The 55605-nt window shown below is 57.3% G+C and carries 58 protein-coding genes, 1 tRNA gene and 1 other RNA gene (1 of these 60 only partly in view); 31 read left to right on the top strand and 29 right to left on the bottom strand.

The window, feature by feature from the left end; genetic code table 11:
- The 5 genes from REA38_RS10195 to rnd form a co-directional block, all read left to right on the top strand.
- Positions 1 to 1384: the 3' portion of an ATP-dependent DNA helicase gene (locus REA38_RS10195; RefSeq protein WP_308885822.1), read on the top strand. Its footprint begins 533 nt before the window's first position; 1384 of the gene's 1917 nt are visible here — the last part of the coding sequence; its start codon lies beyond the left edge, outside the window; it ends in the stop codon at positions 1382 to 1384.
- A gap of 79 nt (positions 1385 to 1463) precedes the next feature.
- On the top strand, positions 1464 to 2165 hold the full coding sequence (gene tsaB, locus REA38_RS10190) for a tRNA (adenosine(37)-N6)-threonylcarbamoyltransferase complex dimerization subunit type 1 TsaB (protein WP_308885821.1): 702 nt from the start codon (positions 1464 to 1466) through the stop codon (positions 2163 to 2165).
- A 100-nt stretch (positions 2166 to 2265) separates the two neighbouring features.
- A complete protein-coding gene (locus REA38_RS10185; protein ID WP_033638506.1) occupies positions 2266 to 2856 on the top strand; it encodes a Slp family lipoprotein in 591 nt (196 codons plus the stop codon).
- 208 nt (positions 2857 to 3064) lie between these two features.
- A complete protein-coding gene (gene fadD / locus REA38_RS10180) occupies positions 3065 to 4753 on the top strand; it encodes a long-chain-fatty-acid--CoA ligase FadD (RefSeq protein WP_308885820.1) in 1689 nt (562 codons plus the stop codon).
- Positions 4754 to 4834: 81 nt separating this feature from the next.
- Positions 4835 to 5956: a ribonuclease D gene (gene rnd / locus REA38_RS10175; RefSeq protein ID WP_308885819.1), complete on the top strand. Its 1122-nt coding sequence runs from the start codon at positions 4835 to 4837 to the stop codon at positions 5954 to 5956.
- Positions 5957 to 6193: 237 nt separating this feature from the next.
- On the opposite strand, the gene minE is transcribed toward rnd, so the two are convergent.
- The 3 genes from minE to minC are packed head-to-tail and all read right to left on the bottom strand — an operon-like array spanning position 6194 to position 8000.
- A complete protein-coding gene (gene minE / locus REA38_RS10170; RefSeq protein ID WP_004932303.1) occupies positions 6194 to 6463 on the bottom strand; it encodes a cell division topological specificity factor MinE in 270 nt (89 codons plus the stop codon).
- A 3-nt stretch (positions 6464 to 6466) separates the two neighbouring features.
- A complete protein-coding gene (gene minD, locus REA38_RS10165; protein WP_016927452.1) occupies positions 6467 to 7279 on the bottom strand; it encodes a septum site-determining protein MinD in 813 nt (270 codons plus the stop codon).
- Positions 7280 to 7304: 25 nt separating this feature from the next.
- Positions 7305 to 8000 carry a septum site-determining protein MinC gene (minC, locus tag REA38_RS10160; RefSeq protein WP_025303113.1) on the bottom strand — a complete coding sequence of 232 codons (696 nt, stop codon included), beginning with the start codon at positions 7998 to 8000 and terminating at the stop codon, positions 7305 to 7307.
- A gap of 136 nt (positions 8001 to 8136) precedes the next feature.
- Between minC and REA38_RS10155 the strand changes: the two genes are divergently transcribed.
- The 4 genes from REA38_RS10155 (at position 8137) to REA38_RS10140 (ending at position 10741) form a co-directional block, all read left to right on the top strand.
- Positions 8137 to 8409, top strand: a complete 273-nt coding sequence (locus tag REA38_RS10155; RefSeq protein WP_033634832.1) for a YcgL domain-containing protein — start codon at positions 8137 to 8139, stop codon at positions 8407 to 8409.
- Positions 8410 to 8437: 28 nt separating this feature from the next.
- A complete protein-coding gene (locus REA38_RS10150; RefSeq protein WP_308885818.1) occupies positions 8438 to 9460 on the top strand; it encodes a lytic murein transglycosylase in 1023 nt (340 codons plus the stop codon).
- Between the two features lie 58 nt (positions 9461 to 9518).
- Positions 9519 to 10175, top strand: a complete 657-nt coding sequence (locus REA38_RS10145; RefSeq protein WP_308885817.1) for a fumarylacetoacetate hydrolase family protein — start codon at positions 9519 to 9521, stop codon at positions 10173 to 10175.
- A 119-nt stretch (positions 10176 to 10294) separates the two neighbouring features.
- Positions 10295 to 10741, top strand: coding sequence for a YcgN family cysteine cluster protein (locus tag REA38_RS10140; RefSeq protein ID WP_025159803.1), 447 nt, complete (start codon positions 10295 to 10297; stop codon positions 10739 to 10741).
- Between the two features lie 663 nt (positions 10742 to 11404).
- On the opposite strand, the gene dsbB is transcribed toward REA38_RS10140, so the two are convergent.
- Positions 11405 to 11935 (bottom strand): disulfide bond formation protein DsbB, encoded by a 531-nt coding sequence (gene dsbB, locus REA38_RS10135; protein WP_033634829.1) that lies wholly within the window; start codon positions 11933 to 11935, stop codon positions 11405 to 11407.
- Between the two features lie 120 nt (positions 11936 to 12055).
- A complete protein-coding gene (nhaB, locus tag REA38_RS10130; RefSeq protein ID WP_308885816.1) occupies positions 12056 to 13621 on the bottom strand; it encodes a sodium/proton antiporter NhaB in 1566 nt (521 codons plus the stop codon).
- A gap of 243 nt (positions 13622 to 13864) precedes the next feature.
- Between nhaB and fadR the strand changes: the two genes are divergently transcribed.
- Positions 13865 to 14584 (top strand): fatty acid metabolism transcriptional regulator FadR, encoded by a 720-nt coding sequence (fadR, locus tag REA38_RS10125; protein WP_033634827.1) that lies wholly within the window; start codon positions 13865 to 13867, stop codon positions 14582 to 14584.
- A 57-nt stretch (positions 14585 to 14641) separates the two neighbouring features.
- Here the strand turns inward: fadR and REA38_RS10120 are convergent, their stop codons facing one another.
- A complete protein-coding gene (locus tag REA38_RS10120; protein WP_004932268.1) occupies positions 14642 to 16177 on the bottom strand; it encodes a SpoVR family protein in 1536 nt (511 codons plus the stop codon).
- 298 nt (positions 16178 to 16475) lie between these two features.
- Between REA38_RS10120 and zinT the strand changes: the two genes are divergently transcribed.
- Positions 16476 to 17126, top strand: coding sequence for a metal-binding protein ZinT (gene zinT, locus REA38_RS10115; RefSeq protein WP_308885815.1), 651 nt, complete (start codon positions 16476 to 16478; stop codon positions 17124 to 17126).
- Between the two features lie 46 nt (positions 17127 to 17172).
- Here the strand turns inward: zinT and REA38_RS10110 are convergent, their stop codons facing one another.
- Positions 17173 to 17490 carry an antibiotic biosynthesis monooxygenase gene (locus tag REA38_RS10110; RefSeq protein ID WP_060418882.1) on the bottom strand — a complete coding sequence of 106 codons (318 nt, stop codon included), beginning with the start codon at positions 17488 to 17490 and terminating at the stop codon, positions 17173 to 17175.
- Between the two features lie 541 nt (positions 17491 to 18031).
- Between REA38_RS10110 and REA38_RS10105 the strand changes: the two genes are divergently transcribed.
- A complete protein-coding gene (locus tag REA38_RS10105; RefSeq protein WP_033647620.1) occupies positions 18032 to 19336 on the top strand; it encodes a D-amino acid dehydrogenase in 1305 nt (434 codons plus the stop codon).
- Positions 19337 to 19412: 76 nt separating this feature from the next.
- Entirely contained in the window at positions 19413 to 20486 is a 1074-nt protein-coding gene (dadX, locus tag REA38_RS10100) for a catabolic alanine racemase DadX (protein WP_103829582.1), read from the top strand.
- 8 nt (positions 20487 to 20494) lie between these two features.
- Here the strand turns inward: dadX and REA38_RS10095 are convergent, their stop codons facing one another.
- Together REA38_RS10095 and REA38_RS10090 are read right to left on the bottom strand one after the other, a co-directional pair.
- Complete coding sequence (locus tag REA38_RS10095) at positions 20495 to 21688, bottom strand: multidrug effflux MFS transporter (protein WP_308885814.1); 1194 nt, start codon at positions 21686 to 21688, stop codon at positions 20495 to 20497.
- Between the two features lie 77 nt (positions 21689 to 21765).
- Positions 21766 to 22326, bottom strand: coding sequence for a 3'-5' exonuclease (locus REA38_RS10090; RefSeq protein ID WP_033634819.1), 561 nt, complete (start codon positions 22324 to 22326; stop codon positions 21766 to 21768).
- Between the two features lie 141 nt (positions 22327 to 22467).
- Between REA38_RS10090 and REA38_RS10085 the strand changes: the two genes are divergently transcribed.
- Complete coding sequence (locus tag REA38_RS10085; RefSeq protein ID WP_223479875.1) at positions 22468 to 22620, top strand: hypothetical protein; 153 nt, start codon at positions 22468 to 22470, stop codon at positions 22618 to 22620.
- Positions 22621 to 22631: 11 nt separating this feature from the next.
- On the opposite strand, the gene REA38_RS10080 is transcribed toward REA38_RS10085, so the two are convergent.
- Positions 22632 to 23096 carry a hypothetical protein gene (locus REA38_RS10080; protein ID WP_308885813.1) on the bottom strand — a complete coding sequence of 155 codons (465 nt, stop codon included), beginning with the start codon at positions 23094 to 23096 and terminating at the stop codon, positions 22632 to 22634.
- A gap of 225 nt (positions 23097 to 23321) precedes the next feature.
- On the opposite strand from REA38_RS10080, the gene REA38_RS10075 reads away from it, so the two are divergent.
- Positions 23322 to 23615, top strand: coding sequence for a hypothetical protein (locus tag REA38_RS10075; RefSeq protein WP_308885812.1), 294 nt, complete (start codon positions 23322 to 23324; stop codon positions 23613 to 23615).
- Between the two features lie 267 nt (positions 23616 to 23882).
- Here the strand turns inward: REA38_RS10075 and REA38_RS10070 are convergent, their stop codons facing one another.
- A complete protein-coding gene (locus REA38_RS10070; protein WP_033634815.1) occupies positions 23883 to 24059 on the bottom strand; it encodes a GhoT/OrtT family toxin in 177 nt (58 codons plus the stop codon).
- Between the two features lie 345 nt (positions 24060 to 24404).
- On the opposite strand from REA38_RS10070, the gene REA38_RS10065 reads away from it, so the two are divergent.
- Positions 24405 to 24698, top strand: coding sequence for a hypothetical protein (locus tag REA38_RS10065; RefSeq protein ID WP_308885811.1), 294 nt, complete (start codon positions 24405 to 24407; stop codon positions 24696 to 24698).
- Positions 24699 to 24862: 164 nt separating this feature from the next.
- On the opposite strand, the gene REA38_RS10060 is transcribed toward REA38_RS10065, so the two are convergent.
- The 4 genes from REA38_RS10060 to yeaG form a co-directional block, all read right to left on the bottom strand.
- Complete coding sequence (locus REA38_RS10060) at positions 24863 to 25141, bottom strand: hypothetical protein (protein ID WP_308885810.1); 279 nt, start codon at positions 25139 to 25141, stop codon at positions 24863 to 24865.
- Positions 25142 to 25195: 54 nt separating this feature from the next.
- Positions 25196 to 25426: a hypothetical protein gene (locus REA38_RS10055; protein ID WP_004932237.1), complete on the bottom strand. Its 231-nt coding sequence runs from the start codon at positions 25424 to 25426 to the stop codon at positions 25196 to 25198.
- A gap of 337 nt (positions 25427 to 25763) precedes the next feature.
- On the bottom strand, positions 25764 to 27032 hold the full coding sequence (locus tag REA38_RS10050; RefSeq protein ID WP_033634813.1) for a YeaH/YhbH family protein: 1269 nt from the start codon (positions 27030 to 27032) through the stop codon (positions 25764 to 25766).
- A gap of 132 nt (positions 27033 to 27164) precedes the next feature.
- On the bottom strand, positions 27165 to 29099 hold the full coding sequence (gene yeaG / locus REA38_RS10045; RefSeq protein ID WP_004932230.1) for a protein kinase YeaG: 1935 nt from the start codon (positions 29097 to 29099) through the stop codon (positions 27165 to 27167).
- Between the two features lie 42 nt (positions 29100 to 29141).
- On the opposite strand from yeaG, the gene REA38_RS10040 reads away from it, so the two are divergent.
- Together REA38_RS10040 and REA38_RS10035 are read left to right on the top strand one after the other, a co-directional pair.
- The gene (locus REA38_RS10040) at positions 29142 to 29417 is read left to right on the top strand and encodes a hypothetical protein (RefSeq protein WP_154067234.1); all 276 of its coding nucleotides are present in this window, start codon (positions 29142 to 29144) and stop codon (positions 29415 to 29417) included.
- A gap of 108 nt (positions 29418 to 29525) precedes the next feature.
- Entirely contained in the window at positions 29526 to 30290 is a 765-nt protein-coding gene (locus REA38_RS10035) for a MipA/OmpV family protein (RefSeq protein WP_033647613.1), read from the top strand.
- Between the two features lie 94 nt (positions 30291 to 30384).
- Here REA38_RS10035 and REA38_RS10030 read toward each other — a convergent pair whose 3' ends face one another.
- Positions 30385 to 31260 (bottom strand): D-hexose-6-phosphate mutarotase, encoded by an 876-nt coding sequence (locus REA38_RS10030; RefSeq protein ID WP_308885808.1) that lies wholly within the window; start codon positions 31258 to 31260, stop codon positions 30385 to 30387.
- Between the two features lie 83 nt (positions 31261 to 31343).
- Positions 31344 to 32339 (bottom strand): glyceraldehyde-3-phosphate dehydrogenase, encoded by a 996-nt coding sequence (gene gapA, locus REA38_RS10025; protein WP_004932222.1) that lies wholly within the window; start codon positions 32337 to 32339, stop codon positions 31344 to 31346.
- Between the two features lie 348 nt (positions 32340 to 32687).
- Between gapA and msrB the strand changes: the two genes are divergently transcribed.
- Together msrB and REA38_RS10015 are read left to right on the top strand one after the other, a co-directional pair.
- Positions 32688 to 33101, top strand: coding sequence for a peptide-methionine (R)-S-oxide reductase MsrB (gene msrB, locus REA38_RS10020; RefSeq protein WP_004932219.1), 414 nt, complete (start codon positions 32688 to 32690; stop codon positions 33099 to 33101).
- Between the two features lie 63 nt (positions 33102 to 33164).
- The gene (locus REA38_RS10015; RefSeq protein WP_033634809.1) at positions 33165 to 33437 is read left to right on the top strand and encodes a YeaC family protein; all 273 of its coding nucleotides are present in this window, start codon (positions 33165 to 33167) and stop codon (positions 33435 to 33437) included.
- A gap of 46 nt (positions 33438 to 33483) precedes the next feature.
- On the opposite strand, the gene REA38_RS10010 is transcribed toward REA38_RS10015, so the two are convergent.
- From REA38_RS10010 to sppA, 4 genes are all read right to left on the bottom strand, one after another.
- On the bottom strand, positions 33484 to 34761 hold the full coding sequence (locus tag REA38_RS10010) for a glycoside hydrolase family 18 protein (protein ID WP_060430179.1): 1278 nt from the start codon (positions 34759 to 34761) through the stop codon (positions 33484 to 33486).
- A 232-nt stretch (positions 34762 to 34993) separates the two neighbouring features.
- Positions 34994 to 35626, bottom strand: a complete 633-nt coding sequence (pncA, locus tag REA38_RS10005) for a bifunctional nicotinamidase/pyrazinamidase (RefSeq protein ID WP_101427010.1) — start codon at positions 35624 to 35626, stop codon at positions 34994 to 34996.
- 22 nt (positions 35627 to 35648) lie between these two features.
- Complete coding sequence (gene ansA / locus REA38_RS10000; protein ID WP_033638505.1) at positions 35649 to 36665, bottom strand: asparaginase; 1017 nt, start codon at positions 36663 to 36665, stop codon at positions 35649 to 35651.
- Between the two features lie 93 nt (positions 36666 to 36758).
- On the bottom strand, positions 36759 to 38615 hold the full coding sequence (gene sppA / locus REA38_RS09995; protein ID WP_033634806.1) for a signal peptide peptidase SppA: 1857 nt from the start codon (positions 38613 to 38615) through the stop codon (positions 36759 to 36761).
- Between the two features lie 160 nt (positions 38616 to 38775).
- Between sppA and REA38_RS09990 the strand changes: the two genes are divergently transcribed.
- From REA38_RS09990 to REA38_RS09970, 5 genes are all read left to right on the top strand, one after another.
- Positions 38776 to 39327: an NAD(P)H nitroreductase gene (locus tag REA38_RS09990; RefSeq protein ID WP_004932204.1), complete on the top strand. Its 552-nt coding sequence runs from the start codon at positions 38776 to 38778 to the stop codon at positions 39325 to 39327.
- A 157-nt stretch (positions 39328 to 39484) separates the two neighbouring features.
- Positions 39485 to 40528 (top strand): selenide, water dikinase SelD, encoded by a 1044-nt coding sequence (gene selD / locus REA38_RS09985; protein ID WP_308885807.1) that lies wholly within the window; start codon positions 39485 to 39487, stop codon positions 40526 to 40528.
- 8 nt (positions 40529 to 40536) lie between these two features.
- The gene (gene mnmH / locus REA38_RS09980) at positions 40537 to 41646 is read left to right on the top strand and encodes a tRNA 2-selenouridine(34) synthase MnmH (protein ID WP_060438582.1); all 1110 of its coding nucleotides are present in this window, start codon (positions 40537 to 40539) and stop codon (positions 41644 to 41646) included.
- Positions 41646 to 43571 carry a DNA topoisomerase III gene (locus REA38_RS09975; RefSeq protein ID WP_033647606.1) on the top strand — a complete coding sequence of 642 codons (1926 nt, stop codon included), beginning with the start codon at positions 41646 to 41648 and terminating at the stop codon, positions 43569 to 43571. The genes mnmH and REA38_RS09975 overlap by 1 nt, the downstream gene beginning before the upstream one ends.
- Positions 43568 to 43864, top strand: a complete 297-nt coding sequence (locus REA38_RS09970; protein WP_308885806.1) for a YnjH family protein — start codon at positions 43568 to 43570, stop codon at positions 43862 to 43864. The genes REA38_RS09975 and REA38_RS09970 overlap by 4 nt, the downstream gene beginning before the upstream one ends.
- Before the next feature lie 21 nt (positions 43865 to 43885).
- Here REA38_RS09970 and REA38_RS09965 read toward each other — a convergent pair whose 3' ends face one another.
- From REA38_RS09965 to REA38_RS09935, 7 genes are all read right to left on the bottom strand, one after another.
- Complete coding sequence (locus tag REA38_RS09965) at positions 43886 to 44287, bottom strand: pyrimidine (deoxy)nucleoside triphosphate diphosphatase (RefSeq protein ID WP_193146701.1); 402 nt, start codon at positions 44285 to 44287, stop codon at positions 43886 to 43888.
- A gap of 44 nt (positions 44288 to 44331) precedes the next feature.
- Entirely contained in the window at positions 44332 to 45138 is an 807-nt protein-coding gene (xthA, locus tag REA38_RS09960) for an exodeoxyribonuclease III (protein ID WP_033647602.1), read from the bottom strand.
- A gap of 101 nt (positions 45139 to 45239) precedes the next feature.
- Positions 45240 to 45812, bottom strand: coding sequence for a TIGR00730 family Rossman fold protein (locus REA38_RS09955; protein WP_308885805.1), 573 nt, complete (start codon positions 45810 to 45812; stop codon positions 45240 to 45242).
- 194 nt (positions 45813 to 46006) lie between these two features.
- Positions 46007 to 46133, bottom strand: a non-coding RNA gene (locus REA38_RS09950) — RtT sRNA.
- A gap of 47 nt (positions 46134 to 46180) precedes the next feature.
- Positions 46181 to 46265: transfer RNA gene (locus tag REA38_RS09945), tRNA-Tyr, on the bottom strand.
- 175 nt (positions 46266 to 46440) lie between these two features.
- Positions 46441 to 47289: a formyltetrahydrofolate deformylase gene (gene purU, locus REA38_RS09940; protein WP_016927485.1), complete on the bottom strand. Its 849-nt coding sequence runs from the start codon at positions 47287 to 47289 to the stop codon at positions 46441 to 46443.
- Between the two features lie 68 nt (positions 47290 to 47357).
- A complete protein-coding gene (locus REA38_RS09935; protein ID WP_033634796.1) occupies positions 47358 to 47822 on the bottom strand; it encodes a YchJ family protein in 465 nt (154 codons plus the stop codon).
- A gap of 118 nt (positions 47823 to 47940) precedes the next feature.
- On the opposite strand from REA38_RS09935, the gene rssA reads away from it, so the two are divergent.
- The 5 genes from rssA to REA38_RS09910 all read left to right on the top strand — a co-directional run bounded on the left by rssA (position 47941) and on the right by REA38_RS09910 (position 53494).
- Positions 47941 to 48843 carry a patatin-like phospholipase RssA gene (gene rssA, locus REA38_RS09930; protein ID WP_033654364.1) on the top strand — a complete coding sequence of 301 codons (903 nt, stop codon included), beginning with the start codon at positions 47941 to 47943 and terminating at the stop codon, positions 48841 to 48843.
- 103 nt (positions 48844 to 48946) lie between these two features.
- Positions 48947 to 49960 carry a two-component system response regulator RssB gene (gene rssB / locus REA38_RS09925; protein WP_308885804.1) on the top strand — a complete coding sequence of 338 codons (1014 nt, stop codon included), beginning with the start codon at positions 48947 to 48949 and terminating at the stop codon, positions 49958 to 49960.
- Between the two features lie 212 nt (positions 49961 to 50172).
- Positions 50173 to 51090, top strand: a complete 918-nt coding sequence (gene galU, locus REA38_RS09920; RefSeq protein ID WP_086579960.1) for a UTP--glucose-1-phosphate uridylyltransferase GalU — start codon at positions 50173 to 50175, stop codon at positions 51088 to 51090.
- Between the two features lie 40 nt (positions 51091 to 51130).
- Positions 51131 to 52474, top strand: a complete 1344-nt coding sequence (locus REA38_RS09915) for a UDP-glucose/GDP-mannose dehydrogenase family protein (protein ID WP_060387858.1) — start codon at positions 51131 to 51133, stop codon at positions 52472 to 52474.
- 9 nt (positions 52475 to 52483) lie between these two features.
- A complete protein-coding gene (locus REA38_RS09910; protein WP_308885803.1) occupies positions 52484 to 53494 on the top strand; it encodes an NAD-dependent epimerase in 1011 nt (336 codons plus the stop codon).
- Positions 53495 to 53680: 186 nt separating this feature from the next.
- Here the strand turns inward: REA38_RS09910 and hns are convergent, their stop codons facing one another.
- Entirely contained in the window at positions 53681 to 54088 is a 408-nt protein-coding gene (gene hns, locus REA38_RS09905; RefSeq protein WP_004932170.1) for a histone-like nucleoid-structuring protein H-NS, read from the bottom strand.
- A gap of 700 nt (positions 54089 to 54788) precedes the next feature.
- Here hns and REA38_RS09900 point away from each other — a divergent pair.
- On the top strand, positions 54789 to 55373 hold the full coding sequence (locus REA38_RS09900) for a thymidine kinase (RefSeq protein ID WP_033634789.1): 585 nt from the start codon (positions 54789 to 54791) through the stop codon (positions 55371 to 55373).
- The last annotated feature ends 232 nt before the right edge of the window (positions 55374 to 55605 follow it).

Genomic DNA, 55605 nt, shown 5'->3' with positions numbered 1-55605 from the left:
TTGCTTCGTGGTCAAGGCACGCCGCCGCGCGATGGATGCGGATGTGGTGGTGGTAAACCATCACCTGTTCCTGGCGGATATGGTGGTGAAAGAGGGCGGTTTCGCCGAGCTGATCCCGGAAGCCGAGGTGATGATTTTCGACGAAGCGCACCAAATCCCCGACATCGCCAGCCAGTATTTCGGCCAACAGCTCACCAGCCGCCAACTGTTGGATCTGGCGAAGGACATCACCATCGCCTACCGCACCGAGGTGCGCGACGCCGCTCAACTGCAAAAAAGCGCCGACCGTCTCAGCCTGAGCACGCAAGATTTCCGTCTGAATCTGGGCGAGCCGGGTTTTCGCGGCAATCTGCGTGACGTGCTCGGCGCACCGAACGTGCAGCGCGCTCTGTTGCTGCTCGATGACGCGTTGGAGCTGTGTTATGACGTGATGAAACTGTCGCTGGGGCGTTCGGCGCTGCTGGACGCCGCCTTTGAGCGCGCCACGCTGTACCGCGCGCGCCTCAAGCGGCTGAAGGCGGTGACGGAGCCGGGCTACAGCTATTGGTATGAATGCAACTCGCGCCATTTCGTGCTGGCGCTGACGCCGCTGACGGTAGCCGATCGGTTCCGCGAAATGCTGGACGAGAAGCCGGGCAGTTGGATCTTTACCTCGGCTACGCTGTCGGTCAACGATCGGTTGGGCCACTTCACCGAACGGCTGGGGCTGACCAAGGCCAAAACGCTGCTGTTGCCGAGCCCGTTCGACTATGCCAAGCAGGCGCTGCTGTGCGTGCCGCGCTTTTTGCCTTCGCCGAATCAGCGCGGCGGAGCGCGCCAGCTGGCGCGCATGCTGCGGCCATTAATTGAAGCCAACAACGGCCGCTGCTTCTTTTTATGCACCTCGCACCAGATGATGCGCGAGCTGGCGGAAGAGTTCCGCGCCACGATGACGCTGCCGGTGCTGTTGCAAGGGGAAACCAGCAAAGGGCAGCTGCTGGCGCAGTTCGTCGCCGCCGGTAACGCGCTGCTGGTGGCGACCAGCAGCTTCTGGGAGGGGGTGGACGTGCGCGGCGATGCGCTGTCCTGCGTCATCATCGATAAACTGCCGTTCACTTCACCGGACGATCCGCTGCTGAAGGCGCGCATTGAAGATTGCCGCCTGCGCGGCGGCGATCCGTTCAATGACGTGCAGCTGCCGGATGCGGTCATCACCCTGAAACAGGGCGTCGGCCGTTTGATCCGCGACACCGACGATCGCGGCGTGCTGGTGATTTGCGATAACCGTCTGGTCATGCGGCCCTACGGCGAGGTGTTCCTCAATAGCCTGCCGCCTACGCCGCGCACCCGCGATTTGAAGCAGGCGATCGCCTTCCTGCAGGCCGCCGACACGTCGGCCACGTGAAAGATGAAGGGCTTACGGGGCTGTGCTACAATGCGCGCCCTGTATGAAAAACCCAGTTTTATTCCCGCCAGAGGTTGGCATGTCCACGCGAATTTTAGCGATCGATACCGCGACGGAAGCCTGTTCCGTCGCCGTCTGGAATCAAGGCGAAATCCACGCCCTGTTTGAGCTGTGCCCACGCGAGCATACGCAACGTATTTTACCTATGGTGCAGCAGGTGCTGGCGGAATCCGGCCTGGCGCTCAACCAGCTCGATGCGCTGGCCTTTGGCCGCGGCCCCGGCAGCTTTACCGGGGTGCGCATCGGCATTGGCATCGCTCAGGGCCTGGCGCTGGGCGCCGATCTGCCGATGCTCGGTATTTCCACGCTGCAAACCATGGCACAGGGCGCCTGGCGCGTCTGCGGCGCGGAGCGGGTGCTGGCGGCGGTAGATGCGCGCATGGGTGAAGTCTACTGGGGGCAGTTCGAACGCCAGGCGGACGGTAGCTGGTTGGAAAGCGAAGGCGAGGCGGTGTTGTCGCCGGCGCAGGCGCTGGAGCGTGCGCAGCGCCTGCAGGGCGAATGGGCCCACGTCGGCACCGGCTGGCAAACCTATCCCGATCTGGTCAAGGGGTCTACGCTGAGCGTGCGTGACGGGCAGATGCTGTTGCCGCAGGCGCAAGACATGCTGCCGCTGGCGTTGCACGCCTGGCAACAGGGGCTGGCGGTGGCGGTAGAAAACGCCGAGCCGACCTATCTGCGCAATGAAGTCACCTGGAAAAAACTGCCGGGCCGCGAGTAAGCGCGGCCTATTGTGCTGTTGTTGAGGCCGGGCGATGAAAGCCTGCAACTTGAACGATGAAACGCGGTCAAAGTTACAGCCATTTCAGGAGATTGCGACCATGTTAATCCGCACTGCAAGTAAAAAGCTGTCGCTGCTGGCCGTCGCCTGCGGCGCGCTGGTTCTGTCCGGGTGCGTCACCGTACCGGATGCGATCAAAGGTTCCACCCCTTCGCCGGTGACTCAGCTTTCCTCGGTACAAAATGCACCCAATCTGTTTACCGGCGCGGAAGCCCGCTTCGGCGGCACCGTGGTTAACGTCGCCAACGAGCAAGGGCGCACGGTGCTGGAGATCGCGGCGGTGCCGCTCGACAGCGGTGCGCGGCCGATTCTCGGTGAACCGTCGCGCGGCCGCTTGCTGGCCACGGTAAACGGCTTCCTCGAGCCTGTTGATTTCAAAGGCCAGTTGGTGACCGTCGTCGGCCCCATTACCGGCCTGAAAGAGGGGCGTATCGGCATGACGCCGTATCGCTTCGTGACGATGAACGTGACCGGTTTCAAACGCTGGCATCTGGTGCAGCAGGTGGTGATGCCGCCTGCGCCAATGGGCCCCTGGGGCTGGCGCGGTGGCCCGTGGGGACCCGGTTGGGGCGCAGGCTATGGTTGGTACAATCCCGGCCCGGCACAGGTGCAAACCATCGTAACCGAGTAGCATACGCTTGATGTGAACACATTTGACAGGGCGGCTCAGGCCGCCCTTTTGCTTTTTGGGATAAGGAATATCCGACAATTAGTGACGTACATCGCAACCTGAATAATGTTTAAAACCTGCACTGGTCTGCTGAGTTAAAATATTGTTATGGTTAGGCTGCGAGTTTGAGGCTGCGATGATAATTAGTAATGATTTCAGGAGTAATACCTTGGATAAGGTCTGGTTAAAACGGTATCCGGCAGATGTGCCCGCAGAGATTGATGCCGATCGCTATTCGTCGTTGATCGAAATGTTTGAGCATGCCGTGCAGCGCTATGCCGATCAGCCCGCCTTTATCAACATGGGCGAGGTGATGACCTTCCGCAAACTGGAAGAGCGCAGCCGGGCTTTCGCGGCTTACCTGCAAAATGAACTGGGCCTGAAGAAGGGCGACCGCGTCGCGCTGATGATGCCTAACCTGTTGCAATACCCCATCGCCCTGTTCGGCATTCTGCGCGCCGGTATGGTGGTGGTTAACGTCAACCCGCTGTATACCCCGCGCGAGCTGGAACACCAGTTGAACGACAGCGGCGCCAGCGCCATCGTCATCGTCTCCAACTTTGCCCATACGTTGGAAAAAGTGGTGTTCAACACCCAGGTCAAGCACGTGATCCTCACGCGCATGGGCGATCAGCTTTCGGCCGCCAAAGGCACGCTGGTCAACTTTGTGGTCAAGTACATCAAGCGCCTGGTGCCCAAATATAACCTGCCGGACGCCATTTCATTCCGCAGCGCGCTGCAGCGCGGACGCCGTTTGCAATATGTAAAGCCGGACATCATTAATACCGATTTGGCCTTCCTGCAATACACCGGCGGCACCACCGGCGTAGCGAAGGGCGCGATGCTGACGCACCGCAACATGCAGGCCAACCTCGAACAGGCCAAAGCCGCCTACTCGCCGCTGTTCCGTGAAGGGCAGGAACTGGTGGTGACGGCGTTGCCGCTGTACCACATTTTCGCGCTGACGGTGAACTGCCTGCTGTTTATCGATCTGGGCGGGCGCAATTTGCTGATCACCAACCCGCGCGATATTCCGGGGCTGGTGAAAGAGCTGGGCAAATACCCGTTCACCGCCATGAGCGGGGTGAATACTTTGTTCAACGCGTTGCTGAACAACGAAGAGTTCCACAAACTCGACTTCTCCACGCTGCGTTTCTCGGTCGGCGGCGGCATGTCGGTGCAAAAAGCGGTGGCCGAGAAGTGGGAGAAAACCACCGGCAAACACCTGCTGGAAGGCTATGGTCTGACGGAGTGCGCGCCGCTGGTGGCCGGCAACCCTTACGATCTGAAACACTACAGCGGCAGCATCGGCTTACCGGTGCCGTCGACGGATATTCGGCTGTTGGACGACAATGGCCAGGATGTGCCGCCGGGAGAACCGGGCGAACTGTGGGTCAAAGGCCCGCAAGTTATGTTAGGCTATTGGCAACGCCCGGAAGCTACCGACGAAGTGCTGAAAGATGGCTGGTTGGCGACCGGTGATGTGGTGACCGTGGACGAGCAGGGGTTTGTGCGCATCGTCGACCGTAAGAAAGACATGATCCTGGTCTCTGGTTTCAACGTTTACCCGAACGAGATCGAGGACGTGGTCAGCCAGCATCCGAAGGTGCTGGAATGTGCGGCGATCGGGGTACCCAGCGAGATCTCCGGCGAGACGGTGAAGATCTGCGTGGTGAAGAAAGACGCCTCGCTGACCAAGGAAGAGCTGTTGACCCATTGCCGTCGGCACCTGACCGGGTATAAAGTGCCTAAAATTGTTGAGTTCCGCGATGAATTGCCGAAGTCGAACGTCGGCAAGATTTTGCGGCGAGAACTGCGCGATGAGCTAAAAACGCCGAAACCGGCCGATGCCGCCTAGGTTTCGCTCTTGCGCCTGACTATCGACAACGCCGGTGAATGCCGGCGTTGTTGTGTTTGAATCCTACAAGAGAATGATGTTTTGAATTATCAGTTGATCACTACCGATGCCGGATTGCAGCAGGTCTGCGAGCAGGCGAGAAAGCATGCCCAGATTGCGCTGGACACCGAGTTTGTCAGAACGCGCACCTACTATCCGCAGCTGGGCCTGATCCAGCTCTACGACGGTGAACAACTCTCCCTTATCGATCCTCTGCCGATCAAGCAATGGCTGCCGTTTGTCGACCTGCTGGCCGATACCGCCGTGGTGAAGTTCCTGCATGCCGGCAGTGAAGATCTTGAAGTGTTTCTCAACGCCTTTAAAACGCTGCCGACGCCGATGGTCGATACCCAGATCCTGGCGGCGTTTACCGGCCGGCCGCTCTCCTGCGGTTTCGCGACGCTGGTGGCGGAGTATATGAAAGTTGAGCTGGACAAGAGCGAGTCGCGCACCGACTGGCTGGCGCGTCCGCTGACCGAAAGGCAGTGCGTGTACGCAGCCGCCGACGTGTTCTATCTGCTGCCGATGGCCAAACAGCTGGTGCAGGAGACCGAAGAGGCCGGTTGGACCGCGGCGGCCAACAACGAGTGCCTGCTGCTGTGCCAGCGCCGCAGCGAGGCGCTGGCGCCGGAATTGGCCTATCGCGAAATCAGCAATGCCTGGCAGCTGCGCCCGCGTCAGCTCGGTTGTTTGCAGAAGTTGGCGCAATGGCGGCTGCGCCAGGCGCGCGAGCGCGATCTGGCGGTGAACTTCGTGGTGCGTGAGGAAAACCTGTGGCAGGTGGCGCGCTATATGCCGTCTTCGCTGGGAGAACTGGATTCGCTGGGCCTGAGCGGGCCGGAGATCCGTTATCACGGTAAAACGCTGTTGGCGCTGGTGGCGGAGGCCGAAGCGCTGGACGAATCCGAGCTGCCGGCGCCGTTGGCAAACCTGATCGATCAGCCGGGCTACAAGAAGGTGTTCAAAGACATCAAGGCGGCGATCGCTACCGTCAGCGAGCAAAGCGGGTTGAGCAGCGAACTGCTGGCATCCCGTCGCCAAATTAACCAATTGCTGAACTGGCATTGGCAACTGAAAGACGGCGAAAGTCGCCCTGAATTAATCAGCGGCTGGCGCGGCGATCTATTAATGGCACCGCTGCAGGACATCCTGAAAGATTATTAATCGCTGATTATCACCAGGGCAGGGTAGGGAAACTCTGCTCGGGTGAATATAGGCAGGAAATAATGCGTTGAAGGTAAATCTGGCCAGAATTTACTTTAAACGAGGCGGCGGCAAAGTTAATTGGGAATAGTCCCAAAGGGAAAAATCGCTTTTTTGCTGCCGATAAAGCTTAATAACTGGATGCACATACAGTTACCCCCTGCATAAAATATACAGGGGGTAATTAATGCGTCGCAATCATTTAGCTGCTTCTTCCGATTCCGGTAATGTCACGTTAAGTTCAAGTACCGAAATATCGTCCCCTTTCTGCTCGAACTGCACGTGCAGCATTTCAGGATCGATCTGAATGTATTTGCAAATAACCGCCAGAATATCGCGTTTCAGATCAGGCAGATACGGGGGCTCACTGTCCCCGCGACGACGCTCTGCGACGATAATCTGCAGCCGTTCCTTGGCTATATTGGCTGTCTGTTTTTTGCGGGACAGAAAGAAGTCTAATAAGGCCATGGTTTATCCCCCAAAAAGGCGTTTCAGGAAACCCTTCTTCTCTTCTTCAATGAAGCGGAATGGGCGTTCTTCCCCCAACAAGCGGCAAACGGTATCGTCGTACGCCTTACCGGCGTCTGACTCGGCATCCAGAATGACAGGCTCACCCTGGTTGGAAGCGCGCAGCACGGACTGGTCTTCCGGGATCACGCCCACCAGTGGAATGCGCAGGATTTCCAGCACGTCTTCCATGCTCAGCATGTCGCCACGGCTGACGCGGCCCGGGTTGTAACGGGTCAGCAGCAGGTGTTCCTTGATGGGTGACTCGCCTTTCTCGGCGCGGCGTGACTTGGAGGAGAGGATGCCCAGGATACGGTCGGAGTCGCGTACCGAAGACACTTCCGGGTTGGTGGTGATGATAGCTTCGTCGGCGAAATACAGCGCCATCAGCGCACCAGTTTCGATACCGGCCGGTGAATCGCACACCACGAAGTCAAAATCCATCTCGCCGAGATCGTTGAGAATTTTTTCAACGCCTTCGCGGGTCAACGCGTCTTTGTCGCGCGTCTGCGAAGCAGGCAGGATATAGAGGTTTTCAGTGCGTTTGTCTTTGATCAACGCCTGATTCAGCGTGGCATCGCCCTGAATCACGTTCACGAAATCATACACTACCCGACGTTCGCAGCCCATGATCAGGTCAAGATTACGCAGACCGATATCGAAATCGATCACGACGGTTTTCTTGCCTTTCTGGGCCAGGCCGGTAGCGATGGCCGCGCTCGAAGTGGTCTTGCCAACGCCCCCTTTACCCGATGTAACAACAATAATGCGTGCCATGAAATGGATTCCTTGTCAAAAGGGCTTAATTTAAAGGTTGTATGGTTAAAGCGTTATCCAACAGGCTGAGTCGTACGGCCTGCCCGACGTAATCGGACGGGATTTGGTCGCTCAACCAGTACTGCCCTGCGATAGAGACTAGCTCAGCCGCCAGGTGGGTGCAAAAAATCTGACATTGCGTGTCGCCTGACGCGCCTGCCAGTGCGCGACCGCGCATCATGCCGTAGACATGAATGTTGCCGTCGGCAATCAGTTCGGCGCCGGCGCTGACGCTGCTGGTCACGATAAGATCGCAGTTGCGGGCGTAAATCTGTTGGCCGGAACGGACAGGCGTGCTGATGATGCGCGTTTTGGCGGGGGCGTTATCCGCCACCACGGGCGCAGGTGCAGGCTCCGGCGCCGCCATTTTCTGGCCTTTGCCTTCGCTCAGCAGCGGCAGCCCGGCGCGGGCTATCGCGCGCTTTTGACGCTCATCTCTGCAACCGCTGATACCCACAACGCGCAGACCTGCTGCCGCGACAGCCTGTTGAAGTTCTTTCCAGTTCGCATCGCCTTCCAGCGTTGCGACGTTGATAACAACAGGGGCGTTTTTCAGAAAAGCGGGCGCTTGCTCAACTTTTTCCTGTAACGCCTGACGTATTACCTCGGGCTGCGAATTATGCAAATGAACAACCGATAGGGTAAAACTGCTGCCTTTTAGCTCAATTGGCGATTGTGACATCTATCCTGACTCAGTCTCAGCAACTTTAAATCCCCGGAATACCACTCGGGGTGCGATATTCCGATGTACTATAAGCATGTTATAGTCAGAGTTATATCCAGGCAAGACGCTCCCTCAATTAAATAGAGTTAAAAAAATGCTTTGTGTGATCTATAGAAGCCCGAAACGCGATCAAACTTATCTTTATGTCGAAAAAAAAGACGATTTCTCTCGTGTGCCAGAGGATCTGATGAAAAGTTTCGGCGTGCCGCAATTCGCCATGATGCTTTCGCTCGATGAGCGCAAGAAATTGGCCTCGGCGGATATCGAAAAGGTGAAGCAGGCGTTGAAAGACGAAGGCTATTACCTGCAGTTCCCGCCGCCGGTTGAAAACCTGCTCAATCAGCATCTGGCGGGCGACAAGGCCTGAGACAGTCACCACGGCCAAGGGAGGCGCGATGACACGTTCGGCGAGAAGAACCGTATTGGCCGCCTGGCTGGCGCTGGGCGGTGTGCTGATGCCCGGCGCGCCGCAGGCGGCTCAGGAGACGACGCTGGCGGCGAGCGGCCGCGATCCGGCGCAGTTCCCGGCGTATGTCGAGCAGCTCAAGCGCCGGGCGCGGGAGCAGGGCATCAGCCAGGGCACCCTTGACCGCGCTTTTGCGCAAATCCATTTCGTCGATCGGGTGATCAAGGACGATCGCAATCAGCCGGAGCAAAAGGTCACCCTGGACGACTACCTGCGGCGGGTGATGTCGCCCGTTAAGGTGCGCCAAGGGCGCGAACTGTATCGGCAGCACCAGGCGCAATGGGCGCGCGCCAGCGAGCGCTACCGGGTGCCGGGGCGCTATATCATTGCGCTGTGGGGCATGGAGAGCGCCTACGGCAAGATTCAGGGGCGGGAAGACGTGGTGTCCGCGCTGGCGACGCTGGCGTTTGAAGGGCGCCGCGAGGCCTTTTTCAGCCAGGAGCTGATGGCGGCGTTGCAGATAGTCGAGCAGGGGCACGTCGGCGATACGCCGCTGAAAGGCTCCTGGGCCGGCGCGATGGGGCAATGCCAGTTTATGCCGAGCTCTTTCTTGCGCTACGCGGCGGACGGCGACGGTGACGGGCGCATCGATATCTGGAATAACATTGATGACGTCTTTGCGTCTACGGCCAGTTACTTGTCCAAGGAGGGCTGGCAGCCCGGTATCGGCTGGGGGCGCGAGGTTAAACTGCCCGCCGGTTTCAAGCGATCCGAGCTGGGGTTGAAAGACGCGCAGGCGCGCAGCGTCAACGCCTGGCAACAGCGCGGGGTGCGTCGTGCGGATGGCAGTGCATTGCCGCATGCCGTCCAGCGCGGTTGGATCATCGCGCCGGATGATCTCCAGGGGCGGACGTTCCTGGTCTATGATAATTTCCGCACCCTCATGCACTGGAATCGCTCTTACTATTTCGCCATCGCCGTGGGTATGATGGCGGACGCGATCGGGCATTGATCCGGCACACCAATAATCGGCTTGGCGCGCCAAGCCTCCACAGTTTGGGAGAAGCGGTATGTATCAACATAGAGACTGGCAGGGTTCGCTGCTCGATTTTCCGGTGAACAAGGTGGTTTGTGTCGGCAGCAACTACGCCGATCACATCAAGGAAATGGGCAGTGCGGTTTCCGTCGAGCCGGTGGTGTTCATCAAACCGGAAACGGCGCTGTGCGATATTCGCCAGCCGGTGGCTATCCCCAAAGAGTTCGGTGCGGTGCACCATGAGGTGGAGCTGGCGGTATTGATCGGCACGCCGTTGAAACAGGCCAACGAAGACCGCGTTGCGCGGGCGATCGCCGGCTACGGCGTGGCGCTCGATCTGACGCTGCGCGATCTGCAGGCGGGTTTTAAAAAGGCCGGTCAGCCGTGGGAAAAGGCCAAGGCTTTCGACGGTTCCTGCCCGATGTCGGGGTTTATCCCGGTGGCGGAATTTGGCGATCCGCAAAACGCCGAGCTGTCATTGACCGTTAACGATCAACTGCGCCAGCAGGGCAATACGCGTGACATGATCACGCCGATCCTGCCGCTTATCAGTTACATGAGCCGTTTCTTCACGCTGCGCGCCGGCGACATCATCCTGACCGGCACGCCGCAGGGCGTAGGCCCGATGGCCTCCGGCGACATGCTGAAAATCAGTCTGAACGGCAAAATGCTCAGCACCCGCGCGATCTGATCTCTCGCCGCCGGCGCCGTCGGCGGCAAAGCTTGCATCTTGCGGCTAAAATGTCTATATAGTCCCCCCTCGAACCTGTGCGCAGGTGACTTATCCATTTACCGAAACCGGACGCTAACATGTCACAACTCGCTTTTTGGCAACAGAAAACGCTGGCGGAAATGTCAGAACAAGAGTGGGAATCGCTGTGCGACGGGTGCGGGCAATGCTGTTTGAATAAGCTGATCGACGAAGATACCGACGAGATTTATTTTACCAACGTAGCCTGCAACCAGCTCAACATCAAATCCTGCCAATGCCGCAACTACGAGCGGCGCTTCGAGCTGGAAGAAGACTGCATCAAACTGACGCGCGAGAACCTCACCACCTTCGATTGGTTGCCGCCGACCTGCGCCTATCGCCTGATCGGCGAAGGCAAGCCGCTGTTCCCCTGGCATCCGCTGCTGAGCGGCTCCAAGGCGGCGATGCACGGCGAGCGCATCACGGTGCGGCATATCGCGGTGCGCGAGAGCGAAGTGGTGGACTGGCAGGATCATATCCTCAACAAGCCGGACTGGGCCAGATAAAGGCGGGCGCCTGCAGGGCAAAATGGGGCTTCATGCAAGAGGGCGGCGTGTTCAGACATGCCGCCCTCTTGCATTATTTAATCATTGGCGTGCGAATGGCGTTGACGCTCTAGGCCGGACAGAGGGAAATTTCAACATTTGATTCAAGGATGATAGGGGCTTGCGTAATAGGAGGTAGGGGGAAAAAAGCCCCTGCAAAGATGAGGGGCAAGACACACAACAACACCAGGGAAATCGGTAGTACTCACTTTGCCGATACTATAAGGATTTTATGGGTAAACTTCACCAAAATATTGTGCTCTGAATGTGACAAAGGTGCAGTCGTTCATTAGTAACGGTAATTTATTGATGCCTGTAGGTAGGGAGGGCCACGCTGGCGCAGCCTGTTTTTACCCGCCGGCGTCGCAGAAGTTTAATGTTATGTAAATTACGCGCTTAACCGCGCCAGGATGCTTCTTTTCAAACGATAAGTTGGGTAATTTGGCCGCTCTCCCGCAAGTTCGAGAGTATAACAATGAAAATGGTCCGTCTGTTTGCCGTGGCTGGAGCGCTGATCGTGCTCGTTTACTTCCTTACACATACCTGAGAGGGTTTTATCTCGGAATGTGACAGCAATACCTAAAAAAACGGCGCCTTTCGGCGCCGTTGTTGTTTGTCAGCCGATCAGCGGCCGAACAGATCGCGGCGACGTGGGCGAACAAATTGTGCGATCAGCACAATCAGCGCCACCAGCAGATAGGCGCCGAAGATGCCGACCAGCCACTGCGGCATTTCCAGCGTCAGGAATTGCCATTGGCGCACGGAGCAGTCGCCGGAAGCGTGGAACACCGCCGGCAGCCATTTGTCCAGCGGCAGCCACGAAGGGAAGCTCACGAAGAAGTCGCAGGTATTGAACGGCGAAGGGTGCAACTGGATCATGGTGTGCTTCCACGCCAGCTGGAGGCCTTCCCAGGCGCTGTAGATCCACAGCAAGATCGCCGCGTAGCGCAGCGGGGTTTTCGGCGCGATGGCGCCCACCAGAGAGGCACCGAGAATGCCGAACAGCGCACAACGCTCATAAATGCACATCACGCACGGCTGCAGCAGCATAACGTGCTGAAAATAGAGCGCGACCAGTTCCAACACCAACGCTGTCAGGGCCATTAGCAGCCAGGCGCCGCGTCCTTGTGAACAGCGGTTAAAGAATTGCAACATATCTAGATTCTTCCATGCAGTAAGCAATTGAACCGGCAGTGTAAACCAATTCCTCCTCGCTGCCAGCCACCTGGGCTGGATTCAGCGTAAAAATAGTCGGTTCACCCTGCCGGCACCGTTTCAGTGGCCGACGGCGTCGACGGGCGGCAGCGTCAGCCAATGCCACTGGGTCAACAGCTCGGTCGCCGGTTCCAGCGTGAACTGGACGCACAGCAAGCCAACCACCGTCAGCACCACCGTATAAGGCAGGGCCATCCACACCATACGGCCATACGACAGACGCACCAGCGGCGCCAATGCCGACGTCAGCAGGAACAGAAACGCCGCTTGCCCGTTAGGGGTGGCAACCGATGGCAGGTTGGTGCCGGTATTGATGGCGACCGCCAGCAGCTCGAACTGCTTCAGCCCGATAGCGCCGGTTTCCAGCGCGGTGCGCGCCTCGTTGATGTAAACCGTGCCGACGAACACGTTGTCGGAAACCGACGACAGCAGGCCGTTGAACAGATAGAACAGCGAAAGCTGAGAGGCGGGCTCGGCGCGCAGCACGAACTGGATCACCGGGCTGAACAGGTGCTGTTCGATGATCACCGCGACCACGGTGAAAAACACCGCCAGCAGAGCGGTGAACGGCAGCGCTTCCTGGAACGCTTTGCCGATGGCGTGCTCATCGTTCACGCCGCACAGGGAGGTGGCGAGCACGATCACCGACAGGCCGATCAGCCCCACTTCCGCCAGGTGGAAGGCCAGCGCCAGCACCAGCCAAACGCCGATCAGCGCCTGCATCACCAGTTTGAGCCGCTCTTGCTTGCTGCGGCCCGCGGTGGCCTTGCGGTCATACTCTTTCAGCACGTCGCGCACCGCCTCCGGCAACTGCGCGCCGTAGCCAAACAGGCGAAAACGTTCTACCAGCCAACAAACCAGCAGGCCGCACACCAACACCGGCAGCGTGACCGGCGCCATACGCAGGAAGAAATCGATAAAGCCCCAGCCCGCGTTTTTGGCGATGATCAGGTTCTGCGGCTCGCCCACCATGGTCATGACCCCGCCGAGCGCGGTGCCGACGCCGGCGTGCATCAGCAGGCTGCGCAGAAAGGCGCGGAATTGCTCCAGCGTCTGTTTACGCTCTTCACCGGCGAAATCGCTGTCATCGCCGATGTCGCCATCGGGGCGATTCGAGGTCACGTTGTGATAGATGGAATAAAAGCCGGTGGCCACGCTGATCACTACCGCCACGACCGTCAGCGCGTCGAGGAAGGCGGAAAGTAAGGCGGCGGCCAGGCAGAACGCCAGCGACAGCAGCGTTTTCGAACGGATGTTGAGCAGCAGCTTGGTGAACACGAACAGCAGCAGCTGCTTCATAAAGTAGATGCCGGCCACCATAAAGATCAGCAGCAGCAGCACTTCCAGGTTATGTTCGATTTCCTGCGAAACCTGCGCCGGGCTGGTCATGCCGATGGTCACCGCCTCCAGCGCCAGCAGGCCGCCCGGCAGCAGCGGATAGCATTTCAGCGCCATCGCCAGGGTAAAGATGAACTCGACCACCAGCAGCCAGCCCGCGATAAACGGGCTGGCGAAAAAGAACACCAGGGGGTTGATCGCCAGAAAAATGAGAATGGTCAGTTTGTACCAGTCGGGAGATTGCCCCAGAAAATTTTTGAGCAGGGCGCTGCGCAAGGTTGTTTCCATTGTCCTTTATGCATCCTTAAATCAGTCGTAGCACGTACCCTAACAATGCGGCGGGGGCGGGCGCAACCGGAGCTTGTTTTACGGCGGCAAATTTCTGCCGGCCGGTGTTTTTGCTCGTTTTTTGCCACGTTATGCACACTTTCGTTTATTGTTTTTCGCTCACGCTATGTCATGTCAGCGCGATCTGGTATGATGAGCTGATTACTTTTACTGATTTTATCGTCGCAACGGAACGTCAAACACATGGTCATAAAGGCGCAGAGTCCTGCCGGTTTCGCGGAAGAGTACATTATTGAGAGTATTTGGAATAATCGCTTCCCCCCTGGCTCTATTTTGCCCGCGGAGCGTGAGCTTTCGGAGTTGATTGGCGTCACGCGCACCACGTTACGTGAAGTGTTGCAACGTCTGGCCCGCGATGGCTGGTTGACCATTCAGCATGGCAAACCGACCAAAGTGAACAATTTCTGGGAAACGTCCGGCCTCAATATCCTTGAGACCGTAGCCCGTCTCGATCACAAAAGCGTCCCGCAGCTGATCGATAACCTGCTGTCCGTGCGCACCAATATCGCGTCGATCTTTATTCGCGCCGCGGTGCGCAATCATCCTGAGCAGGCGCAGGAAGTGCTGGCGAAAGCCGCCGAGGTGGAAGATCAGGCGGACGCTTTCAATCTGCTCGATTACGAGATCTTCCGCGGTTTGGCGTTCGCTTCCGGCAACCCGATCTACGGCCTGATTTTCAACGGCCTGAAAGGGCTGTATACCCGCGTGGGCCGTTACTACTTCTCCAACCCGGAAGCGCGCAAGCTGGCGCTGGCCTTCTACAGCAAGCTGTCCACGCTGTGCCATGAGAAGCTGTACGACCAGGTGATGGATACCGTGCGCAACTACGGTAAAGACAGCGGGGCGATTTGGCAGAGCATGCAGGGCACCATGCCGAGCGATCTGACCGAAGCGCGTCGCTAATCGCGTGTCGATGAAATAACGAAGGGCGCCATGCGGCGCCCTTCGTCGTTGTGGCGGTTACAGCGGCGTCGGCCGCGGCGGGCAGCGATCGAGCAACTCCACGCTGCCGTCTTCGTTTTGCTGTTCGAGGATCACGTCGAAGCCCCACAGGCGATGCAGGTGCTTCAACACGTCGCGGCGGCTCTTATCCAGCGGTGCGCGTTCCTGTGGGATGTAGCGCAGCGTCAGCGAGCGGTCGCCGCGCAGATCCACGTTCCAGATCTGAATGTTCGGCTCGTGATTGCTCAGGTTGTATTGCGCCGACAGCTCCTGGCGGATCGCCCGGTAACCGGCCTCGTTGTGGATCGCGGCAATTTCCAGATAGTTGTTGCGATCGTCGTCCAGCACGGTGAACAACCGGAAATCGCGCATCACTTTGGGCGACAGGAACTGGCTGATAAAGCTCTCGTCCTTGAAGTCGCGCATGGCGAAGTGCAAGGTGTCCAGCCAGTCTTTGCCGGCGATGTCCGGGAACCAGTAGCGGTCTTCTTCGGTTGGCGACTGGCAGATTCGCTTGATGTCCTGGAACATGGCGAAGCCCAGCGCATAAGGGTTGATGCCGTTATAGTACGGGCTGTTGTACGGCGGCTGATACACCACGTTGGTGTGGCTGTGCAAAAACTCCAGCATAAACCGCTCGGTCACCCGCCCTTCGTCGTACAAATGGTTGAGGATGGTGTAGTGCCAGAAAGTGGCCCAGCCCTCGTTCATCACCTGAGTCTGTTTTTGCGGATAAAAATACTGGCTGACTTTGCGCACGATGCGCAGCACCTCACGCTGCCAGGGTTCCAGCAGCGGCGCATTTTTCTCGATAAAATAGAGGATGTTTTCCTGCGGCTCGCTCGGATAGCGGCGCGCCTGCTCCGGCGACTCTTCACGTTCGACGCGTGGCAGGGTCTTCCACAGCGTGTTCACCTGGCTTTGCAGATACTCTTCGCGGCTTTTCTGGCGCGCTTTCTCTTCCACCAGTGAGATTTTCTGCGGGCGTTTGTACCTGTCGACCCCGTAGTTCATCAGCGCGTGGCAGGAGTCCAGCAGCCGCTCCACTTCATCGACGCCGTAGCGTTCTTCGCACTGGCTGATGTAGTGGCGGGCGAACAGCAGATAATCGACGATGGAGCTGGCGTCGGTCCAACTGCGGAACAGATAGTTATTCTTGAAGAACGAGTTGTGGCCATAGCAGGCGTGCGCCATCACCAGCGCCTGCATGGTGATGGTGTTCTCCTCCATCAGGTAGGCGATGCAGGGATTGGAGTTGATGACGATTTCATACGCCAGCCCTTGCTGGCCCTGTTTGTAGCGCTGTTCGGTTTCGATGAATTTCTTGCCGAAGGACCAATGGGTATAGTTGATCGGCATGCCGACGCTCGAATAGGCGTCCATCATCTGCTCGGAGGTGATAACCTCGATCTGATGGGGGTAGGTGTCGAGCCGGTAATGCTTGGCGACGCGGTCAATCTGCTCCAAATACACCTGCAGCAGTTCGAACGTCCAGTCCGGTCCATCGCTCAGACGTTTGTCATCCTTGACCTTTTCATGTGTTGAAGTAGTCATCAGCGCACCCTCATTATTCACGGGTCTTGCTCAAACGGCTGACCCTGTATCAAGCATAGTTCAAGTCATAATTAACCATTGCAAATCAGTGAAATAAAAATGCCGGTACGCACGGGAGCGAGCGGCGGTCAATCCGGCGCCCGTCCCGGCAGAAAGCGCCTTAGCACTTGGCTTCCTCTCCGAGTATAGCCCTGCGGCAAGGGCGCGCAACACACTGCCTGCTGCGCGACAGGGATTGAAAAATGTTATGTTATATTGTAACTTTTGGTTTTTCTCAATAACGGACAAGGAGCGCATTTTGGCGAGGCATTTTGGCAAACTGGCGGTGGCGCTGGCCGCACTGTTTATCAGCGGGCAGGGGTTTGCCCACGGGCATCATTCACATGGCAAGCCGCTGACGGAGGTGGAAAAAAAAGCGGAGGCGGGCGTGTTCGACGATAAGGACGTCAAAGATCGCAATCTGGCGGATTGGGAGGGCGTCTGGCAATCCGTGTATCCTTATCTGCTCAATGGGGATCTTGACCCAGTGTTCAAGAAGAAAGCGGCAAAGGATAAGAGCAAGACCTTCGCGGAAGTAAAAGCGTATTACCGAAAAGGGTATGCTACCGATGTGGATACCATCGGCATTGAAAACGGCGTCATGGAGTTTCATCGCGGCGACCAATCCAGCGCCTGTCAGTATAAGTACGCCGGGCATAAGATCCTGACGTATGTCTCTGGTAAGAAGGGCGTGCGTTATCTGTTCGAATGCCAGGATGCCGGCAGCCTGGCGCCGAAATTCGTGCAGTTCAGCGATCATATTATCGGCCCGCGCAAATCGGCACATTTCCATATCTTTATGGGCAACACGTCGCAGGAAGCGTTGCTGAAAGAAATGGACAACTGGCCGACTTATTACCCATTCCAACTGCAGACTAAAGAAGTCGTGGACGAGATGCTGCATCATTGATGCCACTCGCTCCCGTCACCACAAGCCCGCTTATGTGGGCTTGTGCTCAGTCAAACGGTCTGATTTGCAGGTAATCGTCCGTCACTGCCATTTCAAATAATGTTTCATCCGCCAACAGGGTCGCCCGCATTCGCTCCCGGGCTTGCCGGTAGCGTTCATCCAACTGAATATCACCGGCGTTTTCCCATGCGGCTCGGCTTGGCCATTGCGCATAGCCGATAAACTTCCCGCTCATATCTCGATGCAGGCGCGAGCCGAGGCTGCCGCGCTGCAGATAGATCCCTTGGGTCAACTCAAGCCAGGCAAGGCGAAAGGCGTGTTCGTGCCCGGTTTTGACTGAGAACCGGTAGATGGCGATGAACATAAGGGGTTCTCCAGAAAAGCGACAATGTGAACTTTAGGATCTGCTTCTGGCTTCAACGTTCATATCGTGCTGCCGCGTTCAACCTAAACGGGCGGGGCTAAGGGCTCGGCTGTTTTAATCCAGTAGTGAAAACAAGGTTAATTTTTTGCCGAAATTTTACGCGTTTTTTCTGCTGCGGGGAGAGGGGATTCATTTTGTCTGTTATGTTGGTATTTTTTATTTTATCGGTTTTTTATTCTGTCTATGTGTTGGCTGATGTTTTTATATTCTGTTAAATCAATGTTGCTTATTACGCCTTTTTTGACTGCTGTCATTGATAGCATTGCTATCGATTCAGCGGCGGTCTGACGCTATAATCCCTTCTAAACCGCATCTTATCGCTATTTACGAGCGGCTATTGCAAATGCTCGGCTCATCGACGATAAATTAATTGTGAATATTGTCACGTTTGATGACGAAGTTGTTGGACGGATTTTTTCACTGAGTTAATTTCCTGTGAGCAGAAGATTATGCTTTGTGAGGCCTTGGGCTGGAGTCAGCGATGCGAGTGGTAATTTTAGGTAGTGGAGTGGTGGGCGTAGCCAGTGCCTGGTATTTGGCGAAGGCGGGGCATGAGGTGACGGTGATCGATCGTCAGCCAGGTCCGGCACTGGAAACCAGCGCGGCGAACGCCGGGCAGATTTCACCGGGTTATGCCGCACCCTGGGCGGCACCGGGCGTGCCGTTGAAGGCCATCAAGTGGATGTTCCAGCGCCATGCGCCGTTGGCGATCCGCCTCGACGGCAGCAGCTTCCAGCTGAGCTGGATGTGGCAGATGTTGAAAAACTGCAACACCGAACACTACATGACCAACAAAGGCCGCATGGTGCGCCTGGCGGAATACAGCCGCGACTGTATCAAGGCGCTGCGTCAGGAGACCGGCATCCAGTACGAAGGTCGCCAGGGCGGCACGCTGCAGCTGTTCCGCACCCAACAACAGTTCGAAAACGCAGCGAAAGACATTGCGGTATTGGAAGATGCCGGTGTGCCTTACAGATTGCTGGAAGCCGGCCAACTCGGCAGCGTCGAGCCAGCGCTGGCGCAGGTGGCGCACAAGCTGACCGGCGGCCTGCAGCTGCCGAACGACGAAACCGGCGATTGCCAGCTGTTTACGCAGCAGCTGGCGAAAATGGCGCAGCAGGCGGGCGTAACCTTCCTGTTCAACCGCAGCGTTGACCGCCTGCTGGTTGAGGGCGACAAGATCGCCGGCGTGCAGTGCGGCGAGGACGTGTTTAAAGCCGACAGCTACGTGGTGGCGTTCGGTTCGTATTCCACGGCGCTGCTGCGCGGCCTGGTTTCTATCCCGGTTTATCCGCTGAAGGGCTATTCGCTGACCATTCCTATCACCGATGAAGCGGCGGCGCCGTTCTCCACGGTGTTGGACGAGACGTACAAAATCGCCATCACCCGTTTCGATCAGCGCATCCGCGTCGGCGGCATGGCGGAGATCGTCGGTTTCAATACGCAGTTGGAGCAAAAACGGCGCGAAACGCTGGAGATGGTGGTGCGCGATCTCTACCCGAACGGCGGCAGAGTGGAAGACGCGACGTTCTGGACCGGCCTGCGGCCGATGACGCCGGACGGTACGCCCATTGTCGGCCGCACTTCGCTGAAGAACCTGTATCTCAATACCGGGCATGGTACGTTGGGCTGGACGATGGCCTGCGGTTCCGGGCAGTTGTTGTCCGATCTGATGTCCGGCATTACGCCGGCGATCCCTTCCGATGATCTGGCGGTGGCGCGTTACAGCGCCGGGTTTCGCCAGCAACACGCGGTTCCGCTGAACGACGTGCATCCCGCGCGTTAATCGTCGACGCTGTCATAGACTTTCCCGGCCACGCGCAGGCGCGCGTGGCCGCTGTACGCTGCCCCAAGGAGAAGCGATGCCCCGTCCGATAACCGCCACGATGCATCTTGGCGCAATTGAAAATAACCTGCAGGTGGTGCGCCGTTTCGCCCCCGGCGCCAAAGTCTGGGCGGTGGTCAAGGCCAACGCCTATGGCCACGGCATCAAACACGTTTGGCGCAGCATGGCGCAAACCGACGGCTTCGCCATGCTGGATCTGGCCGAAGCGGTGCTGCTGCGTGAGTCGGGTTGGCAAGGGCCGATTCTCCTGCTGGAAGGTTTCTTCCAGCCGCAGGATTTGGCGTTGCTCGATCGTTATCGCCTGACGACGGCGGTGCACAGCGACTGGCAGCTGGCGGCGATCGCCGATGCCACGCTGAGCGCGCCGCTCAATGTCTATCTGAAAGTGAACAGCGGCATGAATCGGCTGGGGTTCGCACCCGAGCGGCTGCACGAGGTGTGGCGCAGGGCGCAGGCGATTGCCAACATCGGCGAGCTTACGCTGATGAGCCATTTCGCCACCGCCGACGGCCCGGAAGGCGTGACCCAGCAGATGGCTACCATCGAGGCGGCCGCTGCCGATATCCCGCTGCCGCGCTGCCTGGCCAACTCGGCCGCCACGCTGTGGCATCCTTCGACCCACGGCAGTTGGGTACGCCCAGGGATCATTCTGTATGGCGCTTCGCCGAGCGGGTGCTGGAATGACGTTGCGGCGACGGGGTTGCAGCCGGCGATGACGCTGAGCAGCGAGATCATCGGCATTCAGCAGCTGAAGTCTGGCGATCGCGTGGGTTACGGCGGCCGTTACAGCGCCGCCGGCGCGCAGCGTATTGGCGTGGTGGCCTGCGGTTACGCCGACGGCTATCCGCGTCATGCGCCGACCGGCACGCCGGTATGGGTTGACGGCGTGCTGACGCGCACCCTGGGAACGGTATCGATGGATATGCTGGCGGTGGATCTGACGCCCTGTCCGCAAGTCGAGCTGGGCGCCGAAGTGGAGCTGTGGGGGAAACGCCTGCCGGTGGACGAGGTGGCCACGGCGGCAGGAACGTTGGGCTATGAGCTGCTGTCGGCGTTAGCGGCGCGGGTGCCGGTCGCCATTGAAGCCTGAGCCGCGGCTCAGGCGACTTTTCTGATCTGCCCTTTAATCTGCTTGCTGAGCCGCCGTGCATGCAGCGCCAGCAGGCAGCCTGCCAGCATCACCAGCGCCAGCGACAGCTTCGGTTGCAGCGGCAACGCCATCGCCACCAGACCCAGCGCGGCACCGCCCGCCATCTGCACGAAACCGACCAGCGCGGACGCGACGCCGGCCTCATTGGAATACGGCTCCAGCGCGTAGCTGGTGGCCGGGCCCATCACGAACGCCAACCCGGCGCAGGCGCTGGCGACCGGCAACATATACGCCAGCCAGTGCGCTTGCGCCGTCGCGGGCAGCAGCATGACGCCCAGCAGCAGGCCCAGGCAGCCCAGCCCCATCAACATGCCGCCGGTCGCCAGACAAACCGGGCGGCCGACCTTGTGGATGATGCGGTTGGCGAAGAAGCTGACCAGCATGATCCAGAAACCGTTGGCGCCGAACACCAGCGAGAATTGCAGCGGGGTCAGGCCGGCGGTGCCCATCAGCACGTTCGGCGCCAGAGAAACGTAGGTCAGCGCCATGCCCATCGCCCCGGAGTTCACCACCGCAAAGGAGAGGAAACGGCGATCGCTGAGGATGCGCGCGTATTGGCGCACCGGCAGCCCTTTGACCGGCACGGTGTCGGCAGGGCGAGTTTCCGGCAGGCGCAGCGCGATCAGCACCAACACCAACAGCGCGTAGCCGACCAGGAACCAGAAGGGGGCGCGCCAGCCGAAGGCTTCGGCGAGCAGGCCGCCGAGCAGGGGCGCCAGCGCCGGGATGATGTTCAGCGTGCCGTTGAGAAAGCCGAAAGCGCGGGCGGCATCGTCGCCATTCAGGCGATCGCGCACGCCGCTGAAGGCGACGACGGCGGTGCAGCAAACCGCCACCCCTTGCAGCAGACGCGAAGCGATGAAAACCGTCGGGTTGGTGGCCAGCGCCGCCATCGCGGCGCCGATCATGTAGAGGATAATGCCGGCCAGCGCCACCGGCTTGCGGCCATAGTTATCCACCAGCGGCCCGGCGATGACCTGGCCGAGGCCAAGCACCAGAATAAACAGTGAAATGGTAGATTGGATCAGCGCTTCGCTGCTGCCCAGGCCGACGGCAATGGCGGGAATGGTCGGCAGGTAAAGATCGATGCCTAATGGGCCGAGCAGCACCAGGCTGAGAAGCATAAACAGAAACTTTTGCATAACAGGAAAGGCACGTCCAAGTGACAAAGAGGGCTAGAGTAGAGACTCTGGCGGTAAATGGAAAGGGGCAAAGCGGGTCAGCGCTGCGCCCCTTGGCGGTAATAGAGCGCCGAGACGGTATCGGCCACATAACGGGCCTGGTGGCGAGCATCATCCAGCGCGCGATGCGGCATACCTTCGAACGGGCGGGCTTTTTTCGGGTTAAAGCCGTGCAGTTCCGCCAGCGTGATCACCGTGCGCACGTCCTGGGTATCCCAGAATTTCCACGGGCAGGGCATTTCCAATTGCTGGAAGGCGTGTTCGAGGATCGCGCAGTCGAACTCTTTGCCGTTGCCCCAGACTTTCACCGTGTCGGTGCTGTTCATATGGATAAAGCGGCTGAGGCTGCTCAGCACGCGTTTCAGGCTCTCGGTGCCGCTGAAGGCCTGTTTGCGGGCCTCATCGGACTGTTTCGCCCACCAGGCGACCGTATCCAGGCTAATGGTACGGCCCGGCTGGTCTTTCTGGCTGCTGACGGCGGCTTCGAATTCGGCGCCCAGCTCCCCGGTTCGGGGATCGAAAAACACCGCCGCCACCACCAGAATGACGGCGCTGGGTTTTATATCCAGGGTTTCAATGTCTAACATCAGATGGTGCATCGGCGTATCCGGCGGCTGCGTGGTGGCTTAATGTTACTACAGAACGTGCGCCGATGAGGGCTGTGTGCGCATGAAATCCTTTTAAAGCGCCGCGTTCAGGTTATGATATTCGGGATACTCTTGTCAGGTTGGTCGCTATCGGTGAGAACGCTTATCTTTATTCTGTGCATGGTCGGCTACTTGCTGCTGCTGGGCTACCTTGGCATGTTCGTCACGGACAAGATCTGTGAGAAGGCGGGTAACTACACTAAAATCTGCCGTATCGTAGACATTTCCGAACCGCATATCCCCTAATAGCCCCCTGTTTATCCCAGATAGTCGGTGGTAATCAGCGGCGTCAGGATGGCCGCCAGCGCCGTGAGCGCTCCCCATTGCCGCCAGTCATGCCGCTGGGGCGGCGTGGCCAGTTGCCCGACGGCCACGGCGCCGGTAAGCAGCAGCGTCAGAATCAGCAGCACCAGGCCACGGCTCACCAGCGTGAACTCAACATGCAGCACATTGGCGTAATACAGGCGCATCAGAATAAAATAGCTGAGCAAGACCCAGGCGAAAACGACGTTCTTCTTGAGCACCTGCTGCAGCATCAGCGCGAGGAACAGGCTGTGAAACAGCGACAGCAGCGGGGCCTCGATCGGATGCCGAACGCAGACGTTGTAGACCGCCATGTAAATGTTGAAAACCAGCAGGCTATAGATCACGTAAATATACCAGCCGTAGATGACCTTGAGCTTTTTCGGGTTCGGCGGCAGAGAGAGTGCGTCCGGTTTCATTAATGCCTCCTGATGATGCCATGCGAACGCTGCGGTTGAAGGCGGCGCGGCGACATCGTAATTTAAAATCCACAGGGTATATATCACCCGAGCGCTAAATGACAATTAAACGCCGGATCGGCTTTATTTCCGCGTTTGCCTGGAACTCTTTTGCGCTTGCGGGGTCGATTGGCGTGTGAACGCCTGGCGGTGTTCGCACCACAATGGAAGACGTAATTCATTGATATGAAAGATTATAAAAACACTTCGGGCACAAAAATCCTGCTGCTGTTCAGCCTGGCGTTTTATACGTTGTTGCCGCCGTTGTTGACGGCGGCCGTGTTTGACCGTTTCAATCTTAACCCGTTTGCGATCGTTAAATTTTTCCACTTTAACCCGTTTTCAGCCGATCGGGGCATACCCGGTTATCAGACGTTCTTCTACTTGCTGATATTATGGTTGGGGTTGAATATTTTTCTCTGGCTGCTGGTGTGGGGCGCAGGGCGGTTGTATCAACGCTGGCGTGCGCCGCGCGGCTGATATTTTTCCAGGAGGGAAGAGTTACGCAGGGAAATGACTTTACATTCAATAATGAGACGTATTATCATTTGAATCGCCGGTGAGGGGAAAAGGGTTGTCTCCTTCTGTGCCCCCCGATCCGGCACGACATTGCTCACATTGCTTCCAGTTTTCATGCCAGCCTTGCGCTGGCGTTTTTTTATCCCGCGCCAAAAATCCACTGCGCCGGTGGTCGGCCTCTTTTCATTAGCATGCCTGTTTAAAAACCCACGCGAGGTATTGGGGGCGTCAGAACAGCGAAAACAGCAACACCACCGGCAGGCTTAACGGCCAGGTTAACCCGATGGTCAGTGCGCTGATACAGCGAATTTTGACGGTGTCCCGGCTAACCAGGTAGGTGAAAATCATAGAAACTAACAGGCCGATAAAATAACAGTATTGCGTTGCAACCCACAGCGACGACATGAAACCCGATCCCAGTTGTATTTTTACGCGCGAATTCTAGGAGCTTGGCGGGTGATAATCAATGACCAAAGGCCGTTTATTCAAACCTTTATCCATAAGAATGCATAATTTATTTCTATAAAGAACGTAGGGTTATTAACGGTCTTACGTTTATTACCAAAAGAAATCAACAGCATAGTTACCGGTAATATTTCGCGTCAGGCAAACCCTTTTTCTGGAGGTGACTCCCCTAAGCAGTAAAAGAGCCGGTGAAGGGGGGAACGCGATGGGGGTTATGACTCATAAAAATTAATGATGTATTGGCGGACGGACGGCTAAGGTGAGTTGGCGTGGGTTTGGCGGTACATGAACCCTTCAGGTGCCGGTTTTAGCGCATCTGTCACGATGCGCCGCCAGCCGGCCAGGGAGCGGATTGTGGACGTTGCGGGTTTAATGAATGTTAAGACCGTAGACGAACAGCCACGAAAACAGCAGCGCCAGCAGGCATGCCATAAAAACGATGGAGATCATTTCCTTCACAACTTCATTCCTTTTCCCGTTGGGCTAAATTTACTTCTCTTTGTTTTTGCGCGAAATTTTAGATCGACATGGGTAAAAATCCTAGTTTTAATCGTTTTTTTCTCCACCCTTGCGGCGTAAGCCGTTTCGATAAGGCCGTGGCGACGCCGGAAAACCGGGAACGCTAACTCGTCGTCGCCATTGCTGAACGCCTGAGGCTGACTATAGAAAATGGGGACTGCGTGGCGTCGAAGGCAGCCACGCGCCTCCCTTAAGGGGAGCCATTCATCTGTCTACGGCGCAGTCTATGAGATGAAGGAGTCGGCAATGAGCACGCAACCCATTATCGTGCTGGTACGCTGATTCTGGGACGGCATCGCGCAGGGGATATTCGGCGATTCATTCGGTGGAAATGCGTTGACCTCGCTGGTTTCCATGCCGATGAGGTGGCGGGTTTGATTGATGAGGCGGCCGGCGCGAAATACAGCAAGGGCAGAAAGGGTTTTCGGACTAAAAGATGACATTCTGCGGCAGGCTATCCCTTCGCTGATATCGCTATCGATATTAATAATCAACAGCATCATCGACACGACGGCGGCGGCAATAATGGCGTAGATGCCTGCCTTACGTATATCGCCTTAGCGTCCGTTAACGCCGATCATTTCTATGGCTGCACGATGCAACCGCTGAAAATAATCATCGGGCTGTTTTTCTATCTCCTGGATAAGGCTGGCGAGCAGGTTCTGTTTGGTTATCGGCTTGTTGGCGGTCAGCACCAGCAGCACGTTTTTGCCGAGCAGGCAGCATATTTGCTTATGGTATTCATCAACATCGTGCTTGTTGAGGCCATAGAGGGTGTAATCGATCATGATGTCTAACCTGCTGACAGGTAAATGCCCGCCGCAGCGGGCTGAGAAGCCATAGAAAAATAAAATGAGGCAAATTTCGCTTAGGAAGAGACTTAAGCGACGGGGTAACGATAACTGAATGGGAATATTCCTATCAAGCCGTGTGGGCACAGAGGCGAATGTTTAGGAATAACCTCAGAAGAACAAATAATAGAGACGGCCGTTCTGGGGAATCTGACTTATTATTGATATTGCCATTGCCTAAAAATCAAACATAGATTATGTGAATATATAATGCGAAAAAGAAACAGCCGGAAAACGGCGTTTTCCGGCTGTGGTGACATTCACGCGACGTTATTCACACGGTCTGTTTGCGAAACAGTTCGCGGAATACCGGATAGATATCGTCCGGTTCGCGGATATGCTGCATGGCGAAGTTATCGAATCTCGCCTGCAGATCCTCATATTCGCGCCACAGCGTTTGGTGAGCGCGGCGAGTGATTTCTATGTAGCTGTAATAACGCACCATCGGCAGGATCTTCTTCGCCAACAGCTCATGGCACAGCGGTGAATCGTCGGCCCAGTTGTCGCCGTCCGACGCTTGCGCGGCGTAGATATTCCATTGCGCCGGGTCATAACGCTCTTCGACCACGTCGTTCATCAACTTCAGCGCGCTGGAGACGATGGTGCCGCCGGTTTCCTGCGAATAGAAGAACTCCTGTTCGTCCACCTCTTTCGCCTGGGTGTGATGGCGAATATAGACCACCTCGACGTTCTTGTAGGTTCGGCTCAGGAACAGATAAAGCAGAATGTAAAAGCGCTTGGCCATGTCTTTGGTCGCCTGATCCATCGAACCGGACACGTCCATCAGGCAGAACATCACCGCCTGGCTGGAAGGCTCCGGCCGGCGCTCATAGTTTTTGTAGCGCAGGTCGAAGGTATCGATAAACGGTACGCTTTCGATTTTCTTGCGCAGTTCGGCAATTTCCTTGCGCAGCCGCTCCTCTTCCAGCAATTGCACCGGTTCGGTGTTTTCCAGCTGGGTCAGCGCGTCTTCCAGCTCGTGCAACGCGCGTCTTTTACCGGCGGTCATGGCGGTACGTCGCGCCAACGAGTTCTGCAGCGAACGCACGACGCTGATGTTGGCCGGCACGCCGTTGGCGGTATAGCCGGCGCGATGGGTTTTGAACTCGGTCAACTGCTTGTACTGATTCTTTTTCAGGTTGGGCAGGGCGAGATCCTCGAACAGCAGATCGAGGTACTCGTCTTTGGAGATCTGGAAGACGAATTCATCCTGGCCTTCACCGTCCTGGCTGGCGTTGCCCTGGCCGCCGCCACCGCCTGCGCCGCCCTGAGGCCGCTCAACGCGATCGTTCTGCACGAAGTGGTCATTGCCCGGGTGAACGCGATGGCGAGTGCCGCCGCGCCCCTGATGAAACATCGGTTCGTTGATATCGTCAGTGGGGATGGAGACCGACTCCCCGCTGTCTACGTCGGTGACCGAACGCTTGTTGATGGCTTCGGCAATCGACTGTTTGATTTGCGACTTGTAACGGCGCAAGAAGCGCTGGCGGTTCACCATGCTCTTGTTTTTGCCGTTCAGCCGCCGGTCAATGAAATAGGCCATACTTCCCCCAAACGACGTTGCCAACTCTTCATGTCCCGGCCGCGACAGCGCAATATGCCAGCCCCTCCCTGGGCTGCGCTGCAACGTCCATGACTGTGGACATGGCCCTGATAATGCCGCTTACCTGAGGCGTTATGAGGATTTTCTGACCCGCAGATACCATTCACACAGCAGGCGCACCTGCTTGCGGGTATAGCCTTTCTCCATCATGCGGTCGACGAAGTCGTCGTGTTTCTTCTGCTCGTCCGTCGATGTTTTGGCGTTAAACGAAATGACCGGCAACAGCTCTTCGGTATTGGAGAACATTTTCTTCTCGATCACGGTGCGCAGCTTCTCGTAGCTGGTCCAGTTCGGATTACGGCCGTTGTTGTTGGCGCGGGCGCGCAGCACGAAGTTCACGATTTCGTTACGGAAATCTTTCGGGTTGCTGATGCCGGCCGGCTTCTCGATTTTCTCCAGTTCGGCGTTCAACGACTCGCGGTCGAACAGCTGACCGGTGTCGGGATCGCGATACTCCTGATCCTGGATCCAGAAGTCCGCGTAGGTCACGTAACGGTCAAAAATGTTCTGCCCGTATTCCGAGTAGGATTCCAGATAGGCGGTCTGGATCTCTTTGCCGATAAACTCGGCGTATTTCGGGATCAGATAGCCTTTCAGGTGCTCCAGGTATTTCTCGGCCAAATCCTGCGGGAACTGTTCGCGTTCGATCTGCTGCTCCAGCACATAGAACAGGTGTACCGGGTTGGCCGCCACCTCGGCGTGATCGAAGTTGAATACCCGCGAGAGGATTTTAAAGGCGAAACGGGTGGAGAGGCCGTTCATGCCTTCGTCAACCCCGGCGTAGTCGCGGTACTCCTGATAGGACTTGGCTTTCGGATCGGTATCCTTGAGGCTTTCGCCGTCATACACGCGCATTTTCGAGTAAATGCTCGAGTTTTCCGGCTCTTTCAACCGCGACAGCACGCTAAAGCGCGCCAGCGTTTCGAGGGTGCCCGGCGCGCAGGGCGCGTGGGTCAGCTCGCTGTGATCCAGCAGCTTGTCGTAAATCTTGATCTCTTCCGACACGCGCAGGCAGTAAGGCACCTTGACGATGTACACGCGGTCGAGGAACGCTTCGTTGTTCTTGTTGTTACGGAAGGTCACCCACTCGGATTCGTTGGAGTGCGCCAGAATGATGCCGTTGAACGGCAGGGCGGAGATGCCCTCGGTGCCGTTGTAGTTGCCTTCCTGGGTCGCCGTCAGCAGCGGGTGCAGCACCTTGATCGGCGCTTTGAACATCTCGACGAACTCCATAATCCCCTGGTTGGCGCGGCACAGGGCGCCGGAGTAGCCGTAGGCGTCCGGATCGTTCTGCGCATGGTTCTCCAGCTTACGGATGTCCACTTTACCGACCAGCGCCGAGATGTCCTGGTTGTTCTCATCGCCCGGTTCGGTTTTGGCGATGGCGATCTGCTCCAGGATGGAAGGGCGCACTTTGACGACTTTAAACTTGGTGATGTCGCCGCCGAACTCATGCAGGCGCTTCGCCGCCCACGGCGACATGATGGTGCCGAGATAGCGACTCGGGATGTTGAACTCTTTTTCCAGGATCGAGGCATCTTCCTGCGGGTTGAACAGGCACAGCGGATGATCGTTGACCGGGCTGCGTTCGCCGTTGGCGCTGAGGGTGTAGATGGGCACGCGCTGCATCAACGCCTTAAGACGCTCCGCCAGCGAGGATTTACCGCCGCCCACCGGGCCGAGCAGGTACAGGATCTGTTTCTTCTCTTCCAGGCCCTGCGCGGCGTGTTTCAGGTAAGAGACGATCTGTTCGATGGCCTCTTCCATGCCGTAGAATTCTTCAAAGGCCGGATAGCGTGCGATCACGCGGTTGGAGAACAGGCGCGACAGGCGTGATTCTAGCGCAGTGTCGACCATCACAGGTTCACCGATAGCCATCAGCAGACGTTCGGCCGCGTTGGCATAGGCACTGCGATCTTGCCGGCAAATGGTAAGAAATTCCTGCAGTGTGAACTCTTCGTCCTTGGCAGCTTCGTAGCGCTGGCGATAGTGGTCAAATATGTTCATGATGCCCGTCCTTTCGTTATTAGCACAGGTTAAAGAGAGCGTGTGATAGTGTTCTGGCCCCCGGAAGATGAGAATACGCCTGAGTACAGCAACCCGTATGCCAACTTGGTGCGCTTATTATCGCGAGTTGCGCTGTTTGCCACTGGGCTCAGGATAAATTCACCTTCTGATTTAAGCTTAGTTTGCTTGCCGGAAAATTTCCTGCCGCAGAAAAAGCTTTTTTTAAGTCATATCAATGACTCAGTTATTACAGTGGAAGCCAAATGCCTTGTCTGGCGCGGCCTGCAGGATGAAACGTCATCGTTCCGCCATGATTAATTCATAATTCCGCTATAAGTTATTCGATCTTGGTCGTTTTCTATTGTAAAGATTAGGCGCGCAACTAAATTTTCACATAAACTATTGCGGCTATTAACCCTGTAATTTATGGAAAAAGAACCAGTGAAGATTTCAAAACTCAAAACGCTAGCAATTATCGCTTCCGCAATGGTTTGTGCGCAAAGTGCTCAGGCGGGAACCTGGTCACTCGGCGCCGGCGCGCTGGTTAGCCCGGACGCGTATCGCGGTTATCAGGATCGCGTATATCCGGTGCCCGTCATCGACTATGAAGGTGACGACTTCTACTTCCGTACTCTGACCGCCGGTTACTACCTGTGGAAAGATCAAGAAAACCAGCTGAGCATCATGGGTTACTACACGCCATGGGGCTACCGCCCTGGCGACAGCGATGACGATCGCATGAAGCGTCTCGACAAACGCCGCGGCACGCTGATGGCCGGCCTGGCTTATTCGCACCACGCGGAGTGGGGCACCCTCCGCACCACCTTCACCGGCGACACGTTGAACTACAGCAACGGGCTGGTGGGCGATGTGGCTTATCTGTACAAGTTTGATCTGGACGCGCTGACGCTGGTTCCGGGCGTAGGCGTGATGTGGAACAGCAAAAACCAGAACAAATATTACTACGGTGTCAGCGCCAATGAATCGCGCCGCAGCGGCCTGGACAGCTACACCCCAGGCGATAGCTGGGCGCCGTACCTTGAGCTGAGCGCCAATTACCAGATCAATAAAAGCTGGAACGCCTTCTTCCTTGGCCGCTATGTGAAGTTGTCGGATGAAGTGAAAGACAGCCCGATGGTGGATAAATCCTACACCGGTTTGTTGATGACGGGTGTGAGCTACACCTTCTAATCACGCATTGCACGATTATCGTGCATGGCGTGCATCAAAAAGGGGCGCTGGCGCCCCTTTTGCACATCTGCAGTGCGCTGTCGCGCGCGGCGCCTCAAGCCTTCTTACGGCTGTGGAAGGTCACGCCCAAACGGGCGGGCTGCTCGCCGGCGGCGACCAGCGGTTTGCTGACGCGCCCGGTCTCGATGCAGACCATAGTCTTGTAACCGTCGTTCGGCATATCCCCCATGCTGCAGGAGAGCTCCACGCCGGGGTTCCAGGCGATGACGTCGCTCATATGATGGTGGTGAACCTCTATGGTGCGCGCGAGCGCCGGATCGCGGATCTGGCTGAAGGCCTCCGGGCGGGTATAGACGCGGTCGGTTTGGCCGACGAAGGTCACTTCGCCTTCCTGAAGCGCCTCTGCGCCGCCCGCCACCTTGTCGATATAAGGCTCGCCCAGACCCGCCACGCTGACCCGATCGATGTCGCCGACCTGGAAGTAACTGTGCAGCGCCGCCGTGGCCTGATAATCGCCGTGCGATTCCAGTTCGATTTCGCACTCCGCCCCCAGCTTGAAGCGGGCAATCAGCGTGAAAGCGTGCGGCCACAATTTGCGGGTCTGCTCATTGTCTTTCAGCGTAAAGGTCAGGATGACGCCGTTGTCATCTTCATCGTGCGCCGTCAGGCTCCAGGGCTGGTTGCGGGCAAAACCGTGGGAGGGTTGTGCCACCGGGCCGAACCACGGCCAGCAGATCGGCACGCCGCCGCGGATGGCCTTGCCTTTGGCGAAGGGGGTATTGTTGCTGAGCCAAATCACCGGCTGCTCACCGCTGGGCTGCCAGGCCAGCAAATGGGCGCCTTGCAGCGCGACGGCCGCGCGCACTTTCGGATGCGACACCACAACCACGCCCAGCTCATCGAGTTGCCGCTGGCTGATGTATGGCGAAATCTGTTCGGAAACGGGCAGGGTGAAAATTTTCTCGTTCATTTCATGACCTATTGTTTGCCGGAGAGACAAATAAAAAAGGGCGACAAAAATGTCGCCCTCATTATCAGCTTAACATCATGCCATTACTTGGAGATGTGAGCGATCAGATCCAGAACCTTGTTGGAATAACCGGTTTCGTTGTCGTACCAGGAAACCAGTTTCACGAAGTTGTCGTTCAGTGCGATACCGGCTTTGGCATCGAACACGGAAGTCAGCACTTCGCCGTTGAAATCGGTGGAAACCACATCGTCTTCAACGTAGCCCAGAACGCCTTTCATAGAACCTTCAGCGGCGTCTTTGATGGCTTTCTTGATTTCTTCGTAGGTAGCCGCTTTTTCCAGACGCACGGTCAGGTCAACAACGGATACGTTTGGCGTCGGTACGCGGAACGCCATACCGGTCAGTTTGCCTTTCAGCTCTGGCAGAACAACGCCAACCGCTTTCGCTGCGCCGGTAGAAGAAGGGATGATGTTCTGGGATGCGCCGCGGCCGCCGCGCCAGTCTTTGTGGGACGGGCCATCAACGGTTTTCTGAGTTGCGGTGGTCGCGTGAACGGTGGTCATCAGGCCTTCAACGATACCGAAGTTGTCGTTGATGACTTTAGCCAGTGGCGCCAAGCAGTTGGTGGTGCAAGAGGCGTTGGACACGATGTCCTGGCCGGCATATTTATCAAAGTTGGCGCCGCGCACGAACATTGGGGTCGCATCTTTGGATGGGCCAGTCAGAACCACTTTTTTGGCGCCGGCGGTGATGTGCTTACGTGCGGTTTCGTCGGTCAGGAAGATACCGGTCGCTTCAGCAACCACGTCAACACCCACTTCGTTCCACTTCAGGTTAGCCGGGTCTTTCTCTGCGGTAACACGGATGGTTTTGCCGTTAACAACCAGGTGGCCGTCTTTAACTTCTACCGTACCGTTGAAACGGCCGTGAGTAGAGTCATACTTCAGCATGTAAGCCATGTACTCTGCGTCCAACAGGTCGTTGATTGCAACGATCTCGATGTCAGAACGCTCTTGAGCAGCACGGAAAACAATGCGACCGATACGGCCAAAACCGTTGATACCTACTTTGATAGTCATATATTCCACCAGCTATTTGTTAGTGAATAAAAGGTTGGTTGTAAAATTACAAAAACCTTACCCAGCGTCAAGCGGAATCGTGTCAATTCTTGCGGCAAGTCAAACCGGAAGGGTGGTTTTGCACGCTTATTGCACAGTCCATTTGCGCTCGGCCTCATCCGTTATATGGGGACAAGCCGCCAAGTATAAAGTCAGCATACGCAAGATGTGTGATCGCTATCACATATCATCGTGACGTGGCCTTTATGGGCTACAGTTTAGGCCAAAAACCCCTGCAGCGGTGTTAATTTTTTGTTATTATTAATCATTGTTTTCGTTGACATTATCCACATTCAGAGATAAGCACAAATGGCTAAAGAGACAACCCCCGGTCATCCGGTCACGGAACTGAATGAAATCCAACGTTATGTGACGCAACAGCGCGGCACCGAAGCACCGTTCAGCGGCAAATTGCTGCACAACAAGCGCGAGGGCGTGTACCATTGCCTGTGCTGTAACCAGCCGCTGTTCTATTCCGAAACCAAATACGATTCCGGCTGCGGCTGGCCGAGCTTTTATGAGCCGGTTTCCGCCGATGCTATCCGTTATCTTGATGATAATTCACATAATATGCATCGTGTTGAAATCCGCTGTGGCCATTGCGACGCACACCTGGGGCACGTTTTCCCCGATGGCCCGCAGCCGACCGGCGATCGCTACTGCGTCAATTCCGCTTCACTGAGCTTTACCGATGGCGAAAATGGCGACCAAACGGCCGGTTAAGTGGTAATTTAACCAACAAAATCGATTCAGCTAATTATTCATCCGTAAGTGAGAAGGGCTCTGATGGACGTGAAAGATCTGATTGCGGCGATGACGCCCGAGATATACCAGCGCCTGGTACAGGCGGTTGAGCTGGGCAAATGGCCGGACGGCGTGGCGCTGACGCCGGAGCAAAAAGAAAACAGCCTGCAGGCGGTGATGCTGTGGCAGTCGATGAACAACGTCGATCCGCAGCACATGAGCATCGGCACCGACGGGCAGATCGTGATGAAAAGCAAGCAAGAGCTGAAACAGCAGTTCGTTGCCGAGCCGTTGGCCAAACTCAAACCGCAGTAAGGCTTCCCTTAAGAAAGCGGGGCGATGTCGCCATCGCCCCGTCGATTCACCGTTTTTCGCCCTTAATCCCCAGCGATTCCGCCAGCTGCTGCGCCAGCCGGTTGTCGTCATCCGCGCCGTATTCCCAGAACATCGCACCGCCCAATCCCTGACTTTTGATGTATTCGGCCTTGATGGCCACCGAACGCGGATTCTCGTAGGAGATTGCGAACAGCGGCTTGCCTTCGGCGGATTGCAGCGTCAGGTAAGGCACTTTGGCGTCGTCATCCCAGTGCTCGCGAAAACGATGCTGCGGATCGTTGAGCAATTTGCTGACGATATCGTGGTATTTAAAGTAAGTGTCTTTGCTGAGATCCAGCCCCAGCGCGTTGAACAGGGCGGTTTCTCGCGCGCTGAAGTAAGGTTCCGTCACCGGATGTTTGGCGGCGTCCGGCTTGTCCCAGTCGATACCCGCCTCGGTCGCCCGTTTCGGAACCCGGCCGTAGAAACCGATGCCCAGGTTCATCTGCGCCGGTTTCAGGCCGGCAGCCAGATAATTCTTGACCACGAAATCGGCGCTGTAGCGGTCGGCGGCCGCCACGGTTGGCCAACGCTTTGAATCGTACAGGTTGGCATTGAAGTACTGCGTGCCGTAAGCCATGTCGTAGGTCATCAGATTGATGTAGTCGAGGTAAGGGGCAATGCTTTTCACATCAACCCATTCCTGTGGGCTTTTGACGTTGGCCCCGACGGCGATGGTTAACAGCTTGCCTTTACCCAGCGCCTGATGAAGCTCTTTCAACAGCAGGGTGAAGTTGTCGCGGTCTGCCGGTTGGCTTTCCACCAGCCCCCAGGCGCCGTTCACCGGATATTCCCAGTCCAGATCGATACCATCCAGCTGATACTGGGCGATCACCTGCAGCGCGGAACGGATGAATATCGCCCGGTTTTCCGCAGTCGCGGCGGCGGCGGAGAAACCCCGTGCGCCCCAGCCGCCGACCGACAGCAGCACTTTCAGCTCGGGGTTCTGCTTGCGCAGCGTCGGTAGCCGTTGCAGATCGGCCATCACCTTCGGCGACAGGTAGATCTGGTGGCGGCGAGCGGGGTCTTTCAGCGCTGCATTGGCTTCGTCTTTCTCGCCGTTGTAGATCAGGCCGAACGAATAGTTGAGGTGGGTGATTTGCGTGACGTCCAGCTTGTCGATGTCGCCACCGGGGCCGGCGGTGACGTCGCCGCCGCCGTTGAAGTAGCCGACGGAGAGATAAGCCGCCTGGGCCGTGCCTGCGCCGGCCATAGCCAACTGCACCGCCGCCAGTAAAGGCAGCAGTTTTCGGGTTATTTTCATGTCTTTCTCCTTGGGTCGGCAAGGCCGACCGTACCGCCAGAGGCGGTCACAATAAAGCCGGGCTCAGTGGGCCCCGGATGCGTATAACCGATTGACGCCAAAAGCGTCGCAGCCATAACAGCAAAAGCGCCTGCCGGTCACAAGCCGTTGGGGAAGAAGAAGGGCGATATTGTGAGCGGCGTCGAAATTTTCGCCACCGCGCAGAGAGGGCGCTGATGGCGCCCTGGAGGATTTAGTTGGCGAGGAATTGTGACAGGGTAACCAGTTGCGCACCGGCGCACGCCATGTCCTGCAGCGCCCGCTCGCTGTCGTCCGGCTGCAGATTCACGCCGCGGCAGCCGTCGACGATCACCTGCGTTGGATAGCCGGCAGCCAGCGCATCCAGCACGCTGAACTTCACGCAGTAGTCGGTCGCCAGGCCCATGATTGCCAGCCGCCGGACGCCCTGCGATTGCAGCCAGCCGTGCAGTTCGGTCTGTGCTCGGTGGCCGTTATCGAAGAATGCGCTGTAGCTGTCGATATCCGTATCCTGCCCTTTGCGAAAAACGGCATTGATATGTTGCCGCTGTAACTGGGGGTGAAAATCGGCGCCGTGGCTCCCTTGCACGCAGTGCACCGGCCACCACACCTGCGGCAGGCCTTCCAGCTCGCCGAGGGTGCCGACCTGCGCATGGGAGTTCACCGCAAAACTGCGGTGATTGGCGGGATGCCAGTCCTGGCTGGCCACCACCGGCTCGCCACGCGCCAGACAGGCGGTGATCGCCTGATTGGCCACCGGGATGACGGCGTCGCCCGCCGTGACCGCCAGCGCGCCGCCGGGGCAGAAATCGTTTTGCAGATCGATCAACAACAGGGCCGTTTTCATCGCCGCTCCAGAGTTCAGTAGGTTAACCGTTGATGCTCAGTTCGCCGCGCAGGTCTTGCTGCATCAGGGCGCGGATTTGTTCCGGCGTCAGCGGCTGGCTCAGCAGGTAGTGCAGCTTGGTCAGGGCGGCTTCCACCGTCATGTCGAAACCGCTGATTACCCCGGCGTGCGCCAGCGCGTTGCCGGTGGCGTAGCCTTCCATATTGACGCGCCCGGAGATGCACTGCGTCAGGTTCACCACCACGATGCCGCGTTCTGAAGCCGCGCGCAACTCGTCGATCAGCTCGGCCTTCTGCGGCGCGTTGCCGACGCCGTAGGAACGCAGGATCAGCGCTTTGACCGGCTGCAGCAGGAAGTTGCGCACCACCGCGCCGGAAATGCCCGGATAGATAGTGACCACGCCGATCGGCTGCGGCGTAATGTCGTGCACCCGCAGCGCGCCGTTGCATGGCGGGCTGTCGATGCCTTGCTGGCGGCGAATGTGAATACCGGCTTCCAGCAGCGGCGGCAGATTCGGGGAGGCGAAGGCGTCGAAGCCGTCGGCGTGCGCTTTGGTGGTGCGGTTGCCGCGGAACAGCTTGTTGTTGAAGAACAGGCTGACTTCATTCACCGGATGGTTGGCCGCCAGATACAGCGCGTTGAGCAGGTTGGTCTGGCCATCGGAACGCAGCTCCGCCAGCGGAATCTGCGAGCCGGTGACGATCACCGGTTTAGCCAGGTTTTCCAGCATGAAGGAGAGTGCCGACGCGGTGAACGCCATGGTGTCGGTGCCGTGCAGGATCACGAAGCCGTCGTAGCGATCGTAGTTCTGCTTGATGTCGTCGGCTATGTGCTGCCAGTCTTCCGGTGTCATATCCGAAGAGTCAATCAATGGCGCATATTCATGAATGGTGAAATCCGGCATTTCCGGGCGATGGAATTCGGGCATCAGCGCCAGCTGGCGCTGCAGGTGGCCGGAAACCGGGATATAGCCGTGATCGGAACGCTGCATGCCGATGGTGCCGCCGGTGTAGGCGACGTAAATGGATTTCTTTTGCATGGTCATGATTTTAACAAAGATAAGATGGGCTGAATTATAGGGGCATGGCGGCAGAAAAAAAGCCCGGCGATGGCCGGGCTGCAGAATTATTTGTTAGCGGACTTCTCCGCAGGTGAGACAGATCGCATAACGGTTTTGCGGATCGTTCAGGTTATTGAACAAGCCCGGCTGTTCTTTCACCGCGTTGGCGACCGAGGCCAGCGGAGCGGGCAGCATGGCCTGAATCGCCGCCGGCAGCATGGCGTGAACGGAAACGCCGAACTGGCTGAGCACCATATCGCTCAGGCTTGGGGTATCGACGAACCAGTTGAGCTGCCACTGCTGCAGCTTCGCCAGCTCGGCGGCTTTCTTCACCGCGTCGTCGAAATCGCCCAATTGATCGACCAGGCCGTTGGCCTTGGCGTCGCTGCCGAGCCAGACGTGGCCCTGGGCGATTTGGTCAACCTGCTGCGGGGTCATCTTGCGCGATTTGGCGACCAAATCGAGGAAGTTCTTATACCCGTTTTCGATGTTCAGCTGCATCATCTGCGAGAACTCCTGCGGCAACGCCTTGGTGACCGCAATGTCGGCCAGCGGCGAGGTCGCCACGCCGTCGGTGTGCACGCCCAGCGTATCCAGGGTTTTCTCGTAGGTATTGATGATGCCGAAAATGCCGATGGAACCGGTCAGGGTGCTCGGGCTGGCGATGATGTAGTCGGCCGGCGTCGAAACCCAGTAGCCGCCCGACGCGGCCATGCCGCCCATCGAAACCACCACCGGTTTGCCGGCGGCGCGCACGGCGGCCAGTTCGGAGCGGATCACTTCGGATGCGCTGACGCTGCCCCCCGGGCTGTTGACGCGGAACACCACGGCCTTGATGGCCGGATCAAGACGGGCCTGACGCAGTTCGGCGGCGGTGGTATCACCCCCGACGTTACCCGGCGTCTGCGGGCCGTCCATGATGGCGCCGTTGGCGAAGACCACGGCGATCTTGCCGCCCTGGTTGGCGTCCGGCTTCGGCTGGTAGTCGTAGATGCTGATGGCGTTGAAATCGTTCGCCTGTTTATCCCAGCCGAAGGTCTTGACCAGCTGATTTTCGATCGCGGTGCGCGAGGCCAGCTCGTCCACCAGCTTATTGTCCAGCGCATAGCGAGCGGTGTCGCCACCGGCTGCCTGCAGGCCGCTCAGCACGCCGGCGGCGCCTGGGAACAGCTGCTGTGGCGTCAGCTGGCGGTTGGCCGCGACGGTTTCCAGATAGTTCTGCCACAGGCCGCCAATCCAGCGGCTGTCCGCTTCGCGCGCCGCCGGAGACATATCGTCGCGGATCAGCGGTTCGACCGCCGATTTATAGGTGCCGACGCGGAAGATATTGGTGGTGACCTTGAGCATGTCCAGCAACGACTTGTAATACAGGTTGTTGGTGGCGAAACCGTGCAGATCGACCGCGCCCTGCGGCGACAGATAGACCTTGTTGGCGTAGCTGGCCAGGAAGTATTGCGTCTGGTTGTAGCTGTCGCCGATGGCGAAGATCGGCTTACCGCTGTCGCGGAACTCGCGCAGCGCCTTGCCGATATAGCGCAGCGACGGCTGATCGGCGCCGACGAAGTCATTCAGCTGCAACACCATGCCGGTAATGTTTTTATCGTCTTTGGCCTTGCGGATGCTATCGACCACGTCGAACAGCGAGTTTTCCTGCAGACGGCTGCTGGAGGCGCCCAACAGCTCGCGGCCCCATTGCCGCACCCGGTTGTTTACCGAGGGCTGATCGACCACCACGCCGCTTAAATCGACCAGCAGCGCGCCGCGCGCCGGGGCCGTCGTGGTGGAGGAACTTTGGAAGGACAGATAGATGCCAACCCCAACCAGGATCAGCAAGACCAGGAACAGGTTAAGGATCAGTTCCCTGATAAAATTCAGCAGACGCCATGTCCACCGGAAAATGCCGGCAATAATTTGCCACAATGTGCGCATGTGCTCTCCAACAAGAGTCGAGAATGTTCCGCTATCCTAATGAGCGGCCGGGGAAATGTCAGCTTTAAATCGTGGCACACAGACGCTATCGCCGAGGCTGTAACTCGTCGTTTAGCTATGTTAACGTGGCCGGAATGAAAATTGTTATCAGGAGTTTACGATGGATGCTCTGGATCTTTTATTGAATCGCCGCTCGGCTTCGCGCCTGGCGGAACCGGCGCCGGCGGGGGAAGTGCGCCAAAATATCATCAACGCGGGCCTGCGTGCGCCCGATCACGGCGCGCTGCAGCCGTGGCGTTTCGTGATGATCGAAAATCAGGGTCTGGAGCGCTTCAGCCAGCTGCTGCAGGCGGCGGCGAAACAGGATCAGCTGGACGAAGCGGCGATCGAAAAGGCCACCAAGGCGCCGTTCCGCGCGCCGCTGATCATCACCGTCATTGCGCACTGCACTGAAGAGACCAAGGTGCCGCGCTGGGAGCAGGTGGTTTCCGCCGGTTGCGCGGTGCAGGCGATGCAGATGGCGGCGCTGGCGCAGGGCTTTAACGGCATCTGGCGCACCGGCGCCTGGACCGAGCATGCGCTGGTGCGCGAAGCCTTCGGCTGCCGCGAGCAGGACGAGATCGTCGGTTTCCTCTATCTGGGCACGCCGCAGCTGAAGGCCGCCACCAAGGTGACGCCGCCGGACAGCACGCCTTTCGTCAGCTATTTCTGAGTTTTCTCCCGCGGGGCGCGGCGAAAATGCGCCAAACCCCGCAAAATCGCATGGTTTCTGAGCAGGCCGTTCGCTTATCGCTGGCGCGCTCTTATCAATCCCTTCGGCAAGCGCTACCCTATGTTATCTTGAGTGCCGTTACCGAAGGGAGTGGACTATGACATCGCCAGCGATCCGTTTAACCCAGTACAGCCATGGCGCTGGCTGCGGCTGCAAAATCTCACCGAAAGTTCTCGAAACCATCTTGCACAGCGAGCGGGAAAAGTTTGTCGATCCGCGCCTGCTGGTCGGCAATGAAACCCGCGACGACGCGGCGGTGTACGACATCGGCAACGGCGTCGGCATCATCAGCACCACCGACTTTTTCATGCCGATCGTCGACGATCCGTTCGATTTCGGCCGCATTGCGGCCGCCAACGCCATCAGTGACGTGTACGCCATGGGCGGCAAACCGATCATGGCGATCGCCATTCTTGGCTGGCCGATCGCCAAACTGCCGCCGGAGGTGGCGCAGCAGGTGATCGACGGCGGGCGTTTCGCCTGCCAGCAGGCGGGGATCGCGCTGGCCGGCGGCCATTCCATCGATGCGCCGGAACCTATTTTCGGCCTGGCGGTCACCGGCGTGGTCAATACCGAGCGGGTGAAGAAAAACAGCGCGGCACAGGCCGGGGCGAAACTCTATCTGACCAAGCCGCTGGGCATCGGCGTGCTCACGACCGCCGAGAAACAAAGCAAACTGCGCTCTGAGCATCAGGGCCTGGCGACCGAAGTGATGTGCCGCCTGAACAAGCCGGGCGCCGACTTTGCCGAGGTGGCGGGCGTCACGGCGATGACTGATATCACCGGTTTTGGCCTGCTGGGCCACCTGAGCGAGGTGTGCCAGGGCTCCGGTCTGCAGGCGACGGTCTGGTTCGATCGGGTGCCGAAGCTGCCGGACGTCGAGGCGTATATCGCCGAAGGGTGCGTGCCGGGCGGCACCGGGCGCAACTTCGACAGCTATGGCCATCTGGTGGGCGAGATGAGCGATTTGCAGCGCCAGCTGCTGTGCGATCCACAAACCTCCGGCGGCTTGCTGTTGGCGGTATTGCCAGAGGCGGAAGCGCAGGTGCTGGCGATTGCCGGGCAGCACGGTATCACCCTCAACGCCATCGGTGAGCTGCATGTGGCATCGGCCGGTAAGCCGCTGATCGAGGTCGTGTAGTGTCCCACATGCAAGGAAGGCCGGACAGCGACGATTACCCACGCATTTTCCTGCAGGACGTGCCGCTGATTGACGTGCGCGCACCGATCGAATTTCAGCAGGGCGCCTTCGCACAGGCGGTGAATTTACCGCTGATGATCGACAGCGAACGCCAGGCGGTCGGCACCTGCTATAAGCAGCATGGGCAGCAGGCGGCGATCGCGCTCGGCCACAGCCTGGTGAACGGCAAACTGCGCGAACAGCGCACCGCCGCCTGGCTGGCGGCCTGCGCAGCGCGGCCCGAAGGCTATATTTACTGCTTCCGCGGCGGGCTGCGCTCGCAGCTGGTGCAGCAATGGCTGCACGAGGCCGGCGTGGATTATCCGCGTATCACTGGCGGTTATAAAGCGCTGCGCAATTATCTGCTCGGTGTACTGACGCAAAGCGCGCAATTGCCGATGGCCCTGGTGGGCGGCAATACCGGCAGCGGCAAGACGCTGCTGGTCAACGAACTGGCCGACGGCGTCGATCTGGAAGGCGCGGCGCGCCATCGCGGTTCATCTTTTGGCCGAACGCTGGCGGGGCAGAGCTCGCAGATAGATTTTGAGAATCGTCTGGCTGTGTTATTGCTGAAAAAACAGCATGGTGGCAGCCGCCGTTGGGTGCTGGAAGACGAAGGGCGGATCATCGGCAGCAACAATCTGCCGTTGCCGTTGTTCAACGGCATGCAGCAGGCGCCGGTGGCGGTGATCGACGATCCGTTCGATATTCGTCTGGCGCGCCTGCAGGCCGAATATATCGACGGTATGCGCGAACAGTTCGAACAGGCCTATGGCATGGAAGAGGGCTGGCGGCAGTACGACGACTATTTGCATCATGGCCTGTTCGCCATTCGCCGCCGTTTGGGCCTGGAGCGCTTCCAGCAGTTGACGCAGCGGCTGGAGGCGGCGCTGCGGGCGCAGCGCCTCAGCGGCCAGGGCGACGCGCACCGCGAGTGGTTGGCGCCTCTGTTGCAGCAGTACTACGATCCGATGTATTGCTATCAGTTGGAAAAGAAAGCCCAGCGGATCGTCTTCCGCGGGAACTATGCAGAAGTAAGAGAATTCTTGATGACGTTCAGCCAGAAAAACGGTGATTAATGCGACTGTTCATAGCCGAGAAACCGAGTTTGGCGCGCGCCATTGCCGACGTCTTGCCCAAGCCGCATCGCCGCGGCGACGGCTATATCGCCTGTGGCAACAACGACGTGGTGACCTGGTGTGTCGGCCATCTGTTGGAGCAGGCCCAGCCTGACGCCTATGACAGCCGCTATGCGCGCTGGTCGTTGGCGGATCTGCCAATCATCCCCGAAAAATGGCGCTTGCAGCCACGCCCTTCGGTCAGCAAACAGCTCAACGCCATTAAAAAGCTGCTGCACGAAGCCGATGAAGTGGTTCACGCCGGTGACCCGGATCGCGAGGGGCAACTGCTGGTGGATGAGGTGCTGGACTACCTGGATTTGACGGCGGAGAAGCGCCAGAACGTGCGCCGCTGTCTGATCAACGATCTCAATCCGCAGGCGGTGGAGCGTGCTGTCGAGCGTCTGCGCGACAACCGTGATTTCATTCCGTTGTGCGTGTCTGCGCTGGCGCGTTCGCGCGCCGACTGGCTGTACGGCATCAATATGACCCGCGCCTACACGCTGCTGGGCCGCAACGCCGGTTACGACGGCGTGCTGTCGGTGGGCAGGGTGCAGACCCCGGTGCTCGGATTGGTGGTGCGCCGCGATGAAGAGATCGAAAACTTCGTGCCAAAAGACTTCTTTGAGGTCAAGGCGCACATCGTCACGCCGAAAGAAGAGCGCTTCGTGGCGCTGTGGCAACCCAGCGAGTCCTGCGAACCTTATCAGGATGAAGAGGGGCGTTTGCTGCACCGGCCGTTGGCGGAGCACGTGGTCAAGCGCATCGAGGGGCAGCCGGCCCTGGTCACGTCTTATAACGATAAACGGGAATCAGATACCGCGCCGCTGCCGTTCTCGCTCTCTACGCTGCAAATCGAGGCGGCCCGGCGCTATAACCTCAGCGCGCAACAAGTGCTGGACGTTTGCCAGCGGCTGTACGAAACCCACAAATTGATCACCTATCCGCGTTCCGACTGCCGCTATCTGCCGGAAGAACATTTCGCCGGCCGCCACGCGGTGCTGAACGCCATTAGCGTGCACCAGCCTGAGCTGTATCCGCAGCCGGTGATCGACAGCGATCGCCGCAACCGCTGCTGGGACGATAAAAAGGTCGATGCGCACCACGCCATTATTCCCACCGCCCGCGCCGGCAAGGTGAATCTGACGCAGGATGAACGGAATGTGTATGGGCTGGTGGCGCGCCAGTACTTGATGCAATTCTGTCCGGATGCGGTGTTCCGCAAATGCGTGATCGAGCTGGATATCGCCGGCGGCAAATTCATCGCCAAGGCGCGTTTCCTGGCGGAGGCCGGTTGGCGTACGCTGCTGGGCAGCAAGGAGCGCGACGAGGAAAACGAAGGCGCGCCGCTGCCGGTGGTGGCCAAGGACGATGAGCTGCTGTGCGAGCGCGGTGAAGTGGTGGAACGCCAGACGCAGCCGCCGCGGCCGTTTACCGACGCCAGCCTGTTGTCGGCCATGACCGGCATCGCGCGGTTCGTACAAGATAAAGCGTTAAAGAAAATCCTGCGGGCGACCGATGGTTTAGGTACGGAAGCGACGCGAGCGGGGATCATCGAATTGCTGTTCAAACGGGCGTTTCTGTACAAGAAGGGGCGCTATATTCACTCCAGCGAAACCGGGCGCGCGTTGATTCACTCGCTGCCGGATCTTGCTGCGCGTCCTGATATGACGGCCAACTGGGAAGCCACGCTGACGCAAATCAGCGAGAAATCCTGCCGCTATCAGGACTTTATGCAGCCGTTGGTCGGCACGCTGCAAGAGCTGATTTATCAGGCCAAGCAGAGCCGGGCGAGCATGGCGTTTCGTGGGTTGCCGCCGCCGCCTTCCAGCGGGGGCAAAAAACGCAGGAAAAGCGCCGGCAAGGCGCAGGAGAAGAGTGAATGAAGCATGGACTCAGTGGGGGTTTAGCCGCCGCTGTCTTGGCGTTTTCCGGCCTGGCCGCCGCCAATCGCGGTGATGTGGACGTGGTGTTGCCGGTTTCGCCGGAGATTTGGGGCACGGCCAAAAGCGGCGTCAATCCGCCGCCGGCGCAGCCCTGCAATCGCTGTTGTGTCTACCAGAACCAGAATTATTCCGAAGGGGCGGTGCTCAAAGTCGAAGGGGAAGTGCTGCAGTGCGTGCGTGAGCCTAACACCATCGGCACCAACCCCTTGATTTGGGTGCGATTGAAGAAGTGACGATGTAACCTATCGCCGCGCTCAGCGCGCATCGCCTTGCGCGGCGATATAGTCCGCCAGCAGTGGAACGTCGGCGGGCGCCAGGGCGTATTCCTGCGCCTGTTGCGGCGTGACCCAGACCAGCGCCGAGTGGCAATGCAGCTGCAATTCACCGGAGAACGCCGCGACTCGCCAGGCATGCAGCCGGATGAGGCGTTCGCCTTGCTGCCACTGATTGCTGCCCACATGGTCGCCGATACGGGCGCAAATCCCCAACTCTTCATCTAGCTCGCGCGCCAGCGCCTCTGGCTGGCTTTCGCCGGCTTCAACCTTGCCGCCGGGAAACTCCCACAGACCGGCCTGATCGCTGCCTGCGCCGCGCTGGGCCAGCAAAATGCGGCCGTTCTGTTCCAGAATGGCGGCTACCACGTCGATAATTTTCATTGGCTTCACAGAGTAAAACCCCGGCGAGCGCCGGGGTGATGGGTTTACAGCGTAAATTCCGCCCACACCGGCGCATGGTCGGAAGGTTTCTCCATCCCACGGGTTTGGTAATCGATGCCGGTGGCGATGCAGCGCGAAGCCAGCGGGGTGCTGGCCAGCAGCAGATCGATACGCAGGCCGCGGTTGTCGTCGAACCCTTTGGAGCGGTAGTCGAACCACGAGAATTCGTCGCTGCGCCCCGGGTTGGCGTGGCGGTAGGTGTCCACCAGCCCCCAATTCAGCAGGCGCTCCATCCATTCGCGCTCTTCCGGCAGGAAGGAACACTTGCCGGTGCGCAGCCAGCGTTTGCGGCTGTCTTCGCCGATGCCAATGTCATAATCGCTTGGGCTGATGTTCATGTCACCCATAATCAACACTGGGGATTCCGCCGACAGCTGCTGCTCCAGGTAGTTTTGCAGATCCTGATAAAAGCGTGTTTTAGCCGGGAATTTGATCGGGTGGTCGCGGCTTTCACCTTGCGGGAAGTAGCCGTTGATCACCGTCAGCGTGCCCTGCGGCGTAGCCAGATCGGCCATGATGATGCGACGCTGCGCATCTTCTTCATCGGTCGGGAAACCGCGGCGCACGGCCAGAGGCTCCGCTTTGGTCAGCAGCGCTACGCCGTAATGGCCTTTTTGCCCGTGATAGAACACGTGATAGCCGTGCTGGCTGACTTCTTCCAGCGGGAACATGTCGTCGTGAACTTTCGTTTCTTGCAGGCCGATCACGTCGGGCTGGTGCTGTTCGATAATTGCCGCCAGCTGATGCGGACGCGCGCGCAGTCCATTGATATTAAAAGAGACAAACTTCATGAGCGGTGCCGTTTTCACGATAAAAATGTGCTGTGATAGTAGCAGAGTTTGGCGGGAAATGTAACGCAGACAGCGGCGGGACCGCTGGCTGCGCAGCGGCTTTATTTCGCCCAGCGGTCGTAATTTTTGGGTTGATAGTCGTCAAACTGTTGCAGCAGCGTTTGCGCCGATTCACTGATGTGCAGGGTGCCGAGGTAGTCGTGGCGCATAAAGCCCTGATCGGCGACGTGCCCGAGGAACTGGCTCAGCGGGCGGTAGAACCCGTTGACGTTGAGCAGGCCGACCGGTTTGTTGTGATAGCCGATTTGCCCCCAGGTCCAGATTTCAAACAGCTCTTCCAGCGTGCCGATGCCGCCGGGCAGGGCGATAAAACTGTCCGCCAGCGCCGCCATACGGGCTTTGCGCGTGTGCATATCCGGCACCACTTCCAATTCAGTCAGGCCGCGATGCGCGGTTTCCGCTTCAACCAGGCGCTCGGGGATAATGCCGACAGCTTCACCGCCCGCCGCCAACACCGCGTCCGCCACGATCCCCATCAATCCTTTTTTGCCGCCGCCGTAGATTAAACGGCGCCCCTGCGCGGCCAGCAGCTGCCCCAGTTGACGAGCCTGCTCGGCATAAGCGGGATTGACGCCTTCGCTGGCGCCACAAAAAACGCAAATATTGTTTCGCATCCACCTGTTCCTTACTGCGCAAAAGAAGCCAGTGGTATAGCGAATTGTCGGTCTTAGTTCAAGTTACGGTTGGGAGTGAGGAAATAAAACATCGAGTGAAAGCGGGGAATAAGGGGAGACAAATTGAGTTTTATTGATACGAGAGCATTGGATACGGTGTGCTTTAAGTCGATTTGGGGATGTTCTGCAAAGGATGGTGGTGGGGGAAGGATAATTCGTCGCTGCGCGACTCACCCTGCGGGCCGCGCTGAAGCGCGTTGTCTCACTGCGTGAGACTCGAACCTTGTCGAAGCTTCTCATCCTTCCCCAGTGCGGAGCATTATGGGGGCGATGTGCTTTAAGTTTATTTGGGGTTTTCTATAAAGAGATGGTGGTGGGGGAAGGATTCGAACCTTCGAAGTCTGTGACGGCAGATTTACAGTCTGCTCCCTTTGGCCGCTCGGGAACCCCACCATATACATGGCTATTTAACTGGCCTTGCTTGTGAGAGCGCTGTCTCGGTAAGCGGGGCGCATCATATCAAATGAAGCGGATGTGTAAAGCATTGAAATGCAGAAAATGAATCGTTTGCCGTTTTTTTATTCTTGGCGGTGCATCCCTGAACGAAATGCACCGATTTATTGAGCGATTAAAGAATAACGGTGCGGTTGCCGTAGACGAAGACGCGCTGCGCCAGCACCTGATACAGCGCGCGGCTAAGCACGTTTTTCTCCACGTCGCGGCCGGCGCGCATCATATCCTCGGCGGAATAGGTGTGATCGACGTGGATCACGTCCTGCATGATGATTGGGCCTTCGTCGAGATTGTCGTTAACGTAGTGGGCGGTGGCGCCGATGATTTTTACCCCGCGCTCATAGGCCTGGTGATAAGGGCGCGCGCCGATAAACGCCGGCAGGAACGAATGGTGAATGTTGATCACCTGATTCGGATAATGTTGCACGAAGGCCGGGGTCAGCACGCGCATATATTTGGCCAGCACCACGTAATCCGGCTGATATTGATCGATCTTGGCCGTCATTTCGCGGTCATGCTGTTCACGCGTCAGGCCTTCGTGGCTCACCAGATGGAAAGGAATATCGAAACGCTCCACCAGCGATTGCAGCGTGTCGTGGTTGCCGATCACGGCGGCGATTTCAACGTCGAGGCCGCCATAGGCGCTTTTCATCAACAGATCGCCCAGGCAGTGGGCCTCTTTGGTGACCAGCACCACGATGCGACGGCGCCCGGTGCTGTGCAGCTCACGCAACGAACCTTCCGGCAGCGCGCTGTCCAGATCGGCCAGCAGCGTGTTGTCGTTGAAAATGCCTTCCAGCTCGGTGCGCATGAAGAAACGCCCGGTGCGGTGATCGACGAACTCATTATTCTGCACGATATTGAGTTCGTGCTTGTAACAGATGTTGGTGATCTTGGCGATCAGCCCTTTGGCGTCCGGGCAGATGGTGCGTAACACTTTTCGTTGTACATTTTGGTGTGGCATGGGTTTGAGGATCCTGTCTGATACTGAACGGCCTGTCTTCGCAGGCGTAAACGTGAAGCGCCGGCCGGCTAGCGCCCGCAGCACTTCTTGTATTTTTTCCCTGAGCCACAGGGACACATCGCATTTCTGCCGGGCTGGGGTTTGGTGCCGTCGATATAATACCAACGTTGATCGCGACGAAGGAAGCGCGAGCGCTCATGCATCGCCTGTGGTTCGCCGCTTTCGCCATCGATAAAGCGGGCGATGAATTCGACGAAGCCTTCATCCGGCTCATGACCGGCTTTCTCTTCCACGATCGTCAGGCCTAACCATTCGGTATTTTTAAAGCTGTCGACGATTGCATTGCGCCACGCTTCGGCGCCGCAGTCGGGGTGCCAGGTGGCGATCAGATAGTCGACGTTATGACTCACGTAGGCGGTGAAGCGTGAACGCATCAGCTGACCGGGCGTGGGCGCCGGCTGATTGCCGCTGATAAAAGGGGCGCAGCACGCGTTATACGCCTGTCCGCTGCCGCATGGGCATGATTCGGGCAAAATAACTCCTGAGAACACGAGGCAGAAAATGAATTTAGCGCATATGTTACCTAACAATATTCGTCAGTGACAATCTACCCTGAAAGCAGAGAACACCTTTCACCGCGAGGATGGCGCTATGCGGCAAATCAAGATCGGACTGGCGCTGGGGGCGGGCTCGGCCAAAGGCTGGGCGCACATCGGCGTGATTAATGCGATAAAGAAACTGGGGATTGAGGTTGATATCGTGGCCGGTTGCTCCGTCGGCGCGTTGGTGGGGGCGGCGTTCGCCAGCCATCGTCTGCCGGCGATGGAGCAGTGGGTGCGATCGTTCAGCTATTGGGACGTGATTCGCCTGATGGATTTTTCCTGGCACCGTGGCGGCCTGTTGCGCGGCGAGCGGGTGTTTAACGCCGTCGGACAGTTGTTGAAGATCAATGATATCGCCGAATGTGCGCTGAAGTTCGGCGCCGTGACGACCAATCTCAGCACCGGGCGTGAGCTGTGGCTGACTGAAGGCGATATTCATCAGGCGATACGCGCCTCCTGCAGCATGCCTGGCCTGTTGGCACCGGTGTGGGCCGACGGCTATTGGCTGGTGGATGGCGCGGTGGTCAATCCGGTGCCGGTGTCGCTTTGCCGCGCCATGGGCGCCGATATCGTCATCGCGGTCGATCTGCAGCATGACGCGCACCTGATGCAGCAGGATCTGTTCTCGATACGTATCGAGGAAGAAAGCCCGGACGATGCGCCTGCGGCCACCTGGCGCGGGCGTCTGCGGGAGCGCATCGGCAGAATGCGGCAGCGCAAACCGGCGACGGCGCCCACGGCGATGGAGGTCATGGGCACCTCGATTCAAATGCTGGAAAATCGCCTGAAGCGCAACCGGATGGCGAGCGATCCGCCGGATGTGCTGATTCAACCTTTTTGCCCGCAAATCTCGACGCTGGATTTCCACCGCGCCAACGAAGCGATCGAAGCGGGATTGCTGGCGGTGGAAAAACAACTGGATCGGTTGTTGCCGTTGATAAAAAATAGATAATTCTCGGTTCTCGGTTGGCATTGCGCGGTCAGTCTGTTTCAGACGAGCATAAGTGACCTTTTTGAGCCACTATTACACTATGGAAAGGGACGAGGCTCGGCTGATGGCATTACCACTTACTCACAAGCGCATCTTGATCGTTGAGGACGAACAGGTTTTTCGTTCGGTGCTGGTCGGTTATTTGGCCTCGCTGGGCGCTGAAACCGGCGAGGCGACCAACGGTTTACAGGCGTTGAGTGCCGTCGATGACTTCAAGCCGGATCTGATTCTGTGCGATCTCGCGATGCCGGAAATGGGCGGTATCGAATTCGTTGAACACCTGCGTTTGCAGGGGGTACAGATCCCGGTGCTGGTGATCTCGGCCACCGACAAGATGGCTGACATCGCCAAGGTGCTGCGGTTGGGCGTGCAGGATGTGCTGCTCAAGCCGCTGACCGATCTCAACCGCCTGCGTGAAGCGGTGCTGGCGTGCTTATACCCCAATATGTTCACCTCCCAGGCGATTGAAGAGGTTGAACTGTTTCAGGATTGGGACGCGCTGAGCAAAAATCCTTCCGAAGCCGCCAAACTGCTTAAACAATTGCAGCCGCCGGTACAGCAGACCATTGCGCATTGCCGGATCAACTATCGGCAGTTAACCACCGGCGAAAATCCCGGCCTGGTGCTGGATATCGCCGCCTTGTCAGAAAAGGATCTGGCATTCTATTGCTTGGACGTCACGCGCGCCGGCGATAATGGCGTATTGGCGGCTTTGCTGTTGCGCGCGTTATTTAATGGGCTGCTGCAAGATCATCTGGCTAATCAACAGCATCGTCTGCCGCAAATGTCGGCATTGTTAAAGCAGGTTAATCAATTATTGCGGCAGGGGAAATTAGACGGTCAATTCCCTCTGTTGTTGGGATATTATCACACCGAAAATAAAAACCTGATCCTGGTTTCCGCCGGGCTGCATGCCAACGTCAATACCGGTGACAATCAAATCCAGCTGAACAACGGCGTGCCGCTGGGGACGCTGGGAGCTACCTACATGAATCAGATCAGTCAGCGCTGTGCCGCCTGGCAGTGTCAGGTATGGGGCAGCGGTGGCCGATTGCGGCTGATGCTCAGCGCTGAATAACAGGCAGCGATCGGCGAGATCTTAAGCTATTCACTTATCGGTAATTAAACCGTTTATTTATTCTCCCGATTATCCGAACGGGTAATAGTCCTAAATGTTTTCTATTTGTGTTCCGGCTAATGCTCGGCGCGTATAAGCTGGTATACTCCGAAGGTTTTTTTATATCGAGCCAAGCTCATAAAATGAGCGTCTTAGCTTTAAGAGAGGAAATAATGCCTGCTGTAAATCGCAAAGTCAGAAAAGCCGTGATCCCGGTTGCAGGCTTGGGTACGCGGATGTTGCCGGCCACCAAAGCCATTCCGAAAGAAATGCTGCCGCTGGTTGATAAACCGCTGATCCAATACGTCGTCAATGAGTGCATTGCGGCGGGGATTAACGAGATTGTGCTGGTCACCCACTCCTCCAAGAACTCGATCGAAAACCATTTTGATACCAGTTTCGAACTCGAAGCGATGCTGGAAAAACGCGTCAAGCGCCAATTGCTGGATGAAGTGCAGTCGATCTGCCCGAAAGGCGTTACCGTGATGCAGGTTCGTCAGGGCAATGCCAAAGGCCTGGGGCACGCAATTATGTGTGCCTACCCGATGGTGGGCGATGAGCCGGTCGCGGTGGTGCTTCCTGACGTGATCCTCGACGAATACAGCGCCGATCCGAAAAAAGACAACCTGCACGAAATGCTGCAGCGCTTCGAAACCACCGGCGTTAGCCAAATCATGGTTGAACCCGTGCCGCATAAGGATGTCGGAAACTACGGCGTAGCCGACTGCAAGGGCGTCGATTTGCAACCGGGCGAAAGCGCGCCGATGGTCAGCGTGGTCGAGAAGCCGTCGCCGGATAAAGCGCCTTCCAACCTGGCGATTGTCGGGCGTTACGTGTTGTCCGCCGATATTTGGCCGCTGTTGGCGAAAACGCCTCCAGGCGCCGGCGATGAAATTCAGCTGACTGACAGCATCGAAATGCTGATGCAGCAGGAAACGGTGGAAGCGTATCACCTGAAAGGCGTGAGCCATGACTGCGGTAACAAACTGGGTTACATGCAGGCTTTTGTAGAATACGGCATGCGTCATGCCAACCTGGGCAAAGAATTTTCTCAGTGGCTGCAGCAGGTTGTTGCCGCTGACAAGAAGTAATTTGATCTTTCGTCTTAATTTGAAAAACTAGGATTTTCACATGAAAGTAACAGTTTTTGGTATTGGTTATGTGGGGCTGGTACAGGCCGCGGTGCTGGCTGAAGTTGGCCATGACGTTATGTGCATCGATGTTGATGAGCGAAAAGTCGAAAACCTGAAAAAAGGGAATATCCCGATTTTTGAGCCGGGCCTGGCGCCGCTGGTGCAGCAAAACTATGAGGCCGGGCGCCTGCATTTCACCACCGATGCCAAAGCGGGCGTGGCGCACGGGAATATCCAGTTTATCGCCGTCGGCACGCCGCCGGATGAGGACGGCTCCGCCGATCTGAAATATGTCACCGCGGTGGCGCGCACCATCGCCGAGCACATGACCGATCGCAAAGTGGTGATCGACAAATCCACCGTGCCGGTCGGCACGGCGGACAAGGTGCGTCAGGTGATGGCGGAAACGCTGGCTAAGCGCGGCAGCGACGTGCCGTTCGACGTGGTGTCCAACCCTGAATTCCTGAAGGAAGGCGCTGCGGTGGCTGACTGCATGCGCCCTGAGCGCATCGTGATCGGTACCGATAATAAAGAGGTGATCGAACCTATTCGCGAGCTGTACGAGCCGTTTAACCGCAATCACGATCGTATGATCATGATGGATATCCGCAGCGCGGAGCTGACCAAATACGCCGCCAACTGCATGTTGGCGACCAAAATCAGCTTTATGAACGAAATGTCCAACCTGGCGGAAATGCTGGGCGCGGACATCGAGAAAGTGCGTCAGGGCATCGGTTCCGATTCACGTATCGGTTATCACTTCATCTACCCTGGCTGTGGCTACGGTGGCTCTTGCTTCCCGAAAGATGTGCAGGCCTTGATCCGCACGGCGGAGCAGATCGGTTACCAACCGAAGCTGTTGCAGGCGGTAGAGCAGGTCAACTACCAACAGAAAGACAAGCTGAGCAGCTTTATCAAAGACTATTTCGGCAGCGATTTGAAGGGCAAAACCTTCGCACTGTGGGGCCTGGCGTTCAAGCCGAATACCGATGACATGCGTGAAGCCTCCAGCCGCGTGCTGATGGAGCAACTGTGGGCTGCCGGCGCCACCGTTCAAGCCTACGATCCGGAAGCGATGAACGAAGTTCAGCGCATCTATGGCCAGCGTGACGATCTGAAACTGATGGGCACCAAAGAGGCTGCGTTGCACGGCGCCGATGCGCTGGTGATTTGCACCGAATGGCAGAATTTCCGCGCGCCGGACTTCGACGTGATCAAGGGTGCGTTGAAACAGCCGGTGATCTTCGATGGACGTAACCTGTACGATCCGGAGCGTTTGGCGAATCGTGGCTTTACCTACTATGCGATTGGCCGCGGTGCATCGATTAAACCGGTTATTTAAGGAGTGACCATGAAATTCCTGGTTACAGGCACCGCAGGGTTTATTGGTTATCACGTTGCAGAGCGTTTGTTGACCGCCGGGCATCAGGTTGTCGGCATCGATAACCTGAATGACTATTATGACGTGGGCCTGAAAACGGCCCGTCTGGACAGACTGGCGGATAAGCCGGGATTCCGCTTTATCAAGCTGGATTTGGCCGATCGCGAAGGCATGGCGGCATTGTTCGCCGAGCATCAGTTTCAGCGCGTCATTCATTTGGGCGCGCAAGCCGGCGTGCGTTATTCGCTGGTCAACCCGTTGGCTTATGCGGACGCCAACCTGATCGGCCATTTGAACGTGCTGGAAGGCTGCCGGCATAATAAGGTCGAGCATTTACTTTACGCGTCCTCCAGCTCTGTTTATGGCCTCAATCGCAAGCTGCCGTTTGCTACCGAAGATTCTGTCGACCACCCTGTGTCACTGTATGCGGCAACCAAAAAAGCCAATGAGCTGATGTCACACAGCTACTCTCATTTATACGGTCTTCCGACGACGGGGCTGCGCTTCTTTACCGTATATGGTCCCTGGGGGCGTCCGGATATGGCGCTGTTCAAGTTTACCAAGGCCATATTGGCGGGGGAGAGCATCGATGTATATAACCACGGTGAAATGCACCGTGACTTTACTTACATTGATGATATCACCGAGGCGATTGTGCGGCTGCAGGCGGTTATTCCGCAGGCAGATCCGTCATGGACCGTTGAACAGGGATCGCCGGCGACCAGTTCCGCGCCGTATCATGTTTATAATATCGGCAATAACTCCCCCGTTAAACTGATGGAATATATCACGGCATTGGAGCAGGCTTTGGGGGTAACGGCCCGCAAGAATATGCTGCCGATGCAACCTGGCGACGTGATGGATACCAGCGCGGATACCGCAGAGCTTTATCGTGACATTGGTTTTAAGCCGGAAACCAGCGTTGAAGAGGGTGTGAAGCGCTTTGTTGATTGGTATAAGGCATTCTACCAGGTTCAATAATTGAACGAGGGTAAATGCGATAAAGGGGCCTTAGGGCCCTTTTTTTTCACTGGGATTTCGTGCAAGGAGGAAAATGCGAATTAGGATATTTACTAAAAGAAAAGGGATGAGGCGGGATCACGGCTATAAGCTTTAAAATGAAAAGGCCCCCCGCAGGGAGCCTTTCAGATACGGACTGAATCGCTATTACAGCAGGAAATCATCCAGAGATTTACCTTGCTCTTCGATAGCTTTCTTAATCACCGCAGGGGTACGGCCTTGGCCGGTCCAGGTTTTCAGTTCGCCGTTTTCGTCTTTATATTGGTATTTAGCAGGACGTGCTGCACGTTTTGCTTTGCCGGCAGCCTTGTTGGCAGCCATGGTTTGCAGCAGTTCATTCGGATCGATACCGTCAGCAATCAGCATTTCGCGGTATTGCTGCAGTTTACGGGTGCGTTCTTCGATTTCTGCTTGAGCCTGGCTGTCTTCTTCGCGACGTTCGTTCACAACAACTTCCAGTTTCTCGAGCATTTCTTCCAGCGTTTCCAGTGTGCATTCTCTTGCCTGGGCGCGCAGAGTGCGGATGTTGTTCAAAATCTTTAATGCTTCGCTCATTGTCCTAGTCTCAAATTATATTGGTGGGGGGCTTCTCGATAATAATAGAGTGCTATTTTCCTTTCTGCAATAGCCAAATTGACTTGAATACTCAAATTTACCTTTTAAAAAACCGTTAATCGGATCTGTCCGACTAATATAGGAAGGGCTGTTAACTATTACCCTCACCGCACTTAAGTCAAAATTTCAGCAGGCATGCTTTAAAATGCGCGTGGCGCAAGGCTTTCATCGATAAGTTATCGCTGTAATTTATATCAATATTACAATGGGTTCTGTGGGCTTAATCACGTCATGACGAGGCAGACATTGTAAACAATAGGGGTATCTGGGTAAAGATTGCGTCAGGAAACGTCGGGGGAGAACGAAGGTGATTAAATGCCCTGTATTGGCCTCACGTATAATAGGCAAGCACTCCGCCGCGGTCGCGGCGCCTGCCGAGGTGAAAGGGGGGATTATGCATTAATCGGCAAATGACCGGCTTAACCATTAGCAAGAATTAATAGTGATGACAGGCATACATTATCCTGTAAATAGCGGTAAAAAGAACGGGCCGACAGAAGGATATGTTTCGCTTGAAAGCGCATTATTACGGCGAACGCAATATTCGCTCGCTTTGGGCTGAGCCGGGGGGCGGGTTATGGTACACTCACCGTCCTAATCAACATTTGAATATTTCTTATACCATCGGAGTTGCGGGGCCATGGCTCAACTTTATTTTTATTACTCTGCGATGAATGCCGGCAAGTCCACCGCGCTGCTACAGTCTTCATATAACTATCAAGAACGTGGTATGCGCACGCTGGTGTTCACTGCGGAGATCGATCACCGCTTTGGGGTAGGCAAAGTCAGCTCGCGCATCGGTTTATCCTCGCAGGCCCAGCTCTATAACAACGACTCGATGCTGTACGCCATGATTCAGCAGGAGCATCAACAGCAGCCGGTGCATTGCGTGCTGCTGGATGAAAGCCAGTTTCTGACCAAGGCCCAGGTTGAGCAATTGTGCGATGTGGTGGACCAACTGGACATTCCCGTATTGTGCTACGGCCTGCGTACTGATTTTCTCGGTGAGCTGTTTATCGGCAGCCAATATTTGCTGGCCTGGGCTGATAAGCTGGTGGAATTGAAAACCATCTGCCACTGCGGGCGCAAAGCCAATATGGTGTTGCGGTTGGATGAAAACGGCCAGGCGATGCACGCCGGTGAGCAGGTGGTGATTGGCGGTAACGAGAGCTATGTCTCCGTCTGCCGCAAGCATTATAAAGAAGCGATTCACTCCCTGGAGTAGGGGAGAAAACGCCGCCAAAGCCCGCTGAAGCGTTTTGGCGACCTGAGTCGAAATGCAGCGCCTCGGGCGCAATAAAAAACCCGCCGTGTGGCTAATGCTGGTCACTTAAGGGTGGCCAGCAACTTTTTTATCTGGATATTTCCTGCTTCTGGCTCTGAGCTCTCTCGGATAACTTCGCTCTCTGCGACCTGGCAACACCAGCCATTTTGCCTGTTCATACAACGTTCTGAGC

This window comes from Serratia sp. MF1(2023) (assembly GCF_030954545.1).
GTDB lineage: Bacteria > Pseudomonadota > Gammaproteobacteria > Enterobacterales > Enterobacteriaceae > Serratia > Serratia sarumanii.
The sequence above is the reverse complement of the archived record's forward strand: the minus strand, read 5'-3'. Positions and strand labels throughout refer to the sequence as shown.

Coding starts and splice junctions, on each gene's coding strand:
- REA38_RS09955 (WP_308885805.1), bottom strand. CDS start 45,812: ATGCGAAACAATATTTGCGTTTTTTGTGGCGCCAGCGAAGGCGTCAAT.
- rssB (WP_308885804.1), top strand. CDS start 48,947: ATGGCATTACCACTTACTCACAAGCGCATCTTGATCGTTGAGGACGAA.
- fadR (WP_033634827.1), top strand. CDS start 13,865: ATGGTCATAAAGGCGCAGAGTCCTGCCGGTTTCGCGGAAGAGTACATT.
- REA38_RS10065 (WP_308885811.1), top strand. CDS start 24,405: ATGAACCCTTCAGGTGCCGGTTTTAGCGCATCTGTCACGATGCGCCGC.
- galU (WP_086579960.1), top strand. CDS start 50,173: ATGCCTGCTGTAAATCGCAAAGTCAGAAAAGCCGTGATCCCGGTTGCA.
- REA38_RS10110 (WP_060418882.1), bottom strand. CDS start 17,490: ATGTTCATCGCCATCTACCGGTTCTCAGTCAAAACCGGGCACGAACAC.
- REA38_RS09900 (WP_033634789.1), top strand. CDS start 54,789: ATGGCTCAACTTTATTTTTATTACTCTGCGATGAATGCCGGCAAGTCC.
- xthA (WP_033647602.1), bottom strand. CDS start 45,138: ATGAAGTTTGTCTCTTTTAATATCAATGGACTGCGCGCGCGTCCGCAT.
- hns (WP_004932170.1), bottom strand. CDS start 54,088: ATGAGCGAAGCATTAAAGATTTTGAACAACATCCGCACTCTGCGCGCC.
- REA38_RS10015 (WP_033634809.1), top strand. CDS start 33,165: ATGGACGTGAAAGATCTGATTGCGGCGATGACGCCCGAGATATACCAG.
- msrB (WP_004932219.1), top strand. CDS start 32,688: ATGGCTAAAGAGACAACCCCCGGTCATCCGGTCACGGAACTGAATGAA.
- REA38_RS10140 (WP_025159803.1), top strand. CDS start 10,295: ATGTCACAACTCGCTTTTTGGCAACAGAAAACGCTGGCGGAAATGTCA.
- REA38_RS10105 (WP_033647620.1), top strand. CDS start 18,032: ATGCGAGTGGTAATTTTAGGTAGTGGAGTGGTGGGCGTAGCCAGTGCC.
- REA38_RS10060 (WP_308885810.1), bottom strand. CDS start 25,141: ATGATGCTGTTGATTATTAATATCGATAGCGATATCAGCGAAGGGATA.
- tsaB (WP_308885821.1), top strand. CDS start 1,464: ATGTCCACGCGAATTTTAGCGATCGATACCGCGACGGAAGCCTGTTCC.
- pncA (WP_101427010.1), bottom strand. CDS start 35,626: ATGAAAACGGCCCTGTTGTTGATCGATCTGCAAAACGATTTCTGCCCC.
- REA38_RS10090 (WP_033634819.1), bottom strand. CDS start 22,326: ATGCACCATCTGATGTTAGACATTGAAACCCTGGATATAAAACCCAGC.
- REA38_RS09970 (WP_308885806.1), top strand. CDS start 43,568: ATGAAGCATGGACTCAGTGGGGGTTTAGCCGCCGCTGTCTTGGCGTTT.
- purU (WP_016927485.1), bottom strand. CDS start 47,289: ATGCCACACCAAAATGTACAACGAAAAGTGTTACGCACCATCTGCCCG.
- REA38_RS10120 (WP_004932268.1), bottom strand. CDS start 16,177: ATGACTACTTCAACACATGAAAAGGTCAAGGATGACAAACGTCTGAGC.
- dsbB (WP_033634829.1), bottom strand. CDS start 11,935: ATGTTGCAATTCTTTAACCGCTGTTCACAAGGACGCGGCGCCTGGCTG.
- dadX (WP_103829582.1), top strand. CDS start 19,413: ATGCCCCGTCCGATAACCGCCACGATGCATCTTGGCGCAATTGAAAAT.
- REA38_RS10155 (WP_033634832.1), top strand. CDS start 8,137: ATGCTTTGTGTGATCTATAGAAGCCCGAAACGCGATCAAACTTATCTT.
- REA38_RS10095 (WP_308885814.1), bottom strand. CDS start 21,688: ATGCAAAAGTTTCTGTTTATGCTTCTCAGCCTGGTGCTGCTCGGCCCA.
- rssA (WP_033654364.1), top strand. CDS start 47,941: ATGCGGCAAATCAAGATCGGACTGGCGCTGGGGGCGGGCTCGGCCAAA.
- REA38_RS09910 (WP_308885803.1), top strand. CDS start 52,484: ATGAAATTCCTGGTTACAGGCACCGCAGGGTTTATTGGTTATCACGTT.
- REA38_RS10010 (WP_060430179.1), bottom strand. CDS start 34,761: ATGAAAATAACCCGAAAACTGCTGCCTTTACTGGCGGCGGTGCAGTTG.
- REA38_RS10055 (WP_004932237.1), bottom strand. CDS start 25,426: ATGATCGATTACACCCTCTATGGCCTCAACAAGCACGATGTTGATGAA.
- REA38_RS10145 (WP_308885817.1), top strand. CDS start 9,519: ATGTATCAACATAGAGACTGGCAGGGTTCGCTGCTCGATTTTCCGGTG.
- REA38_RS10030 (WP_308885808.1), bottom strand. CDS start 31,260: ATGAACGAGAAAATTTTCACCCTGCCCGTTTCCGAACAGATTTCGCCA.
- REA38_RS10075 (WP_308885812.1), top strand. CDS start 23,322: ATGAAAGATTATAAAAACACTTCGGGCACAAAAATCCTGCTGCTGTTC.
- REA38_RS10080 (WP_308885813.1), bottom strand. CDS start 23,096: ATGAAACCGGACGCACTCTCTCTGCCGCCGAACCCGAAAAAGCTCAAG.
- REA38_RS10185 (WP_033638506.1), top strand. CDS start 2,266: ATGTTAATCCGCACTGCAAGTAAAAAGCTGTCGCTGCTGGCCGTCGCC.
- sppA (WP_033634806.1), bottom strand. CDS start 38,615: ATGCGCACATTGTGGCAAATTATTGCCGGCATTTTCCGGTGGACATGG.
- REA38_RS09990 (WP_004932204.1), top strand. CDS start 38,776: ATGGATGCTCTGGATCTTTTATTGAATCGCCGCTCGGCTTCGCGCCTG.
- minD (WP_016927452.1), bottom strand. CDS start 7,279: ATGGCACGCATTATTGTTGTTACATCGGGTAAAGGGGGCGTTGGCAAG.
- mnmH (WP_060438582.1), top strand. CDS start 40,537: ATGCAAGGAAGGCCGGACAGCGACGATTACCCACGCATTTTCCTGCAG.
- yeaG (WP_004932230.1), bottom strand. CDS start 29,099: ATGAACATATTTGACCACTATCGCCAGCGCTACGAAGCTGCCAAGGAC.
- REA38_RS10035 (WP_033647613.1), top strand. CDS start 29,526: ATGGAAAAAGAACCAGTGAAGATTTCAAAACTCAAAACGCTAGCAATT.
- REA38_RS09915 (WP_060387858.1), top strand. CDS start 51,131: ATGAAAGTAACAGTTTTTGGTATTGGTTATGTGGGGCTGGTACAGGCC.
- ansA (WP_033638505.1), bottom strand. CDS start 36,665: ATGCAAAAGAAATCCATTTACGTCGCCTACACCGGCGGCACCATCGGC.
- REA38_RS10050 (WP_033634813.1), bottom strand. CDS start 27,032: ATGGCCTATTTCATTGACCGGCGGCTGAACGGCAAAAACAAGAGCATG.
- REA38_RS09965 (WP_193146701.1), bottom strand. CDS start 44,287: ATGAAAATTATCGACGTGGTAGCCGCCATTCTGGAACAGAACGGCCGC.
- minE (WP_004932303.1), bottom strand. CDS start 6,463: ATGGCCTTATTAGACTTCTTTCTGTCCCGCAAAAAACAGACAGCCAAT.
- REA38_RS09975 (WP_033647606.1), top strand. CDS start 41,646: ATGCGACTGTTCATAGCCGAGAAACCGAGTTTGGCGCGCGCCATTGCC.
- nhaB (WP_308885816.1), bottom strand. CDS start 13,621: ATGGAAACAACCTTGCGCAGCGCCCTGCTCAAAAATTTTCTGGGGCAA.
- REA38_RS10070 (WP_033634815.1), bottom strand. CDS start 24,059: ATGTCGTCGCTGTGGGTTGCAACGCAATACTGTTATTTTATCGGCCTG.
- selD (WP_308885807.1), top strand. CDS start 39,485: ATGACATCGCCAGCGATCCGTTTAACCCAGTACAGCCATGGCGCTGGC.
- gapA (WP_004932222.1), bottom strand. CDS start 32,339: ATGACTATCAAAGTAGGTATCAACGGTTTTGGCCGTATCGGTCGCATT.
- REA38_RS10150 (WP_308885818.1), top strand. CDS start 8,438: ATGACACGTTCGGCGAGAAGAACCGTATTGGCCGCCTGGCTGGCGCTG.
- minC (WP_025303113.1), bottom strand. CDS start 8,000: ATGTCACAATCGCCAATTGAGCTAAAAGGCAGCAGTTTTACCCTATCG.